Source organism: Streptomyces sp. NPDC088400, assembly GCF_044753355.1.
GTDB lineage: Bacteria > Actinomycetota > Actinomycetes > Streptomycetales > Streptomycetaceae > Streptomyces.
Genome location: NZ_JBIVMZ010000018.1, coordinates 115,344 through 159,811 on the forward strand (window position 1 = coordinate 115,344; position 44,468 = coordinate 159,811).

At 68.8% G+C, this 44,468-nt stretch carries 44 protein-coding genes (1 of these 44 only partly in view); 24 read left to right on the plus strand and 20 right to left on the minus strand.

The features are described from left to right. A protein-coding gene (locus tag ACIQD6_RS32750; RefSeq protein WP_401889710.1) for a hypothetical protein crosses the window boundary here: on the minus strand, positions 1-896 show its 5' portion. It extends 82 nt beyond the left edge of the window; the window shows 896 of its 978 coding nt (coding positions 1-896); its start codon is at positions 894-896; the stop codon falls past the left edge of the window. A gap of 416 nt (positions 897-1,312) precedes the next feature. Here ACIQD6_RS32750 and ACIQD6_RS32755 point away from each other — a divergent pair, with 416 nt between their 5' ends. Then, complete coding sequence (locus tag ACIQD6_RS32755; protein ID WP_401889713.1) at positions 1,313-2,083, plus strand: SDR family NAD(P)-dependent oxidoreductase; 771 nt, start codon at positions 1,313-1,315, stop codon at positions 2,081-2,083. A gap of 25 nt (positions 2,084-2,108) precedes the next feature. Then, positions 2,109-2,486, plus strand: a complete 378-nt coding sequence (locus ACIQD6_RS32760; protein ID WP_401889715.1) for a MerR family transcriptional regulator — start codon at positions 2,109-2,111, stop codon at positions 2,484-2,486. 142 nt (positions 2,487-2,628) lie between these two features. On the opposite strand, the gene ACIQD6_RS32765 is transcribed toward ACIQD6_RS32760, so the two are convergent. Next, positions 2,629-3,015, minus strand: a complete 387-nt coding sequence (locus ACIQD6_RS32765; protein WP_401889718.1) for a hypothetical protein — start codon at positions 3,013-3,015, stop codon at positions 2,629-2,631. Between the two features lie 571 nt (positions 3,016-3,586). Continuing rightward, entirely contained in the window at positions 3,587-5,407 is a 1,821-nt protein-coding gene (locus ACIQD6_RS32770) for a bifunctional metallophosphatase/5'-nucleotidase (RefSeq protein ID WP_401889719.1), read from the minus strand. A gap of 321 nt (positions 5,408-5,728) precedes the next feature. Here ACIQD6_RS32770 and mshD point away from each other — a divergent pair, with 321 nt between their 5' ends. The 7 genes from mshD (at position 5,729) to ACIQD6_RS32805 (ending at position 13,281) form a co-directional block, all read left to right on the plus strand. Continuing rightward, on the plus strand, positions 5,729-6,649 hold the full coding sequence (mshD, locus tag ACIQD6_RS32775; protein ID WP_401889722.1) for a mycothiol synthase: 921 nt from the start codon (positions 5,729-5,731) through the stop codon (positions 6,647-6,649). Positions 6,650-6,754: 105 nt separating this feature from the next. Then, positions 6,755-7,141 (plus strand): GntR family transcriptional regulator, encoded by a 387-nt coding sequence (locus ACIQD6_RS32780; protein ID WP_401889724.1) that lies wholly within the window; start codon positions 6,755-6,757, stop codon positions 7,139-7,141. After that, positions 7,138-8,106 (plus strand): ABC transporter ATP-binding protein, encoded by a 969-nt coding sequence (locus ACIQD6_RS32785; RefSeq protein ID WP_401889726.1) that lies wholly within the window; start codon positions 7,138-7,140, stop codon positions 8,104-8,106. The genes ACIQD6_RS32780 and ACIQD6_RS32785 overlap by 4 nt, the downstream gene beginning before the upstream one ends. Continuing rightward, positions 8,103-9,074, plus strand: a complete 972-nt coding sequence (locus ACIQD6_RS32790; RefSeq protein ID WP_401889728.1) for an ABC transporter permease — start codon at positions 8,103-8,105, stop codon at positions 9,072-9,074. The genes ACIQD6_RS32785 and ACIQD6_RS32790 overlap by 4 nt, the downstream gene beginning before the upstream one ends. 397 nt (positions 9,075-9,471) lie before the next feature. Further along, positions 9,472-11,715: an RNA degradosome polyphosphate kinase gene (locus ACIQD6_RS32795; RefSeq protein WP_401889731.1), complete on the plus strand. Its 2,244-nt coding sequence runs from the start codon at positions 9,472-9,474 to the stop codon at positions 11,713-11,715. Next, positions 11,702-12,847 carry a CHAD domain-containing protein gene (locus tag ACIQD6_RS32800; protein ID WP_401889734.1) on the plus strand — a complete coding sequence of 382 codons (1,146 nt, stop codon included), beginning with the start codon at positions 11,702-11,704 and terminating at the stop codon, positions 12,845-12,847. The genes ACIQD6_RS32795 and ACIQD6_RS32800 overlap by 14 nt, the downstream gene beginning before the upstream one ends. Then, positions 12,844-13,281 carry an NUDIX hydrolase gene (locus tag ACIQD6_RS32805; protein ID WP_401889736.1) on the plus strand — a complete coding sequence of 146 codons (438 nt, stop codon included), beginning with the start codon at positions 12,844-12,846 and terminating at the stop codon, positions 13,279-13,281. The genes ACIQD6_RS32800 and ACIQD6_RS32805 overlap by 4 nt, the downstream gene beginning before the upstream one ends. Positions 13,282-13,532: 251 nt before the next feature. Here the strand turns inward: ACIQD6_RS32805 and ACIQD6_RS32810 are convergent, their stop codons facing one another. From ACIQD6_RS32810 to ACIQD6_RS32835, 6 genes are all read right to left on the minus strand, one after another. After that, entirely contained in the window at positions 13,533-14,363 is an 831-nt protein-coding gene (locus ACIQD6_RS32810; protein ID WP_401889739.1) for a JmjC domain-containing protein, read from the minus strand. Positions 14,364-15,003: 640 nt separating this feature from the next. Further along, the gene (locus ACIQD6_RS32815; protein WP_401889742.1) at positions 15,004-15,237 is read right to left on the minus strand and encodes a DUF397 domain-containing protein; all 234 of its coding nucleotides are present in this window, start codon (positions 15,235-15,237) and stop codon (positions 15,004-15,006) included. Between the two features lie 150 nt (positions 15,238-15,387). Further along, a complete protein-coding gene (locus ACIQD6_RS32820) occupies positions 15,388-16,242 on the minus strand; it encodes a helix-turn-helix domain-containing protein (RefSeq protein WP_401889745.1) in 855 nt (284 codons plus the stop codon). An 8-nt stretch (positions 16,243-16,250) separates the two neighbouring features. Further along, a complete protein-coding gene (locus ACIQD6_RS32825; protein ID WP_401889747.1) occupies positions 16,251-16,799 on the minus strand; it encodes a DUF6879 family protein in 549 nt (182 codons plus the stop codon). Further along, entirely contained in the window at positions 16,777-17,004 is a 228-nt protein-coding gene (locus ACIQD6_RS32830) for a hypothetical protein (protein ID WP_401889750.1), read from the minus strand. The genes ACIQD6_RS32825 and ACIQD6_RS32830 overlap by 23 nt, the downstream gene beginning before the upstream one ends. Positions 17,005-17,215: 211 nt before the next feature. After that, complete coding sequence (locus ACIQD6_RS32835) at positions 17,216-17,614, minus strand: VOC family protein (protein WP_401889753.1); 399 nt, start codon at positions 17,612-17,614, stop codon at positions 17,216-17,218. 112 nt (positions 17,615-17,726) lie between these two features. Between ACIQD6_RS32835 and ACIQD6_RS32840 the strand changes: the two genes are divergently transcribed. The 5 genes from ACIQD6_RS32840 (at position 17,727) to pstB (ending at position 23,132) form a co-directional block, all read left to right on the plus strand. Then, positions 17,727-18,737 carry a helix-turn-helix transcriptional regulator gene (locus ACIQD6_RS32840; protein ID WP_401889755.1) on the plus strand — a complete coding sequence of 337 codons (1,011 nt, stop codon included), beginning with the start codon at positions 17,727-17,729 and terminating at the stop codon, positions 18,735-18,737. 270 nt (positions 18,738-19,007) lie between these two features. Beyond that, positions 19,008-20,135: a phosphate ABC transporter substrate-binding protein PstS gene (pstS, locus tag ACIQD6_RS32845; RefSeq protein WP_401889758.1), complete on the plus strand. Its 1,128-nt coding sequence runs from the start codon at positions 19,008-19,010 to the stop codon at positions 20,133-20,135. 99 nt (positions 20,136-20,234) lie between these two features. Beyond that, positions 20,235-21,227 (plus strand): phosphate ABC transporter permease subunit PstC, encoded by a 993-nt coding sequence (gene pstC / locus ACIQD6_RS32850; RefSeq protein ID WP_401889761.1) that lies wholly within the window; start codon positions 20,235-20,237, stop codon positions 21,225-21,227. Continuing rightward, positions 21,224-22,303: a phosphate ABC transporter permease PstA gene (gene pstA, locus ACIQD6_RS32855; protein WP_401889764.1), complete on the plus strand. Its 1,080-nt coding sequence runs from the start codon at positions 21,224-21,226 to the stop codon at positions 22,301-22,303. The genes pstC and pstA overlap by 4 nt, the downstream gene beginning before the upstream one ends. 52 nt (positions 22,304-22,355) lie before the next feature. Further along, a complete protein-coding gene (gene pstB, locus ACIQD6_RS32860) occupies positions 22,356-23,132 on the plus strand; it encodes a phosphate ABC transporter ATP-binding protein PstB (RefSeq protein ID WP_401889767.1) in 777 nt (258 codons plus the stop codon). A gap of 270 nt (positions 23,133-23,402) precedes the next feature. Here the strand turns inward: pstB and ACIQD6_RS32865 are convergent, their stop codons facing one another. Next, the gene (locus tag ACIQD6_RS32865; protein ID WP_401889769.1) at positions 23,403-24,401 is read right to left on the minus strand and encodes an anion permease; all 999 of its coding nucleotides are present in this window, start codon (positions 24,399-24,401) and stop codon (positions 23,403-23,405) included. Positions 24,402-24,406: 5 nt separating this feature from the next. After that, positions 24,407-25,027 (minus strand): DUF47 domain-containing protein, encoded by a 621-nt coding sequence (locus ACIQD6_RS32870; RefSeq protein WP_401889771.1) that lies wholly within the window; start codon positions 25,025-25,027, stop codon positions 24,407-24,409. A 209-nt stretch (positions 25,028-25,236) separates the two neighbouring features. Here ACIQD6_RS32870 and ACIQD6_RS32875 point away from each other — a divergent pair, with 209 nt between their 5' ends. Continuing rightward, a complete protein-coding gene (locus tag ACIQD6_RS32875) occupies positions 25,237-25,665 on the plus strand; it encodes a metal-sensitive transcriptional regulator (protein ID WP_401889774.1) in 429 nt (142 codons plus the stop codon). 111 nt (positions 25,666-25,776) lie between these two features. On the opposite strand, the gene ACIQD6_RS32880 is transcribed toward ACIQD6_RS32875, so the two are convergent. Both ACIQD6_RS32880 and ACIQD6_RS32885 read right to left on the minus strand, forming a co-directional pair. After that, entirely contained in the window at positions 25,777-26,013 is a 237-nt protein-coding gene (locus tag ACIQD6_RS32880; protein ID WP_401889776.1) for a hypothetical protein, read from the minus strand. Positions 26,014-26,198: 185 nt separating this feature from the next. Next, positions 26,199-27,026, minus strand: coding sequence for a hypothetical protein (locus tag ACIQD6_RS32885; RefSeq protein ID WP_401889779.1), 828 nt, complete (start codon positions 27,024-27,026; stop codon positions 26,199-26,201). Between the two features lie 128 nt (positions 27,027-27,154). On the opposite strand from ACIQD6_RS32885, the gene ACIQD6_RS32890 reads away from it, so the two are divergent. Both ACIQD6_RS32890 and ACIQD6_RS32895 read left to right on the plus strand, forming a co-directional pair. Beyond that, positions 27,155-27,334, plus strand: coding sequence for a hypothetical protein (locus ACIQD6_RS32890; RefSeq protein ID WP_401889782.1), 180 nt, complete (start codon positions 27,155-27,157; stop codon positions 27,332-27,334). Positions 27,335-27,582: 248 nt separating this feature from the next. Continuing rightward, positions 27,583-29,220 carry an FAD-binding oxidoreductase gene (locus tag ACIQD6_RS32895; protein ID WP_401889784.1) on the plus strand — a complete coding sequence of 546 codons (1,638 nt, stop codon included), beginning with the start codon at positions 27,583-27,585 and terminating at the stop codon, positions 29,218-29,220. Positions 29,221-29,431: 211 nt separating this feature from the next. Here the strand turns inward: ACIQD6_RS32895 and ACIQD6_RS32900 are convergent, their stop codons facing one another. After that, a complete protein-coding gene (locus ACIQD6_RS32900) occupies positions 29,432-29,779 on the minus strand; it encodes a hypothetical protein (RefSeq protein WP_401889787.1) in 348 nt (115 codons plus the stop codon). 213 nt (positions 29,780-29,992) lie between these two features. Here ACIQD6_RS32900 and ACIQD6_RS32905 point away from each other — a divergent pair, with 213 nt between their 5' ends. Further along, positions 29,993-30,577, plus strand: coding sequence for a sortase domain-bontaining protein (locus tag ACIQD6_RS32905; protein ID WP_401889789.1), 585 nt, complete (start codon positions 29,993-29,995; stop codon positions 30,575-30,577). Between the two features lie 21 nt (positions 30,578-30,598). Here ACIQD6_RS32905 and ACIQD6_RS32910 read toward each other — a convergent pair whose 3' ends face one another. From ACIQD6_RS32910 to ACIQD6_RS32930, 5 genes are all read right to left on the minus strand, one after another. Further along, positions 30,599-31,327 (minus strand): phosphatase PAP2 family protein, encoded by a 729-nt coding sequence (locus tag ACIQD6_RS32910; protein ID WP_401889791.1) that lies wholly within the window; start codon positions 31,325-31,327, stop codon positions 30,599-30,601. A gap of 338 nt (positions 31,328-31,665) precedes the next feature. Further along, positions 31,666-32,643 carry an NlpC/P60 family protein gene (locus ACIQD6_RS32915; RefSeq protein WP_401889828.1) on the minus strand — a complete coding sequence of 326 codons (978 nt, stop codon included), beginning with the start codon at positions 32,641-32,643 and terminating at the stop codon, positions 31,666-31,668. A 113-nt stretch (positions 32,644-32,756) separates the two neighbouring features. Beyond that, positions 32,757-33,269 carry a hypothetical protein gene (locus ACIQD6_RS32920; RefSeq protein WP_401889793.1) on the minus strand — a complete coding sequence of 171 codons (513 nt, stop codon included), beginning with the start codon at positions 33,267-33,269 and terminating at the stop codon, positions 32,757-32,759. A 98-nt stretch (positions 33,270-33,367) separates the two neighbouring features. Continuing rightward, positions 33,368-35,218: an alpha/beta hydrolase gene (locus ACIQD6_RS32925; protein WP_401889795.1), complete on the minus strand. Its 1,851-nt coding sequence runs from the start codon at positions 35,216-35,218 to the stop codon at positions 33,368-33,370. Beyond that, positions 35,215-35,700 carry a hypothetical protein gene (locus ACIQD6_RS32930; protein WP_401889797.1) on the minus strand — a complete coding sequence of 162 codons (486 nt, stop codon included), beginning with the start codon at positions 35,698-35,700 and terminating at the stop codon, positions 35,215-35,217. Before ACIQD6_RS32930 ends, ACIQD6_RS32925 begins: the two co-directional genes overlap by 4 nt. Before the next feature lie 500 nt (positions 35,701-36,200). On the opposite strand from ACIQD6_RS32930, the gene ACIQD6_RS32935 reads away from it, so the two are divergent. The 6 genes from ACIQD6_RS32935 to ACIQD6_RS32960 all read left to right on the plus strand — a co-directional run bounded on the left by ACIQD6_RS32935 (position 36,201) and on the right by ACIQD6_RS32960 (position 43,743). Then, a complete protein-coding gene (locus ACIQD6_RS32935) occupies positions 36,201-36,509 on the plus strand; it encodes a hypothetical protein (protein ID WP_030353484.1) in 309 nt (102 codons plus the stop codon). 267 nt (positions 36,510-36,776) lie between these two features. Continuing rightward, positions 36,777-37,643, plus strand: a complete 867-nt coding sequence (locus ACIQD6_RS32940) for a hypothetical protein (protein WP_401889800.1) — start codon at positions 36,777-36,779, stop codon at positions 37,641-37,643. Beyond that, positions 37,633-39,012 carry a hypothetical protein gene (locus ACIQD6_RS32945; protein ID WP_401889803.1) on the plus strand — a complete coding sequence of 460 codons (1,380 nt, stop codon included), beginning with the start codon at positions 37,633-37,635 and terminating at the stop codon, positions 39,010-39,012. The genes ACIQD6_RS32940 and ACIQD6_RS32945 overlap by 11 nt, the downstream gene beginning before the upstream one ends. Beyond that, positions 39,009-40,562, plus strand: coding sequence for an SCO6880 family protein (locus tag ACIQD6_RS32950; RefSeq protein WP_401889805.1), 1,554 nt, complete (start codon positions 39,009-39,011; stop codon positions 40,560-40,562). Before ACIQD6_RS32945 ends, ACIQD6_RS32950 begins: the two co-directional genes overlap by 4 nt. A gap of 162 nt (positions 40,563-40,724) precedes the next feature. Beyond that, positions 40,725-42,182 carry an ATP-binding protein gene (locus ACIQD6_RS32955; protein ID WP_401889807.1) on the plus strand — a complete coding sequence of 486 codons (1,458 nt, stop codon included), beginning with the start codon at positions 40,725-40,727 and terminating at the stop codon, positions 42,180-42,182. A 1-nt stretch (position 42,183) separates the two neighbouring features. After that, positions 42,184-43,743: a type IV secretory system conjugative DNA transfer family protein gene (locus ACIQD6_RS32960; RefSeq protein ID WP_401889809.1), complete on the plus strand. Its 1,560-nt coding sequence runs from the start codon at positions 42,184-42,186 to the stop codon at positions 43,741-43,743. Between the two features lie 17 nt (positions 43,744-43,760). On the opposite strand, the gene ACIQD6_RS32965 is transcribed toward ACIQD6_RS32960, so the two are convergent. Continuing rightward, entirely contained in the window at positions 43,761-44,273 is a 513-nt protein-coding gene (locus ACIQD6_RS32965; protein ID WP_401889812.1) for a GNAT family N-acetyltransferase, read from the minus strand. Positions 44,274-44,468 lie beyond the last annotated feature (195 nt).

Sequence of the window (44,468 nt, forward strand, 5' to 3'; positions counted from 1 at the left end):
ACAAAGCCGGTGGTCGCGGACGAGACGGGCGGCGGCGCGCAGGCCCGGCAGTCGCCGGACGGCCCGACCGGCACGCCGCACTCCTCGCATTCGCTCCCGACCCGGGACGGCGAGGATTCCGCCGAAGCGGCCGGGGGCAGCGGCGCGGGCAGCTTGCGGCGCAGCCGGTCGGCGAGCAGCCCGGGTGCCGAGAGGACCAGCTCCGGCAGTCCCGCAGTCAGCGACGTCCGCAGTTGCGCGTCACTCGCGCCCACCGCCCGCCACTGCTCGACCAGCGGCGCCAGCCGTACCGCTTCGGCCGTGCCCAGGGCGAGCCGGTGCTCGCGGCGGCCGAGCGAGAGCAGCAACTCGGTAGCGGACCGGAGCTGTTCGGGAACGGACAGCTTGGGCAGCACGGCCCGCCGAGCCGGTTTCGGCGCCGGGGGAACTTCCCGTACCACCAGGGACGACTCCCCCGCCGGAGGCAACTCCCGTACCCGGGAGGGAGGTTCTTGTTCCCCAGTCGTTTCTCCCGTAGGGAGCGAGCCCGACACGCCGGTGCACTCCTCACCGGAGGCCAGGTTTCGGCCATTTTCACCACCCCCGCCAGGTCCCCCGTCCGAGTACGGGCAATCGAACACCTCGTACACCGTGCGGAGTTGGCCATTCTCCGGGTCCTTCACGACCCGGCGCCGCAGATAGCGGGATTCCTCCAGCTCACGCAGCGATTCAGCGATCCGCGCCCGGCCTTCCTTGCGCTGCTCGGCCAGCGACCGGATGGAGGCACGGGCGCCGGGCGGGAGGCTCAGGAGGTACATCAGTACGCCTGCTGCGCACCACGAGATGCTGCGGTCGCGCAGAAGGACGTTGGCGAACGTGGAGAAGGCGCGCGTGGGCGTTGTACGGTAAATCCGCATCGGAGTGACGGCTCCTGGTCTCTGGTGGAAGCCGTAGCCTCCGGTGCCAGGCCCCCGGGTGGTTGCACACCGCGGGGGCATCTCAATGTCTGTGGACTCAGGGCCGATCTCAGCCCCGGTGATATCCGTGACAGTAACGCCACACACAGTCACGAGCGCAAATGCCAACTCCAGGGTCCTGCGCGGCTGTTCGATTCCCCCGTACCGGACCGTCATACCGCCCCCGACCTGCGGTTACCGCCGGAACCCGAACCTCTTCCCGGCTCCTCCGCACCCTCCCCCGAGTTGCCGCAGTTTCACCCGCCGGAGTGATGGAACGGGCGGGTCCACGAACCGGATTCCTCAGGTGCATCTCCTGCGACCTCGACCGCAGGGCTTGACCTTGCCATTGACGTCAGGGTTGGACGCTGACCGGCATGGAGAACAACAGCAACAGCATCGCGCGGCAGGACAGCAGGGTCGTCGTCATCACCGGGGCCGGCACCGGAATCGGACGGGCCACGGCACGCGCCTTCGCGGCCGAAGGGGCACGTGTGGTCGTGGTCGGCCGACGGATCGAGCCGCTGGTGGAAACCGCCGACGGCCATGAGCGGATCACTCCGCTGAGCGCCGACATCACCGGCGACGGCGAGCCCGAACGTATCGTCCAGGAGGTACTGACGGCGCATGGGCGACTGGACGTCCTGGTCAACAACGCGGGCATCGTGAGCAGCGGCCCTCTCGGCGCGCTGGGTCCGGGGGTGATCGGGCCCCAGATCGCCACCAACCTTCTCGCGCCCATCCTGCTGGCGCGGGCCGCGCTCCCCGCGCTGGAGAACTCCGGCGGGGTGATCGTCAACGTCAGCACGGCCATTGGCCAGCGAGGCTGGCCGGACAACTCGGTCTACGCGGCGACCAAGTCCGCGCTGGATTCGCTGACCCGCAGCTGGGCCGTCGAACTGGCGCCACGCGGAATCCGGGTGACCGCCGTCGCACCCGGCGCCATCGCCACCCCCATCGGCGCTCACCAGGGCCTGACACCGGAGCGGCTGGCCGCGCTGCGTGCGTGGCAGCTCGCGCACACCCCGCTGAACCGGATCGGCCGACCGGAGGAAGTGGCCTGGGCCATCACTCAACTCGCCGCCCCGGACGCGTCGTTCATCACCGGAGCGATCCTCCCCGTGGACGGTGGAGCGGTCGTGGCGTGATAGGAGTGACGCACAGGGTCGGGCAATGGGGGAAACGGTGCGGATCGGCGAACTGGCGAAGGCGACCGGGGCGACGGCCCGCGCCCTTCGGCACTACGAGCAGGCAGAACTGATCTCGTCGGAGCGCGCCCCCAACGGCTACCGCGTCTACGACGAGCGGGCGGTGGTACGGGTCCGCAACATCCGCTATCTGCTGTCCGCCGGGCTCACTTTGGACGACGTACGGGTGTTCCTGCCCTGCCTGGACGGGGACGTGGCCACGGTGCCGCCCTCGCAGAGGGGGCTGCGGGTCGCGTACGAGCGTATGGCGGTCCTCAACCAGCGGATCACCGCCCAGACCGAGGCCCGCGACCGCCTGGAAAACGCGCTCCGAAAAGCGGCCACCGGCCGCCCCGACGACTGAAACCCCCGCTCGATGACAGTGCGTGTCCTACAGCCGTAACGGAACGTGCAGGACTGGTAGTGCAACGCCATGAAGACAACTCATCGACTGATCATGCTTTCCGGGGTACCCCGCGCGAGCGGGGTACCCCGCGCGCGCATGATCAGTAGGAAACAGTCAGGGACCTGACCGACACACGGTCGCCGCCACCATCATTGACGACGAAGTAGTATTCCCCGGCTCCGTGATCGCCCCAGTTGCCAGTCGAAGTGGACGAACTGCCCGCGAAGCACTGGGTGAACGCCGCCTTGACGTAGCCCGTGTCCGGGCCGTTGTTGACGACCTTGTACAGAGTGACGTTCACGACGGATTGGGAGCCGGTGCATCCGGTGAACTTGATCGTAGTGCCCGTGGACGAGGTCGGCGCGGTCCAGCGGCGGGACTCAAACCCCGGAGCGGCACCGGACAGACTGCCGTTCCAACTGGCCGCCTGAGCCGGTGCGGCAAAGATAGCGACAATGGTGAATGCGCTGAACAGCACCACGGCCACACGACGGAGCGACGTCCGCAAAGAGGTTGTACGCGCGTAGAGAGATCTCATGGGTTCATCACTTTCGTTCGCGAGTCGAAATCCGAGCGTGCGAAAGAGGAATGTTCCCCTCCCCCCGGGAACGGCATACCTGCCCAACAGGAGGGTCATGCTCCTGCCACATGCCGAACAGAGAGAACCGTAAAATGCTCGCCAGAAATGATCAACGGGCATTTTGAGTCACGACTTGAATAGGCGCAACTACCGGCAGTTACATTCAGGTTGTGTCGAGCAGTGAGCGGTCATGGAGGATTGGACAGTCAAGGTGTCCCAAGTCGTTTCGTGGGATGCCCAGTTGCCGGAGTTGTTGCAGCAGGTGGGTGATGTCTTCCCACCGGGGGATCTGCGACAGCGGGCTACGGCGTGCGTGCACTGTTGGGCCCGGTCTCCCACAAAACGGCTGGCAGTTGGCCCCCGCACTCACAACACACCGCCAGACGGCACCCCGCACACGCCGAAGGGCGGTGAGCACCAGCCCACCGCCCCTCGACCGACCCGCCAAAGCGAACTGCGAACCGCAGCCCGCGAACAGCTACTTGACGATCTTGATCCGGTCCGCCGCCGGCGGCGCCAGCGGCGCCTCCGCGCTGGAGTTCGCCTTCAGGTACGCGTTCAGCATGTCCAGATCCGCCGCGCCGACCAGCTTGTTCTTGCCCTCGCCGAGCGCCGGGAAGCCGTCGCCGCCGCCCGCGAGGAACTCGTTCATCGCGACGCGGTACGTCTTCGCCGGGTCGATCGCCTCGCCGTTCAGCTTCACCGTGTCCGTGACCACGCGGGCGGCGCCCGACTTGGTCATGTCCAGGGTGTACGTCAGGCCCTTCGAGGGCTGGAGGATCTTCGGGGACGCCTCGTTGGACCCGCTGACCTGCTGCTGGAGCGCCTTGATGACCTGCTCTCCCGTCAGGTCCACCGCGTTCATCATGTTGGTGAACGGCTGCACCGTGAAGGCCTCGCCGTACGTCACCACTCCGTCGCCCTCACTGCCCGACGCCTTGTGCACCAGGTCCGACCTGATCCCGCCCGGGTTCATGAAGGCGATCTGCGCGCCGCCCTTGTCCGCCGGGGACATGCCCGCGAGCTGGGCGTCCGCGATCAGGTCGCCGAGCGGGGACTCCGGGGTGGACGCGCCACGGCCGTTGATGTCCGCCGAGATGTAGCCCTGGGGGGCCGCCGCGATCGGCGCGGCCAGCTTGTTCCAGCGCTCGATGAGCGAGGTCAGGTCCTTGGCCTTGGGCTGCTCGCGGCTGACGACGTGGTTCGCCGACTTCACACTCGTCCGCACGATGTCGTTCGTGCGGCGGTCGTAGGTGAGCGTGGTGTCCGTGTAGAGCTTGCCGAACGACGAGGCCGACGTGACCAGTCGCGGCTTGCCCGCCGGGTCCGGGATCGTGCACGCGTACGCCGCGTGCGTGTGCCCGGTCACCAGCGCGTCGACCTTGGGCGTGATGCCCTTCGCGATGTCGGTGATCGGCCCCGAGATGCCGTCACCGGCGCCGGGGCTGTCGCAGTCGTAGTTGTACGCGGTCGAGGCGGGCGAGCCGCCCTCGTGGATCAGGGCGACGATCGACTTGACGCCCTGCCGCTCCAGTTCCTTGGCGTACTTGTTGACCGTCTCGATCTCGTCGTGGAACTTGAGCCCCTTGACGCCCTCGGCGGTCACGACGTCCGGCGTGCCCTCCAGGGTCACACCGATGAAGCCGACCTTGACGCCGTTCTTCTTCCAGACGGTGTACGGCTTGAGGACCGGCTTGCCCGTCTTCTCCGTCGTCACGTTGGCGGCGAGGTACGGGAAGTCGGCGCCCTTGAACTTCTTGCCCTTCTCGTAGCACCCCCCGGTCGGGTGGCAGCCGCCGTTCTGGAGGCGGGCCAGTTCGGTGGCGCCCTCGTCGAACTCGTGGTTGCCGACGGTCGTCACATCGAGGTCGATCTTGTTGAGCGCCTCGATGGTCGGCTCGTCGTGGAAGAGGCCGGACAGCAGCGGGCTCGCGCCCACCATGTCGCCGCCCGCCGCGGTGATGGAGTACGGGTTGCCCTTGCGCGCGTCGCGCAGCGAGGTCGCCAGGTACTCGACACCACCGGCCGGGATCGTCTTGGTCGTGCCGTCGGCCTGCTTCTCGGTGACGGTCCCGGCCGAACCCGCGGGGGCCTCCAGGTTTCCGTGCAGGTCGTTGAAGGACAGCAGCTGTACGTCGACGGTGCGGGGCTTCTGGTGACCGTGGCCGTGCCCCTTGCCGGACGTCTGTCCCTGGGCGGTGGCGGCGGGCATCGCGGCGACCAGGGCGCCGACGGTGGCCAGACCGGCGGCAGCGGCGAGCACCCGCCGGGCCGCGCGGTTCTTCTGCGGTGCTGACATGGGTCCCCTTGTGAATTGAGCGTGAGGCGTGAGAGGTGAGGGTTGGCTGAGGGTGTGCGCCGGGTTGCGCCGAGGCGAGGTGATGAGGTCCGCCGGCGGAGGAAACCCGGGAATCTCCCAGAGGCTGCGAGCGGCAGCCTAGGGTCAACGCGCGTAGCCCAACAGGGGGTACCGGGTTACGAGCCGGTTGCCTTTCGGGGCGCCCCGCCGGTTACGGCCCGCCCGCACGTCCAATACGGCCCGCCCGCACGTCCTGCTCACGGCCCGCCCGCACGTCCCTCTCGTATCCCTCTCGCCGCACCCCCGCCGTACCCTCGACGCATGACTGACGCAGCAGCCCGCGAGTCCGGCCGGCAGATCCAGACCCTCGACGCGCTCACCCCCGAGCAGGCCGAGGACGTCCTCGGCCTGCTCGCCGAAGCCGCCGCCACGGACGGCGTGCAGGCCGTGTCCGAGCAAGGCAGGCTCCAGTTGCGGGGCGGACACCGCCAGGGCGTACGGCACTTCCTGCTCACCGCCGACGACGAGCTCGTCGGGTACGGACAGCTGGAGGACACCGATCCCATCGAGGCTCCGGCCGCCGAGCTGGTCGTGCACCCCGGGCGCCGGGGGCGCGGTCATGGCCGGGCGCTGGGTGTCGAGCTGCTGCACGCGTCGGGGAAGCGGCTGCGGGCATGGGCGCACGGCGGGAAGTCGGCCGCCCGGCATCTGGCGCAGGTCCTCGGGCTGACCCTCTTCCGTGAACTGCGGCAGCTGCGCCTCCCGTTGAACCCGCCCTCCATCCCGGAGCCGGCCCTGCCCGCCGGGGTCACCGTCCGTACGTTCGTCCCCGGGCAGGACGACGCCGCCTGGCTCGCGGTCAACGCCGCCGCCTTCGCGCACCACCCCGAGCAGGGCTCGCTGACCCAGCGGGACCTGGACGACCGGATGGCCGAGCCGTGGTTCGACCCCAAGGGCTTCTTCCTGGCCGAGCGCGGCGGCGAGCTGATCGGCTTCCACTGGACGAAGGTGCACGCCGAGGAACAGCTGGGCGAGGTGTACGTGGTGGGCATCAGGCCCGACGCGCAGGGCGGCGGCCTCGGCAAGGCGCTCACGGCGATCGGCCTGCGGCACCTGGCGGCCGAGGGGCTGCCGACGGCGATGCTCTACGTGGACGCGGACAACACGGCGGCCGTCACGGTGTACGAGCGGCTGGGATTCAGCACGCACGAGGTGGACCTGATGTACCGGACGGAGTCCTGACCCGACCCAAAGCCATAGTTAGGTGACGTAAGGGGCGGCGGCCTTGACGCCGCCCCTTACCTGTAACACTCTTTCCCTACTTCCTTAGTGAAAGGGTGTTTGCGGGTGATCGAATACCGCATTGACCGGCGCAGCGGGGTCGCCACCTACCTCCAGATCGTCCAGCAGACGAAACAGGCCCTGCGCCTCGGACTGCTGGAGCCCGGCGACAAGCTGCCCACCGCCCGCGAGGTGGTGGAGGCCACCGCCATCAACCCGAACACCGTGCTCAAGGCGTACCGCGAGCTGGAACGCGAGGGACTGGCCGAAGGACGGCGCGGGCTCGGCACTTTCGTACGGGGGACCCTCGGCCGCGGTTCGGCCGACAGCGCGCTCCGGGCCGAACTGGCCGCCTGGGCCGATCGCGCGCGGGCGGAAGGCATGGACAAGGACGACGTGACCGCGCTCTTCACATCCGTGGTCGAGGAAAGATTCAAAGGGGACGGCGCATGACAGTGACGGCGATCGAGGCGACGGGCCTCGGCAAGGGGTACGGGGCGGGCGGGAGGTTCGGAACGTACGGGAAGTCCCGGAAACAACGTGAGCACTGGGCGCTGCGCGACTGCTCCTTCCGGATACCGGCCGGGCGCGTCTGCGCCCTCGTCGGGCCGAACGGCGCCGGCAAGTCCACTCTCCTCGCCCTCACGGCAGGTCTGCTCGCACCGACCGAAGGGTCCGTCCGTATCCTCGGCACCGACCCGGCCGCGGCCCGCGAGCGCCTTGCGTATGTCGCCCAGGACAAGCCGCTCTACCCACAACTGACGATTACTCAGACTCTGCGCATGGGACGCGAGTTGAACCCGGAGCGCTGGGACGAGGAGGCGGCCGGACGGATCATGGAGGGCGGTGGGCTGGACTCCGGCGCACGCGTCCGTACGCTCTCCGGCGGACAGCGCACCCGCGTCGCGCTCGCCCTCGCGCTCGGCAAGCGCCCCGAACTGCTCCTGCTGGACGAGCCGATGGCGGACCTCGACCCACTGGCCCGCCAGCAGCTGATGGGGGCGCTGCTGGGCGAGGCGGCGGAGCACGGCACCACCGTCGTGATCTCCTCGCACATCCTCACCGAACTGGCTGACGCCTGCGACTATCTGCTGCTCGTGGACGGCGGCCAGGTGCGCCTCGGCGGCGAGATCGACGACCTCATCGACGCGCACAGGGTGGTGACGGGCCCGGCGGGCGACCTCGCGCCGCACGCGGTTGTCGAGTCCCGTACGTCAGGGCGCGGGCTCACCGCGCTGGTCCGGCCGGACGGCCCGCTGGACGACAGCTGGCAGGCCCACGATCCGTCCCTGGAGGAACTGTTGCTGGCCCATCTGCGCTCCCCCGAGGCGCCCCCGCTGCTCACCCCGAGCGCGGATGTCCGGACGGACCGAACAGACCGGGCAGGCAAGACAGGCCGGGCGGAGGCGACGGCATGAGCACGCTCACCCTGCGCGGCCCGGCCTGGCTCGCCGTACGACAGCACCGCCTCGCACTGTGGTCGGCACCGGCACTCCTGGTGCTCGCGGCCGCGATCGTGATCTTCCTGCGGCTTCGCGCCGGCGCCGTGGCCGACAGCTACGCGGGCAGCGACTGCTCCGCCCAACAACCGACGTTCGCGTGCGAGGGTACGGTCCGGGAATTCCTCGACACCCAGTTCGAGTACTCCCAGTGGCTCAACTACATGGGCCTCCCGCTGTTCGTACTGCCCGGAGTGGTCGGCGCGTTCGTCGCGGGCCCCATGATCGCCCGGGAGCTGGAATCCGGGACGTACAAGCTCGCCTGGACCCAGTCCGTCACCCCCGCCCGCTGGCTCATGGTGAAGCTGGCGGTGCCGACCGCGTGGACGGTCGCCTTCGTCTCGGTGGCTGTCCCCCTCCACCGCTGGGCCTGGGCCACGCGCCCGGTCGAGGACATCGCCCCCGGCCTTTGGCACGAACCGGTCCGCTACGCCGGGATGGGCCCGCTGCCCGTGGCGTACGCGCTCCTCGGCATCGCAGCCGGCGCGCTCGTCGGCCTGCTGGTGCGCCGTACGGTCGTGGCGTTGTCCGTCACCGCGCTCGCGATGGGCACGGTCATGATGCTCTTCATCACGCAGCTGCGGGTCCATCTCTGGCCGACCGTGACCGCCCTGGGCGACGAGCGTGACTCCCTGGGCAGCGGATGGGTCATCGAGCAGGGCGTGGTGCTGGCCTCGGGCGAGCGGGTGACCCACGACGAGTGCGTCGCGGGAGGATGGCAGGCGTCACCCTGTCTGAAGGTCCCCGACGGAGCCACCCGCTTCGCCGAGGTCCATCCCGTCTCCCACTTCTGGCCTCTCCAGCTCGTGGAGACCGGCATCATCCTGGTGCTGGTCGCAGCCGTCACGTTCGCCGCGTTCCGGGTGCTCGGCCGCCGCCACCGCTGACGGCCGCCGCCACCGCTGACGGTCGCCGCCACAGCTGACGGCTGACGGCCGTCGCCACGAGCGACGGCACAGCGTCACCGTCCGGCTCCGCAGGATCACCGGACGGCTCCCCGAGGGATGGGTGTGACACCCTCGGGGAGCCGCGCCGCACCCTCGGATAGCCCGAATCCATGATGTGACGCCCCCGGGGAGCCCCACCCCGCTTTCCTTCACGTCATGTCGCCGTTACCGGCCATTCAGAAGAGATTGCGACCCTCTCTGAATGCAGCCCGCTGTGCCCCCCGTCCCGAACGGCATTCCAAACGGCAGGACCAACGGCAGGACCAATGGCAGGACCCATCTCACCCCTGCTCTCTCCGACGCGCCTGTCTCACCCTCCGCGCGGAAGAATAGGGACATGAGCCAGCAGCCCGCCGAGGTACCGGTCCAGCACTCCCAGCACCCTCAGCAGCCGTCCGTCGGTTTCATAGCCGCCCACCGGCCCCATACGGTCGCCTCGCGCGGCGGATCCGACCTCGAACCCGATCTCGACTCGGACCTCGACGCGTACGAGGAGGACGGCAGCGCGCACGGCACCGAACTGCCCCAGGGGCGGTTCCTCGACCGCGAGCGCAGTTGGCTCGCGTTCAACGAGCGGGTCCTGGAGCTGGCCGAGGATCCCACGACGCCGCTCCTCGAACGGGCGAACTTCCTCGCGATTTTCGCGTCCAACCTGGACGAGTTCTTCATGGTCAGGGTGGCCGGACTCAAACGGCGCATCGCGACCGGGGTGGCCACCCGCTCCGCGTCCGGCCTCCAGCCCCGCGACGTACTGGACCTGATCTGGACCCGCTCCCGCGAGATCATGGCCCGGCACGCCGCCTGCTACCAGCAGGACATCGCCCCGGCCCTCGCCGACGAGGGCATCCACATCATCCGCTGGCCCGAGCTGACCGAGAAGGAGCAGGCCCGCCTCTTCACGCTCTTCCGCCAGCAGATCTTCCCGGTCCTCACGCCCCTCGCGGTCGACCCGGCGCACCCCTTCCCGTACATCTCCGGCCTCTCCCTCAACCTGGCCGTCGTCGTACGCAACCCGGTCAGCGGCCACCGCCACTTCGCCCGGGTCAAGGTGCCGCCCCTGCTGTCCCGCTTCCTGGAGGCCTCGCCGCAGCGGTACGTACCGCTGGAGGACGTCATAGCGGCCCACCTGGAGGAGCTGTTCCCCGGGATGGAGGTGCTGGCGCACCACATGTTCCGGGTCACCCGCAACGAGGACCTGGAGGTGGAGGAGGACGACGCGGAGAACCTCCTCAAGGCGCTGGAGAAGGAGCTCATGCGGCGCCGCTTCGGCCCGCCGGTGCGCCTGGAGGTCGAGGAGTCCATCGACCCGTACGTCCTCGACCTGCTGGTACGCGAGCTGAAGGTGTCCGACGCGGAGGTCTACCCGCTGCCCGGACCGCTGGACCTGACGGCGCTGTTCGGGATCTCGGCGCTGGACCGGCCCGAGCTGAAGTACCCCAAGTTCATCGCGGGCACGCACCGTGACCTCGCCGAGGTGGAGTCCGCGTCCGCGCCGGACGTCTTCGCCGCGCTGCGCGAGCGTGACGTCCTGCTGCACCACCCGTACGACTCGTTCTCGACGTCCGTCCAGGCCTTCCTGGAGCAGGCCGCGGCCGACCCGGACGTACTGGCCATCAAGCAGACGCTGTACCGGACGTCCGGCGACTCCCCGATCGTGGACGCGCTGGTCGACGCCGCCGACTCGGGCAAGCAGGTCCTCGTCCTCGTCGAGATCAAGGCCCGCTTCGACGAGCAGGCCAACATCAAGTGGGCGCGCAAGCTGGAGGAGTCCGGCTGCCATGTGGTGTACGGCCTGGTCGGGCTGAAGACCCACTGCAAGCTCTCGCTGGTGGTCCGGCAGGAGGGCGACATCCTGCGCCGCTACAGCCATGTCGGCACCGGCAACTACCACCCGAAGACGGCCCGGCTGTACGAGGACCTCGGCCTGCTCACCGCGGACCCGCAGGTCGGCGCGGACCTGTCCGACCTGTTCAACCGGCTGTCCGGCTACTCCCGCCGGGAGACCTACCGCCGGCTGCTGGTCGCCCCGAAGTCCCTGCGCGACGGGCTGATCTCCCGTATCAACAAGGAAGTCGCGCACCACCGCGCGGGCCGCCCCGCGTACGTCCGTATCAAGGTCAATTCGATGGTCGACGAAGCGATCATCGACGCCTGTTACCGGGCCTCGCAGGCGGGCGTGCCGGTCGACATCTGGGTCCGCGGCATCTGTGCCGTACGCCCCGGAGTCGCCGGGCTCTCCGAGAACATCCGGGTGCGTTCGATCCTGGGCCGCTTCCTGGAGCACTCGCGGGTCTTCGCGTTCGGCAACGGCGGCGAGCCCGAGGTCTGGCTCGGCAGCGCCGACATGATGCACCGCAACCTCGACCGTCGTATCGAAGCGCTGGTCAGGGTCGTCGACCCGGCCCACCGCGCGTCCCTGACCCGGATGCTGGAGACCGGGATGTCCGACACCACCTCCTCCTGGCACCTCGGCGCGGACGGCAACTGGACCCGGCACTCGACGGATTCGGACGGCCAGCCGCTGCGGCACGTACAGGAAATGCTCATAGACGCCCGGAGGCGCCGGCGTGCAGCACCATGAAGTGGACACCGACCGGCTGACGGCGGGGGAGGTGCTGGCGGGGTATCTGCACTCCCGCGCCGGTGACTTCCTGCGCAGCCTGCGGCAGTACGGCGAGAGCGGATCGGACACGGCCGCGGCCGAGGCCGCGGCCCGTTCGCTACGGGGCGCGGCCCGCAGGATCGGCGGCGGGCTGCATACGTTCCGGCCACTGCTGGACCAGAACTGGGCGGATCAGCTCCGTACGGAACTGGGCTGGCTCTCCGGCACCCTGGCCCAGGAACACGCCTGCACGAACCGGCTGGCCCGGCTGCTGGGGGCGCTGGCGCGGCTGTCGGGCGGGGGGCCGGTGTCCGGTCCGGTGTCCGCGTCGGCCTCGGCGCCTGCGTCCGCCTCGTCCGTTCCGTCCTCACGTACGGAGAGGGAAGCCGCACGTACGGACAAGGAGGCAGCGCTCGACGCCCGGCCGGCCGGCCCTCTCGCCGTCGGGGCGTCCCGGGCCGGCGCGCTGCTCGAACGCCAGCTGACCCTCGCCCGGACCCGCTCCCACTCGGCGGCGCTCCAGGCGCTCGGCTCGTCCCGCTTCCACGCGGTGGCGGACGCCGTGGCCGTACTGGCCTCCGAGGTGCCGCTGGCACCCGTCGCGGGCGCCCCCGCCGCCGAACTTCTCGCCGGGCCGGGCATGGGCGCCGAACGGCATCTGCTGGACGCCGTCGCCGCGCTGCCGCTGGCCCGCGCCGCGCATCCGTACAACGCGGAGGCCCTGGTCAGCGGGCTGGCCACCGCATCGGACGGGGAGGCGCAGGACGCCCCCTGGCACCAGGTGCGCCACCTGCTCCGACTGCACCGGTACGCGCAGGAGGTGTGGTGCGCCGAGGGCCCCGATCCGCGGCTGGCGGGCGCGGTCCAGGCCCTGGACCGGCACCGCGACGCGGCCGAGGCGGCGGCAGCGGCGGCGAACGCGGCCCGCACGCCCCGCATAGCCCCCGCCACGGCGTACGCGCTCGGGGTGCTGCACGCGGACCAGCGCCACGAGGTGGAGGCGGCGCGCTTCGCGTTCCAGCAGGTGTGGCAGAAGACGACGGTGGGCTCGGTGGGTTCGGTGGATTCGATGGGCTCGGTGGGTTCGGTGGGCCCGGTGACCGCGCCATGACCGGGCCCGAGCCCCGTTCGGCCCCCTCGGGCACGGTGTTCGCGGCGGGCTGCGTGCTGTGGCGCCGGTCGCCGTCCGGCGCCGGGATCGAACTGGCCCTGGTGCACCGGCCCAAGTACGACGACTGGTCCCACCCGAAGGGCAAGCTCAAGCGGGGCGAGGACACGCTGGCGGCGGCGGTACGGGAGGTCCTGGAGGAGACGGGCCACCACTGCGCGCCGAGGGCCCGGCTCGGCACGGTCCGCTATGTGGCGCAGGGGCGTCCCAAGGAAGTCAGCTACTGGGCGGCGGAGTCGACGGGCGGGCTGTTCGCCCCGAACGACGAGGTGGACCGAATCGCCTGGCTCACCCCACCGGCGGCCCGTACCCGCCTGACGCAGCCCCGGGACCGGTTGCTGGTGGACGCGCTCCTGAACGCGCTGCACGCGGCGTAGCCGCCGCGCGGCGGTGCGGTGTGGTCGCGAGTGCGGGGCGCCGCCCGGTGCGGGGCGTGGTGGGTGCGGGGCCCGGGGCCTCCAGAGGCGCATGTCCGGACTGCATGATTTACGGCGCGTGCGAGTTTGCTTTTCGGGTGCGAGCCGGTGTGCGCCACAAATCACGCTTTACGTCCGGACACGTCACCTCCTACGCCCCCGACCCCCTCCCGCCGATCGCCCCCTGCGGGCCCGTGGGACCCCGAGGGGAATCAGGTCGCGTACTCCAGCTCCGCCATCGCGGCCTGGCGTACTACCCGGGTTAAACCGTCCATGTCCAGGGCCACGAGGTATTCGACAAGCGCGTCCCGGGTCTCCCGCACTCGATCGGCGAGTGCCCCGCCGCAGACGTCTCCGGGCAGGATGATGCGGCGGAAGTCCAGCTCTTCGATCACGCCCGCGATCAGCTGTTCGGCCAGCCATACCGGGGTTCGTTCCCGGATGGCGAATGTCAGATGGACGCTGTGATCATCAGAGTCCGCCACGAGCGGATTGTGGACCCAGCCCCTCGGCAGCAGCAGCGACTCCCCCGCCTTGAGATCGACTTCGATGTCCGGGCCGGCGGCCTCCCATGCCGGAATGTAGTCCTCACGCCACACACGCCAGCTCTCGTTGAACTCCCGCATCGGCGCTTCCACAGGCGGACGCCACATCTGCCATCGCTTGACGCCCGCCGTCTGTACGATCACCGCCATCTGTTGGTCCCAGTGGTGGCGCAGGCCCTGGTTGCCGGGCGGCGTCATGAAGGCGTGGACATAGTTGGAACAGCCCGTCTCCTGCTGGATCCGCCGCGAGAGAGCCGCCACGAAGGGAATGACCCGCTGCAGGTTGCCCAGCCGGATGGTGTGCCCTTGTCCGTAGAACTTGCGCAGCTTTGCCGGATCCACACGCCCGTTGGTCGTGAACGCGTCCCGGTTCAACGACGGTCCTGGCGCCTTTACCACGGCGATCTCATTCACGGGCACACAGCCGCTGTCGATGTAGTCGTTGAGTACCGCCGAGGTGACCGTACGGTCCAGCTCCGTGACACCACGCTCGTACACACAGGGCTCCGCCGGCCAGTGGCTCAGAAGATCGGCAATACCGTTTTCGGGAAGCAGCAGGCTAAGTGACATGGCGTCCTCGCATGAACTCTGAGTGATCAGGAGGCGGAAGCGGGCAGGGAATCCTGGGATGGAAGCGGTGGGGACAGCACACGACCGCGAACGACACCAGGCTCGAAGACCTGGCGTAGTGAACCCACACGACATCGTTTCCGCGCGGGAGATCGTCCTCCGCCTGTGCGACCTTTACGTCGAGGTGGACATACGACTGTTCGCCATTCTCGCGTTCGAAGGGCTGATCCGCTCCGTACGTCTTGGTCAGCCAGTCCACCGCATCGGCGGCATCCGTCCAGGACCGGTCGGCCGTGGTCTGGCTTCGACGCATCAGCCAATGCCCCGTCTGCATCGGCGGCATTGTCGAAGCCAGGAACACACGGGTCTGCTCATCGTCCGGTAGAGCGCCGGGACGGCGGAGGCCTTCATGCCCGTAGGTGTTCCTGCTGCCGACCCATGGGCCGTACCCGTGCCAGTGCCCTGACCAGCTCATCGGATGCCTTCCAGGAAAGGACGGACCACCCCGGTCCCGCCGATTACGGCCCGTCTGTTCAGTACTGTGTTCGGAGCTGGGGAAGGGGCCAAGTCAGAGCGTCAGCCCCTGTTTCCTGGCCCATCCGAGGGCAAAGTCATCGAGTTCCGCCTTGGTGAAGCGGAGTTCCTTGTCGGCGCCCTCGGGCTTGCTGTCCCGGAGGGCGTAGAAAGGCGTGCCGGGAATCACACCGACCTCGACGCACGACTCGTGCTCGCCGCCCAGGTTGCCGCCACAGAAGTTCTCGAACTCTGCTTTCTCGGTCGGGAAGCTGTAGAGAGCGCTCATGAATGATCCTCCTGGGTGGGCGCCTTGGGGTTTTCCCGTCAAAGCGCCGTCGCCACGGTGATCCCCGCGTCGCACAGCGCACTGACGTCGGGTAGAGCATCGGCCGGTGGCCCTGATGGCCTCAACGAACTTCTACGGACTTGCGTGGATTCACCCGAGCGCGTCGATCGCGGACGTGATCAGCTTGCGGGCGTTCGCTCCGTAGACCGCGACATCGGACAGCCGCTTGAACGTGCGTACGTACTCGGAGACTTCAAAAGGCTGCGTGACCGTGAGATTCGCCGTCACCAACTCCACGGATGCCTGTTCGTCGTCGAAGACGGAGAAGGACTCGGTCGGCCATGCGTCGCCGCGCTCCACTCCCATGGGAATGATGCCGAGGCTTACCGACGGCTGGAAGGCCGCCCCGATGAGATGGCCGAGTTGACCGGCCATGATGCGGGCATCGCCGATCACCGTACGGAGAACCCATTCCTCCACGAGCATGGCGAACTGCTGACGACCCGCTCGAACGATGTGTTGACGTTCCATTCGCACCGCGACGGCGGCATCGACATCATCCGGAGCACCCCGCAGAGCCGCCACCGTGTTGAGTACGGCGCGGGTGTAGTCGGGCGTCTGGAGGAGTCCGGGGACGACCCACGACTGGTAGAAGCGGAAGCGCTGAGTTCTCTTGAAGAGCGGCAGCACCGACTGCTGCACCTGTTTCAGGCCTCCTCTCTCCAGCCGCCTCCATTCGATGTACATGCCTTCGATGCCACAGGCCGTGGCAATGAGGTCCTCGGTCTGGTCCTCCACCCGGCACAGCACGGTCCAGACACGGATATCGGCGGGTGAGGGGGGAGTCTTACCGTTCTCGATGCGAGAGGTCTTGGACTCGTGCCACCCGGCCGCCGCCGCCAAAGCGCGCGCCGTCATGCCGGAATCCCTACGGATCTCGCGCAGGCGCGCTCCGAGGGCTTCCTTGGCCTGCTGGACGCTGGACGATGACGGCGACGGAGCCACGAGGTGCTCTATGCCGGTTTCACTCGTTGTTCAAGAGGCCTGTACTCCTCGTGTGGGGTCGCCCGTTCCCACACCGACTCGAAGGCCGCCGAACAGAGCTGAACGACGGATGGATCGATCGTCCGTTCCTCGTCTCCTTCCGGGGACAGTTCTCCCTCCCCTGTGAAGTGCAGGAAGACAACCAGGCTGTCGTCCAACAGCCAGAAATCGTTGCCGGGGAGGGCCAGATCCGAAGCCCGGCGGCGGGGAAGCCAGCGGACGCGCTCGCCGGCCGTGGTGTTGCCGGCCGTCAAGTGGTGCTCGAACCGGATGTAGTCGCTGATCGGCTCGGAGACGATCCGAGCCCGGCGGACCTCTACGCCACGACCGGTGATCTCACGCATCAACTGCATCCAGGGACGCTGAGCTGGATCACTGTCCGCGGAGACGCTGCTCCTGTCCTGCTGCCAGGCGAGGAAGCGCGGATCGGATCGCATGTATCCGTCCCGCATCTCCAGGTGCACCGCTGACCGCTCCGCCAGCCGGAACAGTTCGTCAAACGTCGGTTCCGCCGTCACCGCTGGCCTCCGGAAAGAACGTCACCATGTACGTAGGGATCTCCACGACGGTCTCATGGTCGGGCAGGTCCATCTGTGACAGCCGCTCGTCGTCGAGCACTTTCAGACCCTGGACCAAGTACGTGTCGGCCACGTCGTCGTAGTACACGGTCGAGGACTTTCCCTCGGGAGAGTTCGGGTCCTTGCCGAGCATGCGCAGGGCCATGACGACCTCCGATGTCGCGGTTGACGATCTCTGTATGTCAGCTTGCGTCGGACTGACTTGGCAGACCAGGAACTTGCACGAACTTGCGTGATTCCAGGCGCCAGTGACGCCCTCTGACCCCAGAACTGGAGGGGCACGGCCTCGGCTGTCCCTGCCGGGCCTCCCCGACTCACCGACACGCCAGTGACCGTGGGCCCCGCGGGCGCCGCCGTCAGCGGGCGTACTTCTCGACGGCCGCCGGGGTGACAGGGGTGAAGAAGTTGACGAGGTTGCCGTCGGGGTCACGGAACAGCAGCGAGCGGTTGCCCCAGGGCATCGTGGTGGGCTCGTTGACGAAGTCCGCCACGAAGCCGGTCAGGTTCCGGTGCATGCTGTCCACGTCGTCGACAAGGAATTCGAGGATGACGCTGTGATTGTCGGCCGGGCGGGCGGAGCCGGGCGCGAACAGCGGGACCGTGCGGGTGCTGCCGATCGCGAGGGTGGCCGAGGCGATCCTGAGCTCGGCGAAGTCCTCGGTGGACCAGTTCGCCCGCACTCCGGTGACGTGCTCGTAAAAGTCGACAAGGCGGGCGACGTCACCGGTGATGACGCGGACCGAGACGAAGTCCATGGGTTTCTCTCCTATGTGTCGAGGGTTCTGACCGTTGTGCCGAAGGTTCTGATCGCACGCTACGGCTGATACCGGACAGAACCCGCCCGGTATCCGGGGGAGACTTCCGTACATGCCCCGATCCATTGCCCGCGTGCTCACCCTGCTGGAACTCCTGCAGTCGGGCGGCGTCCGGACCGTGGCCGAACTCGCCGACCGGCTCGATGTCGACGAGCGCACGGTGCGGCGGTACGTCGGCCACCTCATCGACCTCGACGTACCCGTCGAGTCGGTGCGCGGTCGCTACGGCGGCTACCGGCTCGCCTCCGGTCACCGCATGCCTCCGCTCATGCTGAACGACGACGAAGCGCTCGCCGTGCTGCTCGGCCTGGTCCTGGGCCGGCGAGCCGGCTTCATGACGGCCACCGGTACGGCGAGCGAGACCGCGGCGGGCAAGGTCCGGCGGGTGCTGCCCGAGCGGCTCCGCCGCAGGCTCGACGCCGTACTCGACTCCCTCGCCTTCACGGACCGGCCCGCCGAGCCGGCCGTCCCGGAAACCGCGGTCCTGCTCGCGATCGCCGACGCGGTGCGCCATCACCGGAAGATCTCGATCCGGTACACCGCCGCCGACGGCCGGCGCAGCGAGCGCACCCTGCACCCGTACGGGCTGGTCGCCCACTCGGGCAGGTGGTACGTGACGGGCGTGGATCCCGCGATCGGCGAGGACCGGACGTTCCGGCTGGACCGCATCGCCGACGCGAGGAGCCTGCCCGGCTCGTTCGAGCCGCCCGCCGGACTCGACCCGGCGGAACGCGTCCTGTCAGGGCTCGCCACGGCTCCCTACCGGTATGAGGTGACGCTGCGGATCCAGGGGACGGCGGAGCAGATCCGCACCCGGCTTCCCGCGAGCGTCGCGGTCGTGGAGGAACTGCCGGCCGCGAGCAGCGTGGAGGAGGAGACCGAGCGCTGGTATCGCGTCGAGATGCGGGTGGACCGGCTCGACTGGCTGCCGGCCGTACTCGCTTCGCTGGACCGGCCGTTCGTCATCGAGCGGCCGGACGAGCTCCGCGGCCTCGTCGCGGCACTCGCCGCCCGGCTCGCGAGTTCGGCCCTGCCGCCACAGGACAGCGGTTCCCGCGCATAAGCCCGACCGGCAGCCTGCCGACCCGCACCCCCGCCGACCCGCACCCGCCGGACCGCACCCCTGCCGGACCGCGCCCCGCCGCGCCAATCCGTTGCGAACCTCAGCCGTCCGATGAGGTTCACCTTGCGTTCACTCTTCCCCGTTGGCCGATTCACCTGATCTGCCTAATTTCGGCCGTACAAGGTGACGGTCACCGCACCGCACCGACCACACCGACGCACGCCGCCGTAGAACGAGAGAAACCGGCGGCTCCTGGAAGGAACACCCGAAGTGAAGCTTCAGCGCAAGAACGGGCTGCGCGCCACCGCGCTCGGTGCCCTCGCCGTCTCCGGCGCCCTGGTTCTCACGGCGTGCGGCTCGGACGACAACACCGGCGGCGACCCGGGGAAGAAGGCCTCGGCCGCGTCGAAGGCCGTGTGTGCCGACGCCAAGGGGCAGCTGCTGGCCTCCGGTTCCAGCGCGCAGAAGAACGCCATGGACCTCTGGGTGAAGAACTACATGACCACCTGCACCGGCGTGGAGGTCAACTACAAGTCCTCCTCCTCCGGTGAGGGCATCGTCGCGTTCAACCAGGGCACCGTGGGCTTCGCCGGTTCCGACTCGGCGCTGAAGCCCGAAGAGGTCGCGGAGTCGAAGAAGATCTGCAAGGGCGGCCAGGGCATCAACCTGCCGATGGTCGGCGGCCCGATCGCGCTCGGCTACAACCTCCAGGGTGTGGACAACCTGGTCCTCGACGCCCCCACGCTCGCCAAGATCTTCGACAGCAAGATCAAGAAGTGGGACGACCCGGCGATCAAGGCGCTCAACCCCGACGCCAAGCTGCCGAGCAAGCCGATCCAGGCGTTCCACCGCTCCGAGGACTCGGGCACCACGCAGAACCTGGGCAAGTACCTGGGTGCCGCGGCCCCGTCCGACTGGAAGTACGAGGCCGAGAAGAAGTGGCCCGCCCCCGGCGGCCAGGCGGCTTCCGGTTCCTCCGGTGTCGCGAGCCAGGTGAAGCAGGTCGACGGCTCGATCGGTTACTTCGAGCTCTCCTACGCCCACTCGCAGAAGATCCCCACGGTCAAGGTCGACACGGGCGCCAGCGCCCCGGTCGAGGCGACCTCCGCGAACGCGTCCAAGGCCATCGCCGCCGCCAAGATCAAGGGCACCGGCAAGGACCTGGCGCTCGACCTCGACTACGCCACCAAGGCCGACGGTGCCTACCCGATCGTCCTGGTGACGTACGAGATCGCCTGCGACAAGGGCAACAAGGCCGAGACGCTGCCGACGGTGAAGTCCTTCCTGGACTACACCTCCAGCGCCGACGGCCAGAAGCTCCTCACCGAGGCGGGCTACGCCCCGATCCCGGCCGAGATCAACGCCAAGGTGCGCGAGACGGTCAAGTCCCTCTCGTAACACCCGTGACGGCCGCCGGCCCAGTGCCGGCGGCCGTCCCCCATCCGGTGCACCGCCGCCAGGGGAGCCCTGCCCTCCCCCACACAGACCGGAAAGATCATGGCTTCCACCACTCCCATAGACACCCCGCCGGCACCGCCGGCCGACCCCCCACCGAACCGCTCCACCGGGAGCGCGGGTGACACGATCTTCTCGGGCCTCTCCAGGGGCTCGGGCATTCTGCTGCTCGTCATCATGGCGTCGATCGCGGGGTTCCTGACCTACCGCGCCGCCATCGCCATCTCGAAGGACGAGGGCAACTTCCTCACCACCTTCGACTGGAACCCCTCCGCGACCCCGCCGGTCTTCGGTATCGCGGTCCTGCTCTTCGGTACGGTCGTCAGCTCGATCATCGCGATGTTCATCGCGGTTCCGATCGCTGTCGGCATCGCGCTGTTCATCTCGCACTACGCGCCGCGCAAGGTGGCCTCGCCCCTCGCCTACGTCGTGGACCTGCTCGCCGCCGTGCCGTCGATCATCTACGGCATCTGGGGCGCCCTGGTCCTCGTGCCGTATCTCGACGGCCTCAACGTCTGGCTCGACCAGTACTTCTCCTGGACGTACATCTTCGACCAGACCCACCCCGGCGTCGCCCGCAACATGCTCACCGTCGGCATCCTGCTGGCGATCATGATCCTGCCGATCGTCACCAGCGTCAGCCGGGAGGTCTTCCTCCAGGTCCCGCGGATGAACGAGGAGGCTGCGCTCGCGCTCGGCGCCACGCGCTGGGAGGTCATCCGGCTGTCCGTGCTGCCGTTCGGCCGCTCCGGTGTCATCTCCGCCTCGATGCTGGGACTCGGCCGCGCGCTCGGCGAGACGATGGCCGTCGCCACGGTCCTCTCCCCGAACTATCTGATCTCGCTCCACCTGCTCGACCCGGGCGGCGGCACGTTCGCCCAGAACATCGCGGCGAAGTTCGACGAGGCCAACGAGTTCGGGCGGGACGCCCTGATCGCCTCCGGTCTGGTCCTCTTCGTCCTCACACTGCTGGTCAACGGCGCGGCCCGCCTGATCATCGCGCGCCGCAAGGAGTACTCGGGGGCCAACGCATGAGCCACGCAGCCGTCACGGACACGCCGACCCCGGTCCCGCCGGAGGGTCCGAGGAAGAGCCTCAGCCGGCGGGGACTGCCCCGCTGGGCACCGGCGGGCTTCGCCGCCGCCGGCCTCGCCATCGGTACGGGCGTCGGAGCGGGCGCCGGACTGAACAGCAAGGTCCAGTGGGGCCTGATCGCCGTGGTCGCCTTCCTGGCCATCTCGTACGTCGTCACCTCGGCGGTCGAGAACCAGCGCCAGGCCAAGGACCGCCTCGCCACCAGCGTCGTGTGGGTCTGTTTCATCCTGGCCGTCATCCCGCTGTTCTCGCTGCTCTGGACGACGATCAGCCGCGGTGCGAAGGTCGTCGACCCGTACTTCCTGACCCACTCCATGGCCGGAGTGCTCGGCTCCGACCCGACCGGCGGTGTCTACCACGCGCTGATCGGCACCCTGGAGCAGGTCGGCATCGCCACCGTGATCTCCGCGCCGATCGGCCTGCTGACCGCCGTCTACCTGGTGGAATACGGGAAGGGCGCGCTGGCCAAGGCCGTGACGTTCTTCGTGGACGTCATGACGGGCATCCCGTCCATCGTCGCGGGTCTGTTCATCCTGTCGATCGTGCTGATGGCCAAGATCGAGCCGTCGGGCCTGCTGGGCGCTCTCGCCCTCGCGATCCTGATGATCCCGGTCGTGGTCCGCTCCACCGAGGAGATGCTCAAGCTCGTCCCGAACGAGCTGCGCGAGGCCGCGCTCGCCCTGGGCGTACCGAAGTGGCGGGTGATCCTGAAGGTGGTCCTGCCGACCGCGATCGGCGGTATCACCACCGGTGTCATGCTCGCCATCGCGCGTATCGCCGGTGAGACCGCGCCGATCATCCTGCTCGTCTACGGCAGCCAGCTGATCAACCCGAACCCCTTCCAGGGTGCCCAGTCCTCGCTCCCCTTCTACATCTACGAGCAGTACAAGGTGGGCGAAGTGGCAGCCGTCGACCGTGCCTGGGGCGCGGCGCTGGTCCTGATCGCGTTCGTCATGATCCTCAACCTGGTCGCGCGCGGCATCGCCCGCTGGAAGGCCCCGAAGACCGGCCGCTGAGGCCCGATATCCGGCTCCGCCGCGCGGGGCCACGAAAGAAGCAGTGAGTGACATGGCCAAGCGAATCGACGTCAGCGGACTGACCGCCTACTACGGCTCCCACCGGGCCATCGACGACATCTCGATGACCGTGGAGCCCCGCTCCGTGACGGCCTTCATCGGCCCGTCCGGCTGCGGCAAGTCCACCTTCCTGCGCACCCTGAACCGGATGCACGAGGTCACCCCCGGCGGCCGGGTCGAGGGCAAGGTTCTCCTGGACGACGAGAACCTGTACGGACCGGGTGTCGACCCGGTGACCGTGCGCCGCACGGTCGGCATGGTCTTCCAGCGCCCGAACCCGTTCCCGACGATGTCGATCTTCGACAATGTCGCGGCGGGGCTCCGGCTGAACGGCCGGTACGGCAAGAGCCAGCTGGCGGACATCGTCGAGAAGTCCCTCAAGGGCGCGAACCTCTGGAACGAGGTCAAGGACCGCCTGAACAAGCCCGGCTCCGGTCTCTCCGGTGGCCAGCAGCAGCGCCTGTGCATAGCCCGCGCGATCGCGGTCGAGCCGGACGTCCTGCTGATGGACGAGCCGTGCTCCGCGCTGGACCCGATCTCCACCCTCGCCATCGAGGACCTGATCGGTGAGCTGAAGGAGCGCTTCACGATCGTCATCGTGACGCACAACATGCAGCAGGCGGCGCGCGTCTCGGACCGTACGGCGTTCTTCAACCTCGCGGCCGTCGGCCAGCCCGGCAAGCTCATCGAGATCGACGAGACCGAGCGGATCTTCGCCAACCCGTCCGTGCAGGCGACGGAGGACTACATCTCCGGCCGCTTCGGATAGGGCGACTGAGCCGTCCTGCGGTGCTGCATGGCGGTGCCACCGCAAGGCGAAGGGCCCGCCCCCTCTCCCAGGGGGGCGGGCCCATTCATGTCTGTCGGCGGGTACGCCGGGGATACGGGCGCGGCGGCACGAGTACGGCGTACGGATACGGAGTTACGGGCACGGCGGTACGGGCGCGGCGTACGGATCCCCCGGTACGGGTCTACGGGCGTAGATTCCGTACCGTCCGCAACCCCCGGCAAGCGCCGGACACGGGCGGTCCCGTACGGATCAGCCGAAGGCCAGGTTCACGAGCCAGAAGCTCACCGCGGCGACCAGTGCCGCCGCCGGCATCGTGATGAACCAGCCGAGAATGATGTTCTTGGCGACACCCCAGCGGACCGCGTTCACCCGCTTCGTCGCCCCGACACCCATGATCGCCGAGGTGATCACATGCGTCGTCGAGATCGGCGCGTGGAACAGGAACGCCGAACCGAACATGATCGACGCGCCGGTCGTCTCCGCCGCGAATCCCTGCGGCGGGTCCAGCTCGATGATCTTGCGGCCCAGTGTCCGCATGATGCGCCAGCCGCCCGCGTACGTCCCGAGGGACAGCATCAGCGCACAGACGATCTTGACCCACACCGGGATCGCGTCGCCCGAGTCCTCCACATCGGCGATGACCAGCGCCATCACCACGATGCCCATCGTCTTCTGCGCGTCCTGGAGACCATGGCCGAGCGCCATTCCGGCCGCCGAGACGGTCTGGGCTATCCGAAAACCGCGCTTGGCCTTGTGCGGGTTGGAATTCCGGAACATCCACATGATCCCGACCATCACCAGATAGCCGACGACCAGACCGATGACCGGCGAGATGAACATCGGGATGACGACCTTCTCCAGCACCCCGGTCCAGATCACCTCGGTCCCGCCGGCCAGCGCCGCGCCCACCATGCCGCCGAACAGCGCGTGGGAGGACGAGGACGGAAGCCCGAAGTACCAGGTGACGAGGTTCCAGACGATCGCGCCGACGAGCGCCGAGAAGAGGATGCCCATCCCCCGCGACCCATGGGGCGTGGCGATCAGGCCTTCGCTGACGGTCTTGGCGACTCCCTGTCCCAGGAACGCGCCCGCGAGGTTCATCACCGCCGCCATCGCCAGGGCGGCACGCGGGGTCAGTGCCCGGGTGGACACCGAGGTCGCGATGGCGTTCGCGGAGTCGTGGAAGCCGTTGGTGTAGGTGAAGCCGAGCGCGACACCGACGGTCACGATCAGTGCAAAGGTGTCCACGAGGTTCAGGACTCCTTGACCGCGATCGTCTCCACCGTATTCGCGACGTGTTCGAACGCGTCGGCGGCCTCTTCAAGCACATCCACGATCTGCTTGAGCTTGAGCACCTCCATCGCGTCGTACTTGCCGTTGAAGAGATGGGCGAGCAGCTTGCGGTGGATCTGGTCGGCCTGGTTCTCCAGGCGGTTGACCTCGATCCAGTACTCGGTGAGGTTGCTCATCGTCCGCAGGTGCGGCATGGCCTCGGCGGTCAGCTCGGCGGCCCTGGCGAGGACCTCGATCTGCTGCTCGACACCCTTGGGGAGTTCCTCGACGTTGTAGAGGACGACAAGGTCGACGGCCTCCTCCATGAAGTCCATGATGTCGTCGAGCGAGGACGCGAGGTTGTAGATGTCCTCGCGGTCGAACGGCGTGATGAAGGAGGAGTTGAGCTGATGGAAGATCGCGTGAGTGGCGTCGTCGCCCGCGTGTTCCGCCGCCCTCATGCGCTCCGCGATCTCGGCCCGGGCGGAGGAATCCGCCCCGAGGAGTTCCATCAGGAGCTTGGAGCCCGTGACGATGTTGTCCGCGGATGCGGCAAACATGTCATAGAAGCTCGTCTCCCTGGGGGTCAGACGAAATCGCACGTGGGGTCCTCGGGTTACATGGATTCGGTCAAAGGCTGATGCTAGGCGCATCATCCGGCCACGGCTAACCGGCATCTCAGTGTCACCCATGGCGCACGGGGATCATTACGGGGCCCTGCCCCAAGGCTCACAGACGGGTACCATATACCCACGTGGGGTATATGGCCCCTTTCGGACAGTATTCCGAACAGCATTTACGGGAGGACGCGATGACGACCACTGAGGCGGCCGGCGCGGCGACGAGCGACGCGCCCTCCACCACCGACGACACCGGCAACGGCACTGGCACCGGCACCGACGAGGCGGTGACCGACGGCCGTACCGACGGAGCCGTCACCACCGACCACGACCGGGGGGTGCACGGCTACCACCACCAGAAGGCCGAGCACCTCAAGCGACTCCGCCGGATCGAGGGCCAGATCCGCGGGCTCCAGCGGCTGGTCGACGAAGACGTCTACTGCATCGACATACTCACCCAGGTCTCCGCCTCGACGAAGGCCCTCCAGTCCTTCGCGCTCCAGCTCTTGGAGGAGCACCTGCGCCACTGCGTGGCGGACGCCGCGGTCAAGGGCGGGGAAGAAATCGACGCGAAGGTGGAGGAAGCGACGAAGGCGATCGCCCGACTGCTCCGCACCTGACCCGCCCGTACCTGACCCGCCCGCGCCGTACGCGACGCGGTGGCCACTTCGTACACAACCCGGCGACCGCTCCGTATACACCCCGGCCGCTCCGCCGCCCCGCCCCGGTGGTCACTCGCCGCGCGCCCCTGTCCGCCGGGCGGGCCGGGTCGTCCGGGCCGGGCAGGGCGAACCGGGCGACCGGGCGGGGGCGCGGCGCTCGACCGTGACGTTCAGCACCTCGTCGATACGGTCGGCACTGAGCCGTTCACCGTCCGCCGCCGATGCCGCGATCATCAGCTCTCCGCACAGCTCGATCTCGGCGAGAGCCACGTGGTCCTGGACGGTCGGCCTACGCAACTGAGCCACGTGCTATCACCTCTTCCTCGCCGGGTCGCTTCCTGGCGCGTCGCCTCCCTAGCGTAGGGAGCGCGACACGCACCGCGCATGGCACGTCTGGACCATTTCCGTCTTGGTCCTCTGTGGTTACGGCTTGATTTGATCTTGTCGACGGAGGCCGCCCGGCCGCACCCTTCGCCGGCGTACGTCGCACGTCACGCCTTGATCTCCCCCGCGAAGATGTCGCCCCGCGGCGGCAGCGCGACGAGGACCTCGACCCCGAACGCGTACAGCAGCGTGGTCGACGCGACGGCGACCGTATGCCCCTGATTGACGTAGCTGAACCGGTGCCTGACCTTCCGCAGCCGTCCGGATTCGTCCAGGTACGCGTCGAACGGCACCGCGTCCTCGCCGAACCCTTTCGCCGCCGCGCCCAACGCCTCGCGCGCGTACGGCGACGCCGCTTTCGCGGCACGACCGATGTCGGTAACCCCGCGGTAGTGCCAAACCCGGGTTCCGGCCAGATCCTGTTCGCCGACAAAGGCCACATTCCGGGCGGCGCGCAGCAGTTCGGCGGCGGTCAGCGGGTCGGTGGCCCCGCCCGTGACCAGGTTCCCGTCCTCCAGGACGGTCGAGTCCACCCGGACCCACTTGTCGGCGGGCACCCCGGCCCCCCGGTTCTTCATGTACAGGGCGGCGGGGGAGAGCAGTTCGGTGATGGGCCGGTGCTCGTTCGCGCCCGCCGGGTCCTTGGGCAGGACGACCCTGAGCCGTCCCATCCGCTTGCCGAAGTCGTATCCGCCCTCGCCACGGATGGTGACCCGGGTCCCGCCGGCCGCCATCTCCATGGACGTACGGGCCTTGGAACTGCCCGACGCCAACAGCACATCGGCCGCCCGCCGCACCGCCGCGGGGTCACGGCCCGGCGGGTCGTCGGCCACCGCGCCACCACCTCCGGAGCACCCGCCGGTGGTGGCCACGACCCCCGCCACGGCCACGACGGCGAAGGTCACGCCCTTGCGTCCGTGCCCCTTCGCCACCATCGCCCGCCAACCCCCAACGCCCAACCGCCGCTTGTCCGAAACCCGCCTTCTCCGGATAACGACGGCCCGCGTTCCCCGTCACGCCGGGGCCCTGTTCCGCGGCGCGAACGCAGCAGTACGGTGGAGACGTGCGTGAACAAGACACCTCCGGTTCCCCCACCGCCACCGCCCCCCACCCCCACACCACCTCGACCGTCGAGCGCGGCGCGTTCTGTCTGGCCCGCTGCAGCTGCGGCTGGTGGGGCCCCGCACGCAGAGCCCGCGACCGGGCCCGTGCGGACGCGGCATCCCACACGTCAACCGCCTGAAGGCCGAGGCCGAAGAGTGACCGGGTGATCCCTGAGGGGTGACGCCTGAGAGGTGATCCCTGAGGAGTGCTCCCGGAAGAGTGACGCCTGAAGGATGACGCCTGAGAGGTAATTCCCCAGGACCGCCCCCTGAGCGTGAGGCGAAACACCACCCGCCCGACGGAACCCCCTACCCCCTGTGACCCGTCCCGTTCCCCAGGACGTTGTCCGCGCTTCCCCTCCCGGGGTCGCCAACAGGAGGTCGCCACATGGAACGGCGCACACTGCTCACCGCTGCCTTCGGCGCCGCCACGGCCGCCGCCACGACCGCCTGTTCCGCCGGAAGTTCGGGCAATACGGGCAGTTCAGGCAAGGCGCCGGGCGGTACGAGTGGTTCGGGTACTTCGGGCGCTTCGGCTTCGGGCGGGGCAGACGTGGCGGGCGCAACAGGCCTGTCGAGCAAGGGATCCGCGAGCACGGCCGCATGGAACGCGCTCGCCAAAGGGCTGGACGGAGATCTCGTACGGCCCGAGGACGCCGCGTACGCGACGGCTCGGCAGCTGTACAACACCCGGTTCGACTCCCTGAAGCCCGCAGGCGTCGCCTATGTCTCCGGCGAGGACGACATCAAGGAGTGCCTCGCGTTCGCCCGTGCCCACCACACTCCCGTCTCCATCCGTAACGGCGGCCACTCGTACGCGGGCTGGTCCAGCGGCAACGGCCGCCTCGTCATCGACATATCGAAGCTCGACTCGCTCAAGCGGGCGGCCTCGGACGGCACTGTCGGCGCCGGCGCGAAGCTGGCCGATGTCTACCGAACCCTCGCGGACGGGGGCCGTACGATCCCCGCCGGGTCCTGCCCCACCGTCGGCGTCTCCGGACTCACGCTCGGCGGCGGCCACGGCGTCGCGGCCCGCGCGTACGGTCTCACCTGCGACAGCCTCACCTCCGCGACCGTCATCACGGCCGACGGCAAGCGTCTGACCGCCGACGCGGAACAGAACAAGGATCTGTTCTGGGCGCTGCGCGGCGCCGGTAACGGCAACTTCGGCGTCGTCACCGAACTGCGTTTCCGTACGCACCCGGCACCCGCGACGGTCACCGCCTTCCTCAGCTGGCCCTGGTCGAAGGCCGAGACCGTACTGAGCGCCTGGCAGAAGTGGGGCCCCGACCAGCCCGACGAGATATGGTCCTCGCTCCATCTGGCGGCGGGTCCGGGCGGCACCTCCCCCACCGTCTCCATCTCCGCCTTCTCGCTCGGCGGCGAAGAGGATCTGAAGAACGCGCTCGACCGGCTGGCCGACGGCCCGGGCGGTCCGGGCTCCGCGCGCTCCGTCTCGGTGCGCCCGCGCGGCTACGAGGACGCGATGCTCGTGTACGCGGGCTGTTCCGGCATCACCGAGGAGCAGTGCCGGCTGCCCGGCACGACGCCCGGCCGCAGCGCCCAGGGCACGCTCCAGCGCGAGACGTACTCCGCGGCCTCCGACTTCTACGACCATTCCCTCTCCCCCGCCGGAGTGCGCGCGCTCATATCCGCCGCCGAGGAGTTCACCCGGATCCCGGCGGCCCAGGGCGGTGGCGGTTCGATCACCCTGACCGCGCTCGGCGGCGCGATCAACCGCGTCGATCCGCTCGCGACGTCCTTCGTGCACCGGAGGTCGCGGATGCTGGCGCAGTACGTCGCCGACTGGAAGCGGGGAGCCTCCGGATCGCCCCAGCAAGCGTGGCTGAAAAACACTCATACCTCGATGCGCAGGTACGCGTCCGGCGCCGCGTACCAGAACTACATCGACCCGACGCTGAAGGACTGGCGGACCGCCTACTACGGGGCTGCCGCGGACCGGCTGACGCGGCTGAAGAAGCAGTACGACCCCGACCGGCTCTTCGACTTCCCGCAGGCGCTGTAGGGGCTTGGAGACGCGGGTGGCATGGGGACGACGGGGACGACGCGCGGAGTGATCGCTGTAGGCCGTACGGCCCACCGAGGTGGCCGTACGGTCCGCCCGGCGATGGCCTGTACGCAGCAAGGCCAGCAAGGAGGGGGAGAAACCCGACTTCCGAGGGCGTACCGATGTATCGACACGGATCCTGGATAGCCACGCTCGCCACAGCCACCCTCTACTTTCTGCCGTTCAGCGGCAGCGCCGACGTGACCGCCGCGAAGGCGCCGTCCCCTTCGGCGTCGGAGACGATCTCGTCCACTTCGAGGCCGAAGCCGTCTGCGTCCACGTCATCGGCGTCAGCGGCGGCGCGCGTCTCGACCGCCCCCGCGGCCTCCTCCGCCGCCTCCGTCTCCACCTCCTCCTCCGCGTCCCGGTCCCCGTCCGTGGGCGCCCTTCGGGTCACGCCGTCCGGTGCGGCGAGGGGAGGCGCGGACCATACGGCCACGGCCGGCTCGTCGGGCCGTTCCAGCGCGGCCCAGCTCTCCCTCGCCATCGGGACCACCGCCGCGGCCTCCGCCGGCACGATCCTCGTGGTGCGCCGCCTCCAGCGTCGCGTCGCGGGTGAGCACCACTGAACGGAAAAGGGGGGCGCGCGGACAGGCCGGACACGGGTACAGGTACGACAGACACGGGCCCGACGGACACCGGTCCGACGGACACCGGTCCGACGGGCACGGACACGAACAGGACGGGCACCGCGGTCAAGGTCCTCCTCACCGTCGCGGTCCTGTGCGCGGTGGCCGCCGTACCGCTGCACCTGTCCGCGCAGCACCCCGCGTCACGGCCGACGTCCACCGCCCGCGAACCCCGCACCGTGCGGGTCACGGACCCGCCCTCCGCTCCCGTACGGCTGCGCATACCCGCGCTCCGCCTCAGCGCGGACGTACTGCCCCTGGCCCTGGACGCCGAAGGCGCGCTGGACGCACCCGGTTTCCGGAACGCGATGAAGGTCGGCTGGTACGCCCTGGGCCCCCGCCCCGGCGAACCGGGCCCGGCCGTACTGGTCGGCCACCGGGACGCCCCGGCCAACCCCGGCACCGTCCCGGTCCGCAACGGCCGCGACAACATCCGCAACGCGGTCTTCGCCAAGCTCGGCCGGCTGCGCTCCGGCGATCTGGTCGAGACGGAACTGGGTGACGGGCGGCGGCTGCGGTTCCGCGTGACGGCTGTCGACACGTACCGGACGAGGGAATTCCCCTCGGCACGGATCTACGGTCCGGTGCCCGACCCGCAGCTACGGATGATCACCTGTGGCGGTGTCATCGACGCGAACGGCCACTGGGACTCGAACGTGGTGGTCAGCGCGTCAGCACTGCCGTAAAGGCCGTGGGAGGAGGTGCAGTCAGGCGGCGAGGTTGTTGTCGTCGGGGCGCGGCTCGGGGATGCCGAGCGTCCGCGTCCCGCCGACGGATCCTGCCCCGGCCGTACGATCCGCCTCCCACGCGGCCCGGGACCGTACGAACCAGCCGAGCCTCTCCGAGCGGGAGACCGACGACACCAGCGGCGTCAGCAGGGCGATGGCGAGCGGCGTGAGCAGCAGGGCGACCGCCGTACCGAGGGCAAAGCCGCCGATCACGTCGGTCGGGTAATGGACGCCCATATAGACCCGGCAGAAGCCTTCGAGGAGCGCCAGGCCGATGGCGGCGAGGCCGAATTTCCGGTGCGCGACAAAGACGCCGACGCCGATGGCCATCGCCATCGTGGCGTGGTCGCTGACGAACGAGAAGTCCGTCTTCCCGTCCACCAGGACATCGAGGCCCTTGTGGTCCAGAAAGGGTCGGGGCCGTTTGACGAATTCGCGGATCGGAATATTGATCAGCAGCGCGACCCCGGCGGCGAGCGGCGCCCAGACGAGCCCGGCGACAGCCGCGACCGAATCCTCGGCGGACCCGCGCTTACGCACGCTCCACCAGCACCAGAGCGCGACGAGCACCAAAGCGAGCATGATCCCGTACTCACCGACGAACTCCATGACGCGGTCGAACCACGACGGGGCTTCCTTGGCCAGTCCGTTGATGTCATAAAGCAGACTGACGTCGGGGTTCGACCCATCCAGTACGAGTCCAGCCATCTGCTGCGGCCCCTTGCCTTGTCGCCGACCACGCCACACTCCGTGTGCGCAGCCTCACCAACCCCCGTGGTCGGTACGGAATATGCTGCGCGATCAGTACCGCAGCTCTCGTCCAGGGAACGGCCCACTCACCGCGAGCGTTCCACTCTCTACCGAACGATCACCATGACGTTATCGAAGAGTGACACATCGTCGCAGCTCAGGGCATCGGCCTGGCGAAAAATTCCGGCCACTCGGACCCTGCGAGGGCCCCAGAACCACCCGTGGGCGCCGTACATCGACTCAGGTCAAGTCGCGTCCGCTCACGCCAACCCACGTCAGCTCACGTTCGGCTCACGTCAGCTCGCGGAACGGCTCTTGGGCAGATCCGTGGGCAACGACTTGGCACCGTCCTCGGTGACGCGGGTGGCGCCGAAGTAATCCGGGGTGTCGATCTTGTCGAACCGGATCACGGCCCCCGTATACGGCGCGTTGATCATGTACCCGCCGCCCACGTACAGCCCCACGTGCCGAATCGCCCGTGAATTGGTGAGATCGTCCGAGAAGAAGACCAGATCGCCGGGGAGCAACTCGTCCCGCGACGGATGTTCGCCCGCGTTGTACTGATCGTTGGCCACACGGGGCAACTCGATGTCCACGGTCCGGTACGCGGCCTGAGTCAGCCCGGAGCAGTCGAACCGCCCACCCTGATCGGCGGTCCCGTTCCCGCCCCAGAGATAGGGCGTCCCCAGCTTCTGCTGCGCGAAGTGGATGGCCGCCGCGGCCTGCTTGGACGGCTCGACCCGCCCGATGGGCTTGGAGAAACTTTTCTCCAAAGTCCGGATGATCTTTACGTAGTTCTGCGTCTCGTTGTACGGCGGCACACCCGAGTACTTGATGACGGCGTACGCCCCCGCGTTGTACGAGGCCAGCATGTTGCTGGTCTGATCCCCGGGCACGTCCTCGACGTACTTGGCCAGCTCACAGTCGTACGTGGCGGCGGAGGGGATGGCATCGGCCGGATCCCAGATGTCCCGGTCCCCGTCCTTGTCGCCGTCTATCCCATGAGCCGCCCAGGTCCCGGGTATGAACTGCCCGATGCCCTTGGCGTCGGCGGGGCTCTGAGCGGTCGGGTTCCACCCGCTCTCCTGATACAACTGAGCGGCGAGCAGAGCGGGATTGATGGCAGGGCAGAGGTTGCCCCACTTCTGCACAAGCGGCTGATAGGCAGCGGGCACGGCCCCCTTGGCCAACCCGACGGCCTTCCCGCCCCCACCGCCCGCGAGCCCGGAGGCGGCGGAGTAGGTCCCGACGACGAGCAGCCCGATGAAACTCATACACAGCCCCCCGACGGCGGCCACGACCAGCCATGCCTTACGCACCGTCAAACACCCTCCGCGTCAGGGCCACTGCCACTGTCCTGCGCCAGTGTAGGCGGGGAGGGAGCTGATCAGGGGGTGGACGGCGATGCGGCTGGTAGAGGGGCCTTGGATGACCAGAAGTCGTCGTGGACGTCAGGTCGCTGGGGGTAGTCGCCTGTGCGTTGCGGGGTGTTCGGCTCGGGAGCCGGATCGGTCACCTCTGACTCGGTGAAGCACGGGGTGGTGATGGAGAAGAAGAACTGTCCCTCGCCTCCTACCGCCACGCTCATCCGGAAGTCTTCCGGCGACGCGGCATAGATAGCGGGGAGGTCTTTATCGGTGTCCACGCTCGTAATTTCGAATCCACGCGCCCTCCAGTTCCGTTCCACTACGCCGAGCAAGTTCCCCCTCCGCTCATTGGAAACAACGGTCAGCACTGCGACGCGTCGCCTCACCGAGCCGGTACCCAGCGAGTCATTATTGGAGTCGGTACAGATTCGGTCGTTCGAAGGACCGTGGTTCCACCGCAACTTCGGTGCAACGTTGGACAGAGTCTGCTGCATGATCAAATCAGCCTTTTCAGCCGCCTGCTGCATATTCACGCTAGACTTGTCACTTTCTGGTGCACTACCACCTGACAGAAGGCCGCATCCCGTCAACAGGAAGGCCAGGAAGAAAATTGGACTGAGTCTCGCGGCTTTCATCGAGGCTCCTGAACAGTGATCTTTCGGCCTTGCCCGGCGACGATTTTCGCAACGTTTCGGGCAGACTCTTCGTCCACATCAGGATTGAAGTAGTTGGAGTGCGCCGCAAAGCCCCCACCGTCTCTGATAGGACTCGGCCCGTCCTCCACCCTGAATCGCCGAGCGCCGAAGGCCTCGTGCGCCGGATCCGTCCCATGCCAGATCTCTCTGTCATCTGCCTGCGCATCCTGCGCGAAGTACGCTGCGGCACCTCCTCCGAAGCCTCCGACCGCAGCCCCGACCGGGCCGCCCAGCGCTCCCCCCACCAAGGCACCGCTGACAGCGCCTGTCGCCATACCCCGCGCCTCGATCTTTGCGGGCGCCGCAGTCACCGGGTCGTTCTCCGCCGCGCCGACGAACACATGCTCCCTGCCCACTCCCAGGTCATCCGCGGACTTCGCCCCCGTTCCAGGACTACCGACGAGAACGATGTCGTCAGCGCCTGGAACACCCCCACGCATCTGAGCGGCCTGCCCCACCGTCAGCGAACCGTATGAGTGTCCGATGGCAGTCACATGCGGATCCTCACTCTGATTCGTCACTGAGATCCCGGTCATGAATTCGTTGTACGCCTCAGCCCCGGCCCGTGCCTGACCGGCGGACATCACCTCCGCATTTTCCATCCCGTCGCCGACGGAAAGCTGCGGAGCGTCGTAGCCGAGCCACACAATCGACGCACTGGACGAGTCATATTCTCGCGCTCCAATCGCCGTGTCCCGCGCCCGCTTCAAGTCGCTCTTCGCGAATTCCTCATCGAGCGCCGTCCCCAGCCCCGGAACATACGCGGACACATTCCTCGCCGTGTCCGGATTTCCGTACGCCACGATCGCCCGGCCGTTCCCCTCATCCCCGATGCCCAACAAATACATCGGCGGATTCCCCCCGTCCCGCAACTGCTCACCGATCGCCCTCAGCCCCGCGAGCTGCGTCTGCGACCTCTCGTCGTCCCGCCCCTCCAACTTCCCCATGAGCAATTGCAAGTTGTCCCTGTTGGCCGCGTCTCTCACCTCCGCCGGGATCCCGTCCAGGTTCCCGATCAGGTCCGGGTAGACCGCCAGATACTCCTCCCGCTCCTCCCGAGTCAGGCCCTCCCACCACGTTTTCCGTTCGGCGGGCGGCCTGTCCTGGGGGATGGCGTCCCTCAAGTACTCGTCCGCCAGCCCCCGCACCGCCGCCGCGTCCCCGCTCGCGTCCGTCCACATCGCGTCGGTGACCTTCAGGCCGTCCCGCGCCGTCAGTTTCCGCAGCGTGCACACGTACCGCGCGTCGATCTCGTCCGCCTCGCCGAGCGCCCGCGCGATCGTGTCGGCGATCTCCTGGGCCTTCGCGGCGTTGGGGTTCGGGCTCGTCAGGGGCGGAGGCTGTGCGAGAAGCCGTGGCACCGTGCTGCCTGCGGCCGTTCCGCCCAGCAGTTCGTCACCCGTGATCCGGTTTTCGCCCGCCGCCGGATAGCTGACCGAGCCGTCCTCATGCACCGTGAACTTCAGGCTGCTCGCATCGTCCAGCGCGTCGCGCAGTTTTCGCTGAGGTGCTCTCAGTTCGTGAGCGAAGCTGTTCAGCGTCGTACGGACCAGGCCGCATTCGGTGTATACGTACAGGAAATTACGGCTCAGATCCCGTAACCGTGTCACTGCGGCTTCCGCCGCCTCACCCTCCTGGGACACCTCAAGGCTCGCGAGCAGCTGCTTGTCGATCCGGTCCCGCGCCGCGTCCGCCCGGTTGCTCGCTCTGCCCCAGCCGTCGGCCGCGTCCTCCAACTCGGAGCACTTCACCTCACGTAACTGTGCCCAAGTCAGCGCCCCGTTCACAGCCCACCACCAGCAGCCGTGCCAGTACCGACACCCGCACCTGCGGTCGTACCAGCACCCGCACCCGCATCGACACCCGCCGCCCGCGCACCCACCCGCGCGAACGCCGACCTGATCGCCGTCTCGTTCTCCCCCTGATCCTTCGCGACCGCCCTCAACTGCCGTGCCAGGCTTCCGCACTCCCCCATCGCGGTCTCGATGCGCCGCTCCCACGACGTACGCACCATCCGCAGCACCGCCGCGACGCCCAGACCCTCCGCGCCGGCGGCCAGCCCCTCATGCGCGGCGGCGAATTCGGTCCTCACCTGCCCCATGTGCGCACGCAGCGCCTCGGCCGCGCTCGCCGCGCGGGTCCACGGCCCTTCGCTGTGCTTCAAGCCCCCGCCGTGTCTGCCCTGCTCGCCGTGCCCGTCAGGTCCAGGAGCCGGCCCGCCGTCGGCCATGTCGATCAACCGTTGCCAGTTCTCCGGATACCCCGTCATGCCGCACACCCCTGCTCCCTCAGCCCCTTACCGACGGCACTGTTCCAAAGCCGGACGCACGTCCATCCCACGCACGAACGCGACGACAGAGGGCCACGAAGGGTGAAGTCGCCAGCCCCCAAGGGCATTCGGGGGCTCACGGCCAGCAGGGCGGGGACGCCAAGTTCACCCGTACGGTGGGGCCGGATCAAGGGTTCGCGACGGACCGTCATACGGACCGCCCAGCACAGCCGTCCGCAAAGGTGTCACCGTGTCACCGTAGAGGTGTACCAACGACAGTTATTGCTCGGAGTCACGCTCCGTGATACACAGAGTAACCATACGCGTACACGCATACTCGATCCGCGCCTGGTCAGAGCACTGACGTCGGTCATATGTGCGGGGATCGGGTAAAGAGAGCGGCCAAGCGGCCCACTCGGACGGTTCCATCAGCGAAGATAGAGCGTGACCCATGCCATGGGGGCATGGGCGTGAACGACCCAACAGGGGCGGTGAGTTACATGTACCTGGCGGCCGAAAAGGGCGACATCACCACCATTATCGGTGGCATCGCCCCTAACTGGGGGCCTTTCGGGACACTCGGGAACGAGGCTCGGATCATGATCGAGGTAGTGATGGCCGTGGCCATCCTTCTCTGTCTCGGTATCGCGATCTGGGGCGCGGCCAAACAGCGGATCGGTGCGACGGCGCTCAGGGACACGTTCAGCGCTGAGCAGGGCAAGGGCCTGATCGTCGCCGGCCTGACCGGTGTCTTCATCATCGGCTCACTGGGAACGCTCTTCACGATCGTGTACGGGATGGCGGTCTGACCCGCCGCCCCGTCAGTCCGCACCGGGCGCGCCCCGGGACCACCCTCAACACCACCTGTCCGTCGCATCCACCGGCTGAGGTTGCGTCTCCCTGATGTCGAGTCACCACACCGCGCCCGCGCGGCCACCAGCACGGCTACCGTCGTACTACGCGGAGACCGCGGACAGGGCGAGATCGCGAGCGAAACCGCAAGCGGCACCGCGACCGGCGGCGTCACTGGCCAAACCGCGAGTGGCACCGCAATCGGCTGAGGGAGCGTACGCGGCATGAGCTTCGGCGACGAGCACGGCTACGGCAACGACTCCGGCCGTACGGACGAGAGCTTCGGCGGCTCGGGCCAGACCCGCACCCGCCTGCCCGACGGCAGAGGCGGCGATGAGTACGGGACAGGCGTCCGCCGCCCGGCCCGCACCTCGCGTTCCCTCGTCACCGTGGTGGGTGTGGTGGTCCTCCTCATCGCTGCCATCGCGTTCGCGAACCGCGGCGGCGGGGGCGAGGGCGGTTCGTCGGACAGCGGCAAGGGCTCGACGGCAGGACCGGGATCCGATCCGACGGCGGCGACAGGCGTGGAGCCGGTGACCGGGAAGAACGGGGCGATCCCGTCGGGCTTCGCACGGGACGAGCAGGGCGCGGCGAGCGCGGCGGCGAACTACGCGGTGGCGCTCGGCTCTGACGGCATGTTCAACCAGGACGACCGGCACAGCATCGTGGACGCCGTCTACACGCCGGAAGCGGCGAACAAGCTCAAGGGTCCGCAAGACGCCGCGTACTCAACGGCATTCCTCAAGAAACTCGGCCTGGACGCCAACGGCAATCCCCCTCAGGGCAGTACCTTCGTCTCCCGGTCGATCCCGGTCGGCACGAAAGTGGAGGAATTCTCCAAAGACTCCGCCAAGGTTTCGGTCTGGTACACGGGCCTGATCGGCATGTCCGGTCCCGGTTCCACAGACCCGGTGAGCACGACCTGGCGGACGGGGGTCTTCGATCTGCAGTGGGTCGGAGACGACTGGAAGGTCTCCGCCCAGACGCAGAAGAGCGGGCCGGCTCCCGTACCTGGAGATGTCGCGGCCTCCACCGCAGACGAGATCAGCAAGGCTGTCGAGCAGTACGGAGGCTTCACGTATGCCAGGTAGCTCCCGACGCCACACGCGATCGGTCGTCGCCGCCCTCGCGGGTGCGCAAACCGCACTCTTCCTGTTCTCGACACCTGCCGCAGCGGCACCGACGCCCTCGCCCTCCCCGACCGACGGGAAAGTCGACTGCGACCTCCTGGAAGGCCTGAGCAAGCAGTACTGCGAATCCGGCGAATCCGGCGCCGATCCCGGCTCCGGTCCTTCCGGTGTCACCGACGCCCTCGACCCCCTCTCCTCCCTGGCCCGCGGCTGCGCCGACGCCGCCGCCTGGATCGTCGGCAAGCTCAGCGACGCCGTGAAGGAGACCGCCAACGTCGACTTCACCAACGCCGCGTTCCTCCGCCAGTACGCCGTCGTCTTCGCCGCCTCCACCGTCCTCACCCTCGTCCTCTGGCTCCTCGCCGTCGCCAAGCGCGCCATCCGCGGCGTGCCCCTCACCACCGCGATCTCCGAAGCCATCGGTTTCCTCTGGCTGACGGTCCTCGCCTCCGCCTTCACGCCCCTCATCCTCTATACGGTCGTCTCCGCGACCGATGGGGTCACCGAGGTGATCGCCACTTCCACCGGCGGGCAGACCGACGCCTTCTTCGGCGGCTTCGCCGAAGCCCTGAAGAAGGGCGACGACATCGGCGGCGGCCCGATCATGCTGATCGTCGTCTCGCTCGTGTCGATCCTCGCCGCCGGTGTGCTCTGGCTGGAGCTGGTGATCAGGGCCGCGCTCCTGTACGTAGGCGCGCTGCTCGGCACCGTGGTGTACGCCGGGCTCGTCGACAAGAACATGTGGGGGCACGTCCGCCGCTGGGCCGGGATCATGATCGCGGTCATTCTCGTCAAACCCGTCATCATGATCGTGCTGGGCCTCGCCGGCGCGCTCTCCGCCGACGGCGGACCCGACGCCTTCTCGGCCGTGGTGTCCGGCCTCGCCATCATCCTGCTCGCGATCTTCGCCTCCGCGATGATCTACCGCTTCGTACCCGGCTTCGGTGACGAGATCGCCTCCGCCCGCAGCAACCGCTCGCAGGCCACGGACGGTTCGAAGGCCGCCGCCGTCATCAGCTCCCCCGCCGCGCTCGTCTCCCAGGGCATCAAGACCCACAGCAGCCGCAACCACGGCCAGGGCGGCGGCGACGGTGGCAACGGCGGAGGCGGCGCCCGGCCCGCCAACCCGATCTCCGGAGGCGTCGCCGCACACAGCTCGCGCGGCTCCGGAGGCGGAGCAGGCGCCGGAGGCGGCGGTGGACACATCCCCACCGCGCCCCCGCCCCGTAGCAGCAGCCCGACCAGCGGTACGCCGCACAGCTCCCGCGGTGGCGGCGGCTCGCGCGGATCCGGCACAGGTAACAACAGCACAGGAGGTGGCGGGCGTTGACGACCCAGTCCCAACCGATCGCGCCCCGCCGTACGTATCTCATCGGCCGCGCCCGGCCGAACGCGATCGTCGGCAAGAACCGCGAGACCGGCGAGATCGCGCTGATCATCGCCGGCGCGTTCATCGGCATGATGTGCGGTCTGCTCGTACCCGTCCTGTCCCTGCGGATCGCGACGCTGACCGGCTTCCCGCTCCTCGCGCTGGCCGTGGTGTACGTGCCGTACAAACACCGCACGTTCTACAAGTGGTTCGAGATCAACCGCAGCTTCAAACGCACCCTGCGCAGCGGCACGGCCTACCGCTCCGCCGCCATGGAGTCCGGTACGAGCCTCGACGGCCGCGAGGTCGAGGTCGGCCCACCGCCCGGGATCGGCCGTATCAACTGGCTGGCCGCGCCCTTCGGTCCGGACGAGATCGCCGTACTGCTGCACGCGGACCGCCGTACGGTCACCGCCGCCATCGAGATCGAGGGCCCCGGCGTCGGGCTGCGCGACAGCGAGGACCAGGAGGCCCTCGTCGACCGCTTCGGCACGCTGCTCAAGCATGTCGCCAACGGCGACGGTTTCGTCACCCGGCTCCAGATGCTCGCCCGTACGCTGCCCGCCGACCCCGACGCGCACGCCAAGGACGTGGCCCAGCGCGGCGACGCGTCCTCCCCCGGCTGGCTCCAGGACTCGTACGACCAGCTCCAGTCGATGGTCTCCACCTCCAGCGAACAGCACCGCGCGTATCTGGTCGCCTGCATGCACTACACCCGCGAACTGGCCGCCGAGGGCCAGGCCATGGCCCGCGCCGCCCGCCAGGCCGCCGGTACGAAGAAGCTCGACCGGGACGCCGGGCTCGCCGTCGTCATGGCCCGCGAGCTCACCGACATCTGCGCGCGGCTCGCGGAGGCGGACATTCGCGTACGGCAGCCGCTCGGGCAGGGCCGGCTGGCCTCCCTCGTGCACTCGATGTACGACCCCGACCACCCCATCGACCACATCCAGGCCATGACGAAACGAAACGCCTGGCCCGCCGAGCTGGACGCGATGGAACCGACGTACCTCCAGGCCAAAACACGGGAGTCGTCGACCCGCGCACCCTGGTGCCATTCCACCGCCTGGGTGAAGGAGTGGCCGATGACGCCGGTCGGCGTGAACTTCCTCGCCCCGCTGCTCGTCCACACCCCCGATGTGATCCGTACGGTGTCGGTCACCATGGACCTCGAACCGACCGAGATCGCCATCGAGCGGATGCTCACCGAGAAGACGAACGACGACGCGGAAGCCAGCCGCGCCGCCAAGATGAACCGCACCGTCGACCCCCGCGACATCGCCGCGCACGGCCGGCTCGACCAGCGGGGTGAAGATCTGGCGAGCGGGGCGGCGGGCGTCAACCTCGTCGGGTACATCACCGTGTCGTCCCGGTCGCCCGAGGCCCTGGCCAGGGACAAGCGGACGATCAGAGCCTCGGCCGGCAAGTCGTACCTGAAGCTGGAGTGGTGCGATCGCGAACACCACCGCGCCTTTGTGAACACGCTGCCGTTCGCGACCGGCATCCGACGCTGACGACCGACCAGTCCGAGCAACCGGAACAACCGGAACAGCCCGACCTGCCTGACCCGCCCGACCCGCTTGACCAACCCGAGCAGCCCGACCAAGCCGACCAGCCCGACCAGTCCGCCTCGTCCGACCAGCCTGTCCAGCCCGTCCAGCCGAAAGGGGCCTGTGGTGCGAGATCCGCTGTCCGTCCTCACGGAGGCCTTCACCAGCTTCCTCTTCGGGAAGGTGGAGACGACCCGGCTGCCGGTCCGTACGTCGACCGGCCAGGCCCAGGCCGTCTACCTGCCCACCGCGGCCCCCGGCCTCGGCGACTCGGGCGTGATCATCGGCCGCGAGGTCTACAGCGGCAAGGGGTACATCTACGACCCCTTCCAGCTGTACGGTCAGCAGCTCCCCGCCCCCCACTGGCTGGTGCTCGGGGAGTCCGGCAACGGCAAGTCGGCGCTGGAGAAGACGTACGTCCTGCGCCAACTGCGTTTCCGCGACCGCCAGGTCGTCGTCCTCGACGCCCAGGGCGAGGACGGCGCCGGCGAATGGAACCTCATCGCCCAGGAGCTGGGTATAACCCCCATCCGGCTCGACGCGATGGCCGCTCTCGACGACGGGATCCGGCTCAACCCCCTCGACCCGGCGATCACCACGACTGGGCAACTCGCCCTGCTCCGTACGATCATCGAAGTCGCGATGGGACACGGCCTGGACGAGCGCTCCGGCTTCGCGCTCAAGGTCGCGCACGCCTACGTCAACGAGACCATCGTCGAGCGTCAGCCCGTGCTGATGGACATCGTCGAGCAACTGCGCCACCCGGAGCCCGAGTCGGCCGAGGCCATGAACGTCGACCTGGACGATGTACGGGCCTGGGGCCTGGATGTGGCCCTGGTCCTGGACCGGCTGGTGGACGGTGACCTGCGCGGCATGTTCGACGGCCCGACGACCGTCGGCATCGACCTGGACGCCCCGCTGATCGTCTTCGACCTCTCGCACATCGACCGCAACTCGATCGCGATGCCGATCCTGATGGCGATCGTGGGCGTCTGGCTGGAGCACACCTGGATCCGCCCCGACCGCAAGAAGCGCATCTTCCTGGTCGAGGAAGCCTGGCACATCATCAACTCGCCTTTCGTCGCACAGCTCTTCCAGCGACTGCTGAAGTTCGGACGGCGACTCGGCCTGTCGTTCGTGGCGGTGGTCCACCACCTGTCGGACGTGGTCGACGGAGCGGCGGCCAGAGAGGCCGCGGCCATCCTCAAGATGGCCTCGACCCGCACGATCTACGCCCAGAAGGCCGACGAGGCGAGAGCGACCGGCCTGGTCCTCGGCCTGCCACGGTGGGCAGTGGAGATCATCCCGACGCTCACACCCGGCATCGCGGTCTGGGACGTCAACGGCAACGTGCAGGTCGTCAAGCATCTGGTGACGGAGGCGGAACGGCCGCTGGTCTTCACGGACCGCGCGATGACCGAGAACTCCCAGGCCTCGGACGCCGCGGACACCGCGAGCGCCCTGGAGCGGGGAGACCGTCTGCCCGAGGACATGCGGGCCGCGGAGTGGGAGGCGGAGCAGCGGGCGGCCCTGCTGGAGCGACAACGGCAGCTGGACGGGTCCCCCGAGTCGACGGTGGCGTGACATGCCGCGCCACCATGACGCTCAGGGCAGCGGTACGGGCCCCGGTCCGGGCGGTCGCGACAAAGCACAGGGCGGCCAGGGCGGCATCCCCGACGGGCTGCTGCTGGGTCTCCTGGCCTTCCTGCTCGGGCTTACGGTGCTGGTCTGGACGGCCACCGGGCTGGCCGGTCTGTTCTCGCACGGCGGCTGGCCGCAGGCGGTCACCTTCACACGCACGCCGCTGGCGATACGCCAACTGGCCTCGGCACCGCACGACCTGCCGGCGGCCTGGCCGGACACCCCGCCGGGGGAGCTCTCCGGATACGGGCTGTTCTGGGGCCTGTTGATCAGCCAGCTGATGGTGCTGATCGTGTTGACGGTGTTCGGGCTGGGAGTGACGGCCCGCTATCGGATGGTACGGGCGCGACGCCGGGAGCAGTCGCGTGAGGAACGGTACGAGAGGTACGGGCAGGAAACCGCACCGGCCCCGGTGACCGCGCCGACGCCGAAGCCGAAGCCGACGGGAACCAGCGACATCGCGGCCCCGGTTCCACCTGCGGCGGCGGCTCCCCAGCTCACGCCAACGCCCGCGCCCGTACCCACACCAGTCCCCGATCCCGCCCCCGGTATTCCGTCCCCCCGCCCGGCGCCGGGCGTGCGTTACGGCGATCCGCGTGTGCGGCGCCCCACCGCGGTCCAGGCCGTCCTCGACGCCGCGGGTCCCGCCCTCGTCGTCACCTCCGACCCCACCGTGTGGGCCGAGACCAAGGACGTACGGGCGAGGCTCGGCCCCGTCCTCGTCTACGACCCCAGCCACCTGTGCGACACCCAGTCCCGCCTCCACTGGTCCCCCACGGCCGGGTGCGAGGACGCCACCACCGCCGCCGCACGGGCGGCCGCGCTGCTCGCCCCCGTACGCCCGCGCGCCCTCCTCGACGCCGCCCTGGCCGACACCGCCGAAACCCTCCTGCGTTGCTGGCTGCACGCGGCGGCCGTGGACGGACGACCGTTCAAGCAGGTGCTCCGCTGGGCGCAGGGCGGCGGAGCCCAGGAGGCCGTACGGATCCTCCGTACCCACCCCAAGGCCACCTCCGGCCTGGCCGGCCTGCTGGAGTCCGCGCTCACGGCGTATCCCGAACGACGCGATGCGGCACAGCAGTTGACGGCCCGAACGCTGTCGGCCCTTTCCTCAGTGCACATCCGCGAGGCCTGCACACCCAACCGAACCGATTCGCTGACGCTGGATTCTTTTGTGGACGAAGGGGGCACGCTCTATGTGGTGGGCGAGCCGATCGAAGATCCGCGCTCCCGCCCGGGTGCGATGCCTCTGCTCACCGCACTCACCACAAGCGTGGTCGAGCACGGCCGCCGCATGGCCGCACGGTCATCTGACGGTCGGCTCGACCCACCAATGACGCTTGTCCTCGACGATGTCGCCGCAGTGGCCCCACTTCCCCTCGTTCCTGAACTGCTGACCACCGGTCAGGACCACGGTCTGCCCACCCTGGTCCTGCTCCGCTCGCGGCAACAGGGCCGGGACCGCTGGCCGCACCACGAACTCCCGGACCACCAACACGCCTGACGACCGAACCCCACCCCTCAGAGACGTACGTACTCCAGCTCCAGATCCTTCTCGACAGCCACTCCGGTCGGTACGAACCCGAGCTTGCGGTAGGCGGCGAGTGCCCGGGGATTCTCCTCGTGGACGAAGAGCCGTACGCGCGCCACCCGGGGCTCGCGAACCGACCACGCCCAGTCGAGGGCGGCGGCGACCAGCTCTCCGATGAGTCCGGTACCTCGCTGCTCGGGGCGTACGTACACACCCACGAGATGCCCCTGGGCCCGGTCGGCCGTAGTCCCCATGAAGTCGGTCTCACCGGCCTTCTCGATCAGTACGGCCACCGAGCCCGACCACGTACCGTCCGGCGCCTCGGCGATGAACTGCCCGCCGGTGACGGTCTGCCGCTGCCAGAAAGAGTCGGGGCGGGCCAGGGCCTGCTCGTACGTCGTCAAGAAGGCCACCAGTGCCGCCGGGTCCTGGAGCGCGGCCAGCCGGAGCTCCTTGGCCTTGGCCCACTCGTCGGCGCGTACCGTGCGGATCAGATGGCTCATGCCCTCGATCCTCGGCGCGCCCGCCACCGCCCGCAACGCGTTTTCCGCCGGCAGACCCGGTCCTATTACCCGGCCCTATTGAGGAAACGGGAAAAGGGTCGTGAACGCAGAAATGCCCCGCACCATGACTGGTGCGGGGCATTCCCACAATAATTGTTCGGCGGCGTCCTACTCTCCCACAGGGTCCCCCCTGCA

What these genes read in the sequence shown, in the direction of transcription:
- ACIQD6_RS32945 (WP_401889803.1), top strand. Translation starts at nt 37,633, where the DNA reads ATGCCAGGTAGCTCCCGACGCCACACGCGATCGGTCGTCGCCGCCCTC.
- ACIQD6_RS32795 (WP_401889731.1), top strand. Translation starts at nt 9,472, where the DNA reads ATGAGCCAGCAGCCCGCCGAGGTACCGGTCCAGCACTCCCAGCACCCT.
- ACIQD6_RS32875 (WP_401889774.1), top strand. Translation starts at nt 25,237, where the DNA reads ATGACGACCACTGAGGCGGCCGGCGCGGCGACGAGCGACGCGCCCTCC.
- pstB (WP_401889767.1), top strand. Translation starts at nt 22,356, where the DNA reads ATGGCCAAGCGAATCGACGTCAGCGGACTGACCGCCTACTACGGCTCC.
- ACIQD6_RS32755 (WP_401889713.1), top strand. Translation starts at nt 1,313, where the DNA reads ATGGAGAACAACAGCAACAGCATCGCGCGGCAGGACAGCAGGGTCGTC.
- ACIQD6_RS32960 (WP_401889809.1), top strand. Translation starts at nt 42,184, where the DNA reads ATGCCGCGCCACCATGACGCTCAGGGCAGCGGTACGGGCCCCGGTCCG.
- ACIQD6_RS32815 (WP_401889742.1), bottom strand. Translation starts at nt 15,237, where the DNA reads ATGAGCGCTCTCTACAGCTTCCCGACCGAGAAAGCAGAGTTCGAGAAC.
- ACIQD6_RS32885 (WP_401889779.1), bottom strand. Translation starts at nt 27,026, where the DNA reads ATGGTGGCGAAGGGGCACGGACGCAAGGGCGTGACCTTCGCCGTCGTG.
- ACIQD6_RS32835 (WP_401889753.1), bottom strand. Translation starts at nt 17,614, where the DNA reads ATGGACTTCGTCTCGGTCCGCGTCATCACCGGTGACGTCGCCCGCCTT.
- ACIQD6_RS32830 (WP_401889750.1), bottom strand. Translation starts at nt 17,004, where the DNA reads ATGGCCCTGCGCATGCTCGGCAAGGACCCGAACTCTCCCGAGGGAAAG.
- pstC (WP_401889761.1), top strand. Translation starts at nt 20,235, where the DNA reads ATGGCTTCCACCACTCCCATAGACACCCCGCCGGCACCGCCGGCCGAC.
- ACIQD6_RS32930 (WP_401889797.1), bottom strand. Translation starts at nt 35,700, where the DNA reads ATGACGGGGTATCCGGAGAACTGGCAACGGTTGATCGACATGGCCGAC.
- ACIQD6_RS32760 (WP_401889715.1), top strand. Translation starts at nt 2,109, where the DNA reads ATGGGGGAAACGGTGCGGATCGGCGAACTGGCGAAGGCGACCGGGGCG.
- ACIQD6_RS32785 (WP_401889726.1), top strand. Translation starts at nt 7,138, where the DNA reads ATGACAGTGACGGCGATCGAGGCGACGGGCCTCGGCAAGGGGTACGGG.
- ACIQD6_RS32915 (WP_401889828.1), bottom strand. Translation starts at nt 32,643, where the DNA reads ATGAGTTTCATCGGGCTGCTCGTCGTCGGGACCTACTCCGCCGCCTCC.
- ACIQD6_RS32895 (WP_401889784.1), top strand. Translation starts at nt 27,583, where the DNA reads ATGGAACGGCGCACACTGCTCACCGCTGCCTTCGGCGCCGCCACGGCC.
- ACIQD6_RS32910 (WP_401889791.1), bottom strand. Translation starts at nt 31,327, where the DNA reads ATGGCTGGACTCGTACTGGATGGGTCGAACCCCGACGTCAGTCTGCTT.
- ACIQD6_RS32790 (WP_401889728.1), top strand. Translation starts at nt 8,103, where the DNA reads ATGAGCACGCTCACCCTGCGCGGCCCGGCCTGGCTCGCCGTACGACAG.
- ACIQD6_RS32965 (WP_401889812.1), bottom strand. Translation starts at nt 44,273, where the DNA reads ATGAGCCATCTGATCCGCACGGTACGCGCCGACGAGTGGGCCAAGGCC.
- ACIQD6_RS32805 (WP_401889736.1), top strand. Translation starts at nt 12,844, where the DNA reads ATGACCGGGCCCGAGCCCCGTTCGGCCCCCTCGGGCACGGTGTTCGCG.
- pstA (WP_401889764.1), top strand. Translation starts at nt 21,224, where the DNA reads ATGAGCCACGCAGCCGTCACGGACACGCCGACCCCGGTCCCGCCGGAG.
- ACIQD6_RS32840 (WP_401889755.1), top strand. Translation starts at nt 17,727, where the DNA reads ATGCCCCGATCCATTGCCCGCGTGCTCACCCTGCTGGAACTCCTGCAG.
- ACIQD6_RS32940 (WP_401889800.1), top strand. Translation starts at nt 36,777, where the DNA reads ATGAGCTTCGGCGACGAGCACGGCTACGGCAACGACTCCGGCCGTACG.
- ACIQD6_RS32770 (WP_401889719.1), bottom strand. Translation starts at nt 5,407, where the DNA reads ATGTCAGCACCGCAGAAGAACCGCGCGGCCCGGCGGGTGCTCGCCGCT.
- mshD (WP_401889722.1), top strand. Translation starts at nt 5,729, where the DNA reads ATGACTGACGCAGCAGCCCGCGAGTCCGGCCGGCAGATCCAGACCCTC.
- ACIQD6_RS32935 (WP_030353484.1), top strand. Translation starts at nt 36,201, where the DNA reads ATGTACCTGGCGGCCGAAAAGGGCGACATCACCACCATTATCGGTGGC.